Consider the following 57,671-nt stretch of genomic DNA (forward strand, 5'->3'; position numbering starts at 1 on the left):
TTTGCAGCGACTGCCTGATAATGTATTTCTTTTATATGAACCTATTTTTCTACTGAAAAAAGCACCAGTTGAGTTTGAAGTATTGCTGCTTACCCCAACTGAAACATGGTGTCTTGCTTTTCTAGAAAATGAAGAAGACGCAGCATATTTAGGGTCGAATGATCATTTTTGGATAAAAAAACGACAAGATCATGAGGGGAAAGTTCTAAATCCGGTTATATCTGCAAATCGAATGAACACAATCGTCAAACAGCTATTTCAATTATACGAAGTAGACCTGCCGATTCGAAAAGCAATTGTTTCAAGAAATGGATTCATTGATTATCCTGAGGCGCCAATAGATTTATTTCTGTTAGACAAGCGATCTTATGAAGAATGGTTTCAAAGGATAAGAAATGTTGCATCTCCGTTAAAAATGATGCAAATTAAAGGCGCGAAAGCCCTTCTGGAATATTGCCAGACAACTTCCTTTCGCAGGCCAGATTGGGACAAAGAAAATGACAATGAGTGAAAAAAGGAAACTTATTTTTATTGTAAACCCGGCTGCTAAAAACGGGTTCAGTTTACGAATTTGGAAGAAACTGAGTATGCAATTAAAAGATATTCCTTATGAAGTATATTTTACTGAAAAAACTAGGGATGGAACGGAAATTGCTAAATCGTTGGCCATGAAACATTCTCATCCTCTTCTTATTGTCGCTGTGGGTGGGGATGGGACAATCCATGAAGTGATTAATGGGATTATGCATTTTCCTCATGTTACAATCGCTTATATTCCCGCAGGTTCCGGAAATGACTTTGCAAGAGGGTTTGGCATGCCACAAGATCCTAAGAAAAGCATAGAGTATATAAAAGAACTGATAGATTCTCATGAAACTTTATTTGATGCAGGTGTATATACAACTAATCAAGGCGTAAATGGAATTTTTGTAAACAGTGTCGGAGCAGGTTTTGATGCATTGATTTCTATGAAGGGAAATCAATCAAAAGTAAAAAAATGGCTGAATTCAATTTCACTTGGAAAGCTTGCATATACATATTATATCGTTAAGGAACTTTTTCGTTATCAGCCTACTACTTTAACTCTTGAGGTGGATGGTGAAACAAAAAAATTTGAGAAAACTTGGTTCGTTACTGTATCTAATCAACAGTATTTTGGTGGAGGAATGAAAATTGCCCCACATGCAGACCCGCAGGACGGAGAATTTAATATTACTGTAGTCCATCGTTTATCTAAGATTAAACTCCTCTTTATATTTGTGTCAGTTTTTTGGGGTGGCCATTTAAAATATAAAGAAGTAGTTTCATTTAATGGTAGAGAGATTTCTATTGATTTTGATCAACCAGTACGAGTCCATGCTGACGGGGAAGATATTGCAGAAACTCCTTTTTATGTAAAAATCTCACCTAAAAGCTGGGGACTAATCCAAAAAGCAGAATAATACTAAAAAAATAATTATGTTATTATATGATTTCCTTAAAAACGTCTTGACGAAAAATGACATTTAGCGATAAAATTTAATAACTGATAGCTATTGTAGTCGAATAATATCCAATAGCTGTCTTTTTTTGTTGAATTAGGGTTACGTTACAAACAATTAATACGCTTTTATTACGACAAATCGGGATATTCATCCCGTTGGTATAAACGAAGGTGAACATAAAGTGGATTTTTCATTAGGGCAGGATTGGGAAATCACTCCTGCTGGCGGGGCAACAGGAGAAGCTTATTTTGCAAAAAAAGATAATAAAAGGCTATTTCTTAAGCGTAATTCTTCACCATTTCTTGCTGTGCTATCAGCTGAGGGAATTGTCCCAAAGTTGATTTGGACAAAAAGAATGGAAAATGGGGATGTAATTACGGCCCAGCAATATTTAATTGGCAGGGAGTTTAAACCGAATGAAATGGCTGACAAACGGGCAGCGAAGTTACTAAAAAAGATTCACGAATCGCAGCCTCTTTTAACCATGCTTACACGTATGGGTAAAACACCATACGGGCCTGCCCAAATGCTAAACGAGGTTGAATCTACCATCGATCAAGCATTGAGAAATGTAAAGTTGGTAAGAGATGCACATTCTTTTTTAAAAAAAGAAATCTCGAACATTCTTTGTGAAGAATGGGCAGTTTGCCATGGTGATGTGAATCATAATAATTGGTTGATTTCAGATAAAAATAAAATTTATCTTATTGACTGGGATGGAGCGATGATTGCAGATCCAGCTCTGGATTTAGGACTGCTTCTCCATTGGTATATTCCAAAAAACAATTGGAGAAATTGGCTGGAGCAATATGGTAAACCATTAACTCCTGAGCTTGAACTACGAATGAAATGGTATACGATTGCCCACACATTAATTTCAATCCAATGGCATAAAAATAAAAACCGTTTTAGAGAAATGGATTATTGGATTAATTATCTAGATCATTTCCATTATGAATAAGAGTTAATTTGGTCTACCCACTGGGAGAGTTCTTCCTGGTGGGCATTTATATGATTTTCAAGATCAGGAGAATTTTTTCCTGACTGACAATATGTATATATCTCTTCTAAGAGTGGCTGCATTTCCTGAGATACGGAATTATTAGCAATTAAAGATTTGACTAGTCTTCCAAGTTGTTCACATTCCGAAACAGAACCGCAGCAATCTTCCAGATGATTAACTAATATATCCTGAAGTAATTGAACTTGGTCTTGATGACTAAGTGACATATAGAAACCCCCTTTTTACACTAATAATATTGCTAGTGTACGGAGATTAGGGTTTTTTTATTCAATAAACATATCATGAGGTGTAGCATACATGCGTTTAAGACATAAGCCGTGGGCAAAGGAAAAAATTGCGAATTATCCGCAATACGTAATTCAAAATCCAGAGCAATATAATGGCAACTGGAAAGAGTTATTTGAAAATAATAATCCTGTCCATATTGAAGTAGGTACAGGAAAAGGACGTTTTGTAACTGAAATGGCAAAAGCCAACCCAGATATAAATTACATCGGAATTGAGCTACAGGAAAGTGTAATTGTAGCAGCGCTTGATCGATTGATTGAAGCTGAGCTTCCTAATGTAAAATTATTAAACACGAATGGTGAGGACTTACAAAAGTTTTTTGGAAAAGCAGATGTAGATCGCATCTATTTAAATTTTTCCGATCCATGGCCAAAAAATCGTCATGAGAAAAGACGATTGACTCACGAATCATTTTTACGCATTTATGAAGAAATATTGAAGAATAATGGGGAAATTCACTTTAAAACTGATAATCGTGGACTTTTTGAGTATTCGTTAGTGAGTTTTTCCGAATACGGTCTTGGATTAAAATATGTTAGTCTTGATTTGCATAAAAGTGATTTTGAAGGAAACATTATGACGGAATACGAAGAGAAATTTTCAGCGAAAGGTCATCCAATCTATCGTTGTGAAGTAATATATTCATAGATTTATAGAAATTTTTGACTGAAAGATGTCGAGAGACTTATCAAAGCGCCTGCCGAGTGAAAACGCTCATGAAGTTGCCTTCATGAGCAAATGAGTAAGGCAAGCAACGCTGTATAGAAGTATTTGCCATCAGGTTGAATCCACTAATTACGTTTAGTGGATTTTTTTTATAGTATATCAATGTTAAAATAAATGAAAAGCGATGGAAGGATGTGGATTTTATGGAGGTTTTTAAACTCGGAGCCCTTACCTTAAATTGGCTTAATGGCGGGGTAACTCATATGGACGGTGGAGCGATGTTTGGGGTTGTTCCAAAACCATTATGGTCGAAAAAATATCCCGTAAATGAAAAAAACCAAATTGAATTACGTACTGATCCAATTTTTTTACAAATTAATAATAAAAATATTTTGATTGAATCGGGTATTGGAAACAATAAATTAACTGAAAAACAGAAAAGAAACTTTGGTGTTACAGAGGAATCAAAGATAACAGAATCTCTAAAAAAATTGGGATTAACACCGAAAGACATAGATATCATTTGTATGACGCATCTTCATTTTGACCATGCCTGTGGGTTAACTAAACCTGAACTGGATGGCTTTTCATCGTTTTTTCCGAATGCTGTCATTTATACTTCTGAAGTCGAATGGAACGAAATACGAAATCCAAATATTCGTTCAAGAAATACATATTGGAAAGAAAATTGGGAGCCTATTAAAGATCAAGTAGTGACATTTAATGGTAAATTAGAAATTGAAGGGGCTATTACTATGATTCACACAGGGGGGCATAGTGACGGGCATTCTATCATTGTCATAGAAAGCGAAGGGGAGCGTCTCGTCCATATGGGAGATTTGATGCCTACACATGCTCATCAAAATGTTCTCTGGGTACTTGCTTATGATGATTATCCAATGGATTCAATCCGAGCTAAGCAGGTGTGGATACCATCTACAATGAAAGCAGAAAATTGGTTTACCTTTTACCATGATGGACATTATCGAGCTTTAAAGTGGGACGAAGAAGGAAATGTTTTGGATTCAGTTAAAAGAAATAGAGATGAATAAAAAAAGTTCTTTTATTCGTTCCATATTTTGAACTACGGCGTTTGTTGCAAGTGCAACCTGCTCGAGTGCAAATAATCTGATCCACAAAAGCGATAGTTTACTATTTGTGAATCAGTTTATTTGCTTTTCAGTGATAGATTTGTACCTTTAACTTTTTATAAAGGATATATATCAATAACGCTCCCAGTGTAAGCGTCAGCGATGAATTCGTATTGCTGGCGTTCTTCGTTTTGTCTCGTCGAAATTCCGCCTCTATAAACTTTCGTTTGAATGGCGTATTTTTTGTAATCCTCTGGCTTCATTTGCAGCCATGAACCATCGATTTTACCTTCCTTTTTAAAAGCACGCTTTACATTTGCAAGAACTTCTTCCCCAGATAAAGGGATAGTCTCGTTCAATTTTTTACTTAAACAATAACCTCCGATTATACCTGCAGCCGCTCCAGCAAAAAATGATTTCCAATTCAAACGAGTGCACCTCCGAAATTGATAAGTAATTTTAGTATACAGGAACGATAGTTAATCTTCCATTTAGAGGAGATGAATTTAATGCTAATCAATAACAAAAATGAAATAGCTAACCATTTAAAAAATTGATAAAAGAGGTAGAAGTAGAAAATTAGAACATTGGCATGAACTCTATAGAGTATTATACCAATTATATTATTGATTTTGCTGAAGCATACCTAGCCGGCTAGGCGTAAATGTAACATTTAAGAATTGTATCATTCAATAATGAAGACTTTGATGAAGTTAAAGTTAATAATTATTAACCATAGTAACTATTCAATTGCTAATAATAGCATGTACGTTTCAAGTTCTGTAAAATAAAAACTGTACATAGATTGGAATGATTAGGAGGTCTTGAAATGAATCAAGAAACACTCGACTTATTTAAAACACTTACTGAGCTTCCAGGAATTGCTGGAAATGAGCATGCTGTACGCAACTTCATGCGGGAACAATTGGGAAAATACGCCGATGAAGTTGTCCAAGACCGTTTAGGCGGGATCTTTGGAGTAAAGCGTGGAGATGTAAATGGACCGACTGTCATGGTAGCGGGGCATATGGATGAAGTTGGTTTCATGGTAACTAATATTACTGAAAATGGGATGATTCGTTTTCAAACGATTGGTGGTTGGTGGAGCCAAGTACTACTTGCTCAACGTGTTCAGATTATTACTGAAAATGGACCAGTGGACGGAGTGATTGGTTCAATACCGCCACATTTACTTAATGATGATCAACGGAAAAAGCCAATGGATATTAAAAATATGATGATTGATATAGGGGCGGATGACAAAGAAGATGCTAAAAAAATCGGTATCAAGCCTGGTCAACAAATCGTTCCTATTTGCCCGTTTACTCCAATGGCGAATCCGAAAAAAATTATGGCGAAATCATGGGATAACCGCTACGGATGTGGATTGGCGATTGAACTGTTGAAGGAATTGAAAGATGAAAATATCCTTAATGTCCTATATTCGGGAGCGAATGTCCAAGAAGAAGTTGGCCTAAGAGGGGCAACAGTTGCAGCAAATATGATCAAACCTGATATTTTCTTTGCACTAGATGCTAGTCCAGCTAACGATATGTCAGGCGATAAAAATGAATTTGGACAGCTTGGAAAAGGTGCCTTGTTACGAATTTATGATCGATCCATGGTTACACATAAAGGAATAAGAGAATTTATTCTTGATACAGCCGAAACAAATAATATTGCATATCAATATTTCATTTCCCAAGGTGGAACAGATGCAGGAAAAGTTCATCTTTCCAATGAAGGAGTTCCAAGTGGAGTCATTGGTATTTGCTCTCGCTATATCCATACACACGCATCCATTATTCATGTTGATGATTATGCAGCTGCGAAAGAGCTACTTGTTAAGCTAGTGAAAGCGAGCGACCGCGCAACAGTTGAATCTATTAAACAAAAATAAGGAATAGTAAGAGACAAAGATAACTTCACTTTTAAATTATGTAATCAAATTAGTTGAAAACGTCCGTGTTCCAGGACTCAGAGCCTTCTTAGGAGTTGAGTTGCTATATTCGGCAATGAGCACAGCAAGAAAGCGAACGAAAAGGGAAGCGAAAGTTGGTCAACAGTCCGAGAGGTGGAGGTAACTTCACCTCTTTGGCATGATAATTATTAAAAGGAGATACATCATGAAAATAGCAGTTGGATCCAAAAACGCAGCAAAAAATAAGGCAGCCGAAACAGTTTTGCGGGATATAGGTTACCAAAATGAACTTTTTCCTATTAATGCTCCATCCAATGTAAGTGGGATGCCATTTTCTGATGAGGAGACAATGAGAGGGGCAATGAATAGAGCAGAATATTGCTTAACTCTAGGTGAAGTAGATATTGCTATAGGTCTTGAAGGTGGAGTAACGGAAACGCCAAACGGTCTTTTTTTAATCAACTATGGTGCGTTAGCAGAAAGAAGCAAAGAAACGATAGTTGCTGGCGGGGCAAGAATTAAACTACCTGAAGAGATTGCTGAACGTCTGCGAGCGGGAGAAGAATTAGGTCCAGTTATGGAGGATTATAGTAAAAATAAAAATGTACGTTCGAAAGAAGGAGCGATTGGTATTTTTACCCATGGAATGGTCAATCGTGATGAGATGTTCATGCATATAATGAAATTACTTGTTGGACAAAGAGGAGACTGGCATAAATAAACCCAGTCTCCAACATCGAAAATTATTCAAAAATATAAGTAAGAGCTTTTATCGCTTGGTTTACCGTTTCAACCGTCGCATTTGCCCTTCTAGATAATTCTTTAAGCGGATGATGTAATTCTTCAGGACGTATGATAATTAAAGGTTTTCCAAGTGTTATGGCGGCGCTTGCATCCATAGCTGTGTTCCATTGTTTATACTTCTCACCAAATAAAGCAATGACTAAATCGGCCTTTTGCATAAGCACTTGGGTGCGCAAATTATTAAAACTAGAAGCTGCCGCATCACGGAAAATGGCATTAGGCTGTGACCCGAGAATTTCTTCTCCGATCGCATCGGAACGATCATGATCTTGCATTGGTCCTACAAAATCAACCGGAAGTTGTAATGCTTTTGCCTTTTCCTTAATTTCTTCACGCCAATCACTATGAATTTCACCTGCTAAATAGACGGTTAGCCTCATCACTTATCCCTCCTATATGTATTACATGACATTGTATCATTTTTTTCCAATACTTTCTTTGTTGGGGGATGGGGTTGTCAAGATGTTTTTTTAAGTAGTATGATAGACATGTGATTTTAGTAATGTAGGGGGAAATTATAAATGAAAAAAATGATAGTAAGCGCTTTGATAATGTTTAGTGTATTAATCATAGCAGCTTGCGGAAAATCCATAGATGAGGAAAAAGTTAAAGCTGAAGCTAATGTAGAAAAGGTTTTCCAAGCAAAACCGGAAGAAGCAAATGAAGAGGTTCAGACCATTAAGTTTAATCTTCCAACAGGATTTACAATACAAGATGAATCACCCAACAATATTATTTTGAAAAAAGGAGACGACACTTATATCCTTTTTTATAATCCTAATGAAACGAGCGATAGTAAAGCGCTCTATGACGGTGTGGTCGAACATGCTGATAAAGAAGTCATCAATAAAACTTTTCAAAAAAATGAGCGATTCGGTTATTTAGTCATTAACGAGAGCGAGAAAGAACTATATGAAGTGACTGTCGGAATTGGCGGGATTAAAGCAACATCTGAATCAGATTTAAACCATCTTGCAGCCGATGCAGAACTATTAATGAAAATTGTAAATTCCACAATGATGCAAGAATAGAGAATTTTGTTTAGACGGAGAAAATCCGTCTATTATTTTTTCGATATTTTTAAAAAACGATAGACAAATACGACAACTGTCTTTACACTAGTTAGGGAGATGGATTGACAGGGGGAATTATCTTGAGAAATTTTCTAAAGAGAAAAGGCGTTACCTTATCTGCCAAAGCTTATTTAATTGATGCGCTAAGTTATATGGCGCTAGGACTTTTTTCATCATTAATTATTGGTTTGATTATTAAAACAGTCGGAGAACAGCTAAACTTTCCATTCTTCGTCGAGATGGGTACTCTTTCAATGGGGTTAATGGGACCAGCTATCGGTGCTGCAATTGCCTTTGGATTGGGAGCACCGCCATTAGTTATCTTTGCTGCAGTAGTAACAGGTGCAGCTGGATCCGCACTTGGAGGAGGACCAGCTGGAAGTTATGTAGCTGCCCTCATTTCCACAGAGATAGGTAAAATGGTTAGCAAGGAAACGAAAGTAGATATTATTGTGACTCCTTTTGTGACGGTATTCACAGGCTTTGCGATAGCCAAATTTATTGGTCCTGCTATTGGAGAATTTATGACAATGTTCGGAAGTTGGATTGTGTGGGGGACGGAACAAAAACCGATTTTGATGGGAATTCTTGTAGCTACGTTAATGGGTCTTGCTTTGACGGCACCAATATCAAGCGCTGCAATTGCCTTAATGCTCGATTTACATGGACTCGCTGCTGGGGCTGCGACAATCGGCTGTAGTGCACAGATGATTGGTTTTGCAGTAACAAGCTATCGTGAAAACAAAATCGGCGGATTGTTTGCCATTGGAATTGGAACTTCGATGCTCCAAGTACCAAATATTATTCGATATCCACTTATCCTTATTCCTCCTACGATTGCCGGAATTATTTTAGCTCCTATTGGTACAACGATTTGGCCAATGATGAGCAATGCGGCAGGTGCAGGAATGGGAACGAGTGGATTCGTTGGACAAATTATGACATTTACCACTATGGGTTTTTCGACTACCGTATTGCTTCAAGTCATTTTGCTCCATATTATTGGTCCTGCTGTGATAAGCTTAATCATATCGGAATTTATGAGAAAGCGGGGCTGGATTAAACCAGGCCAAATGTTAATCAACACAGGAGGAAAGTAATATGGAAAAATTGCAATCAGTAGAACAATTTGAGACATTAAAAAATGAAGAACGAACAATTTTTATGTTTTCTGCAGACTGGTGTGGAGACTGTAGATTCATTGAACCATTTTTACCAAGACTTGAAGCAGATTATCCAGAATACACTTTTATCGAAGTAGATCGAGATCAATTTATTGATTTATGTGGCGAGCTTAACATCTTTGGAATTCCAAGCTTTATCGCATACCATAGCGGGGAGGAAGCAGGTCGCTTCGTCAGCAAAGATCGTAAGACGTTGGAAGAGATTGAGGAATTTATTAACGGTTTGTAAAAAATGAATTTTATTGAAAACCTCTATGTAAAATTATAGAGGTTTTTTTATATGAAAAAATGAATCCTTTCTTTGAGACTAGAGTCAGTTTCATGTAAAATGAATGATAGTTGATTTCGCCCAAGGAGGGTTGAACGTATGAAAATGGATGAAAAGAAACTAAGAAAAGAGTTAGAGAAAAGGCTGGAAAAACAAGGCCGTATCTTTACATATGATCGTGAAAAGGAAACACTTCGTATTGAAAATGAAGAAACGGGAAAAGGGATTGAGGTAGCTCTATCGGGAATAGTTGCAAAATGGTATGAGCATAAGGATAAAGCGATTGATGAAGTAGTCTATTATGTAGAAGAAGCACTCCAGGTTATGGGAAAAGAACAAACTTTGGCAGGTAGTGAAAAGAAAGTATACCCTGTAATTCGGTCCACTTCTTTTCCACTTGAAACAAATGAAGGTATCCCGTTTATAACGGATGACCATACAGCTGAAACGAGAATTTATTATGCACTTGATCTCGGAAATACATATCGCATGTTAGATGAGAAAGTAATTGAAAAAGAAGGTTTAGATCCGCAAAAGATACGTGAAATAGCTCGTTTTAATGTTAGATCGCTATCGACTAAAATGAAAAAAGATTCCCTTGCAGGAAATGATTTTTACTTCTTAAATTCAAACGATGGGTATGATGCAAGTAGAATCTTGAATGATAAGTTTCTTCAAGAAAAAGCTGAAACTATAAAAGGAGATATGGTGATTGCAGTGCCTCACCAGGATGTACTAATAATTGGGGATATCCGCAATGGGACAGGCTATGATATTTTAGCCGAATTAACAATGAGCTTTTTTACTTCCGGAAGTGTTCCAATTACGGCACTATCATTTATTTATGAAGATGGAAAATTAGAGCCGATCTTTATTTTAGCTAAGGATCATAAAAAAGAAGACTGAAAGGGGAATGCAGTATGAATGTATTTTATAATGTAGAAGGTGTTGGCGATGTTCTTCTAATTAATTTAGGAGATATTGAAAATAGAGTGTTTGAGAGAAAAGGGGATGTTGCCCGTATCTATGATGAACAAACGAATAAAACTGGAGGCTACAACATATTTAATGCTTCCAAGTATGTCCAAGTTGATGTTAGAGGTCAAGTGGAGCTTAATGAAGAAATCATTGTGAAAATTAATGAAGCGCTTGAGAAGAATGGTTTTGAAGATAAGTTAGAAGCGGATTTTTCACCTAAGTTTGTCGTTGGTTATGTAAAAGAAAAAGAAAAACACCCAAATGCAGACAAGTTAAGTGTTTGTAAAGTGAATGTTGGAACGGAAGAGTTGCAAATCGTATGCGGTGCTCCTAATGTCGATGCAGGGCAAAAAGTAGTTGTCGCAAAAGTAGGAGCGGTTATGCCAAGCGGGATGATCATTAAAGATGCAGAACTTCGCGGTGTACCTTCTAGTGGAATGATTTGCTCAGCAAGGGAATTAGAACTTCCAGATGCCCCACAAGAAAAAGGGATTCTAGTTTTGGAAGACGATAAATATGAAATCGGACAGGAATTTACTTTTTAATTTATGTAAAAATGCGTGGAGAAAAACAATCATTTCTTCACGCATTTTTTCTTTTTATCCATTCTTAATTTTATAGAGCTCCTGTAATGGAGGGATATTATCAAACATACCATATTCTAGCATGTCCCAAATGATTCCACATGTTGGTTTTTCTAACACACGCTCAGTTTTTGTGATAGATGTAGGTGTGACGATATAGTCGACAAGGGTATCGAAAACAGAAGGTTCAATATCCGCATCTACGATTTGGCAATCATGTCCTAATCCATAAACGATTGAATCTGAATTAACGATTTTCATTTCCCATAACATAGCCCATTCAAGATCAAAGTATCCGTGGCCTTTTCCGAAACGCAAGCCTTCTGGTGTCATAGCCGAGCCACCCGTGAAAAGTAATTCAATATAATCAAATTCATCTTTAATTTCTTGGAGAGTAATAGGAGATAGATAATCTTCAATCCCATCAAGTGTTGAAGCAACTTCTTCTTTCCCTTCAGGAACAATTCCTGGACGTATTACTTGGAAACCACGGCGGATTCCATATGTTGTCATAATGACTACTTTATTGTCTTGAAAGGCATACTCTCTTAGTTTTCTCATATTGTTATCAGGGGTAATAAATAGTACAGTAGCATTTTGATATTCTGGTTGCTGACGAATAATTTCCGCACCTTTGTCACTACCTTCGTAATCAGCAATAAATTCTGCAAAATCCCAGTGGAATCTGGAATCCGGTTTTCCATACTTTCTAAGGCCTTCCCATACTTGCTTTCTAGCTTCCTCACTATTCATTCTCATTGTTATTGCTCCTTACCATAAGTTTTTATTTTTGAAATCCACAATGTTATACCAAAGTTGGAAAGCAAAATTAACGACCAAACCAATTAATGACACCCACATCAAAATATTAAAGAAAGTTAATGAATAAAACATTTTTTCACCTCATCCTTAATCGACATTTTTAATCTGTTCTTTTAATTGATCAAAATTATAAGTAGATTTAGAGATTTTCCCAAAGACGAAGACGACCAATGATGATACAACAATTGCAGCAATAAAGCTGTATAAGTACTCTTGCATCAAATAAAGTGGCAGCCCAACAACTAACCCTAATAATGTTCCGATAGCAGCCCCTTTACCACTTATATGGCGATTATACAGTCCAGCAATAACAGGGACTACAGCTGCTGCAGCGGCTAAATCTGCGAAAAGTAAAAGAAGCAAAATAGATGGTGCTTTAAAGGATACGAGCATCGCACCAACTCCAAAAATAATGGTTGCAATTCGAGCAATTTTTACTGATTGTTTCGCAGTCATATTTGGAGCAAAGCTTTTAATAATGTCTAGTGAAGCGGTTGATGAAAAAGCAGCTAATGAATCCGCTCCTGTAGAAGTTGCAGCAAGCACAATAACCATAACGAATAACATGGAAGCCCACTCAGGTAAAAGAGAATGAGCAACTAGTGCTGTAGCGATTGATGGGTGTGGCAGTTCCATTTTCATGGCAATGGCAATTAATCCGAAAGATGCTGCAGCGATTGTCATTGGAAATGTCATAATGGATGAGCTTATAAGTCCTTTTTTAATGACGCGAATATCTTTAGCAGAGTAAACCCGTTGCCATAAAGCTTGATTTAATAGTTCAGCAGCTGATACCGCGATAATAATCATAATGGCAAATTCCAGACCACTTGGATGAAAAATATTCATAAACTGTGGAGAGTTATTCATTACACCTTGAAAAATTTCTGCTGGTCCACCTGATTTGTTGAAAGCCATTAATACAGTAATAAATAATAGTGGTGTGATAAGAATTGCTTGAATTCCGTTAGTGAAGATTGCAGCATTCAAACCACCGTATGTTGTATATATGATAACTGGTATTCCGATAATCAAAACTCCTAAATATAAAGGGATTCCTCCTAAATATTTAAAAGCAATTCCTACTCCTATTAGATTCGCAGTTAATAAACAAAATAAGTAAACGACTGTTACAAACAAAACAACGACAAACATAAAATGACCGTAACGAGCTTTTACATACTCACCAATCGTATTTCCTTCTGGAATCAATTTTTTAATACGACCAGAAATTGGTATAAATACAATGTATGATAGCGAAATTGCCAATGCATATCCAATCATCGCTGTTAAGCCTTCGTAATATGCCATTTCAGCAGGTGAAAAAATCAATCCTGTCCCTACCGCATAAGCGATAAAGGTAGCTGTCATAAAAGCTGTAGAAATATTTCGTCCAGCAGTAAAATATGAGTCATTATTTTTTAATGTTTTTTTGCTGAACCAGTATCCTAGTAATGTTACGACAGTCATGAGTAACAAACTAAAGATAATCATAGAAATTCCGAATAAATTCACTGGTGTGCACCCTCTCTGTTCGTGTTTGTCTTTTAACAAAATAAATATAACAGGGTATTGTTTGTCAGTCAATACGAAAGACGAACAATTTGAGTACAGATACATCATATCGTTCCTTTTTAGCTTGAATTCTTACTCAAAACGATTGTTGCGATTTTTGCTATAGTTGTATTAATATAAAGTGATAAAAAAGTAGCTGTTACCATTTTGAAAATACTATCGGAGTGATAGCTAAATCTTTTAATAGAAGGCGGGGCACACAATGTACAAAAGAATATTACTGGCAGCAGATGGATCCGAGAACTCTATTCGTGCAGCTAAAGAAGCAGTGAAAATTGCTTCTTATACAGAAGGCTCAGTTGTAGAAATTGTATTTGTAATCGACTATTCAAGAGGATCAAGCGATATACTTCAAAGTAAGGATGCTGAAACTCTAGACTTTGAACGACGAAAAAAACTCCTGCCAATCGAGGAAATGCTTAATCAAGCTAAGGTTACTTATAAAGTAACATTGCTACATGGAGACCCTGGCCAACTTATTGTGGAATATGTAAATAAGCAAACATGTGACATGGTTGTCATGGGTACTCGTGGTTTGAATGCACTCCAAGAAATGGTACTTGGTAGCGTAAGCCATAAAGTGGCGAAAGATGCAAAATGTCCAGTTTTAATAGTGAAGTAAATGATGAATGACAATAACAGGGGATGATATCGAATATGATTCATCCCCTGTTTGTTTTAGTTATTATTAGATTTATACTATTTTGGTAAAATTTCCAAGAGGTTTATACGAAGACTTTATCGTGTTGTACTTTTATATTCTCTATAATTGCGATTTTGACTGCCTGTCAAATTAGGGACGAGGATATTATTAATTTGCAGGAAGTTCTTACCACTTTTGAAGAACAAAAGTTATTGCTTGAAGAAACGAGAGTTCCCACTAATAACATTTATGGAATAAAACTTAATAGAAAAAAGGGACCGGGACATAACTATTTTAGACAAAGATAATTCCGAACAATAGGTTGATTAGTGTATATACCCGCTCTGGAAATATACTTCGCTTTCCGTGGGCGGCTGGTTAGCCTCCTCGCTTGTCCCAAGCTGTGGGGTCTCACCTATGCCTTCCTCCCACAGGAGTCTTCGTATATTTCCTCCACTAAGTTAGATCATTGTTCGTCTTTAGGTTTGATTGTTTTAGTTATGACCGGGCCTCCATAAATTTAAGCTTATATTATATGTATAAGTTTATTTAACAACCTGAAAATCTTTAAATGGCCAGTATTTTATTTTTGCTGAGCCGTACACTTCTTCTATTGGAATAGCACCAAGATGTCGACTGTCGGTACTATGTCCCCTATTATCACCCATTACAAACAAATGGCCTTCTGGCACAGTATCATTATCAATAGGAGTATCCTTTAATGTAAACGAATATGTAAAAGGAACATCGAGTACATTCTGTTTTTTATATTCTTCTAGGTAAGATTCTTTATATACTTTTCCATTAATATATAAAACATCATCTTTATACTCGATTCGGTCACCGGGTAATCCAATTATACGTTTTATTAAATTTTTATTTTCATTAGTATGGAAAACAATAATATCAAATCTTTTGGGTTCTTTTAAAGAGTATTGCAATTTATTTACAATCATTCGGTCTCGGTCATGCAATGTCGGCATCATAGATGATCCGTCTACTACAATCGGTGTAAATACGAAGTGCCTCACAACAACTGCTAACACAATAGCAATGAGGAGCGCTTTTAGCCATTCGAAAAGTTCATTCTTTTCTTCTCTCATAAATAATCCCCCTTTTAATTTACACTTTTCATATGAATGCTTAACAATTGATCAATTTATTAAATGAAATAGTTAATAAAATGTTTTTTGAATAAGTCCAATGGATAAAACGTATCGTTGAAAAGTTCGCTAGTGAAGACCATTACAAATTCAAAAGCAGGGTTAATGATAATATAGTTACCACCATAACCCATTGCGAAATAAATAGGAAATCTAAGTCGATCATCTTCAAAAACCCACCAATGATAGGCATACGATCCAATCCCATTGTAACCTTCAATTTTTTTTGAAGAAGATTCTTTAATCCAACCATTAGAAACGATTTGTTTATTTTTCCAAACCCCATCCTGTAACATTAAGAGGCCAATTTTCAATAAGTCTTCCGATTTTAAGGAAAGTCCAAAACCGCCAATCCCAATTCCTTTCGAATCTTGGTAAAGCCGGAACTCTTTAATTTCCAGTGGTTTGAAAAGCTTTTCGTATAAATATCTTTCCAAAGTCATACTAGAAGCCTTTTGGATAATGGCACTTAATAAATGAGAGCATCCTGAATTATACGACATTTTTTCTCCAGGAGCTGTAACCATTTGTTTGTCTAATACAAAACCAACCCAATCCTTACTGTTGATCATTGGGAAAGGACGACCACCCCAAGCTCCAAATTCCTCCCATTCAAATCCAGGAGTCATTGTTAGTAAATGCTCTAATGTAATTTTTTTCTTATCACCTTCTAATTGGGTAAAATAATTGACAATCGGGGTATGAAGATCACGGATTAGTCCCTCTTCTATGGCTATTCCAACTAAGATAGAAACAATACTTTTTGTGACGGAATTGATTTTATGCAATTTATTTTTCATTTTATTATTTTTATAATATTGAAAAACGTTTTTACCATTATGGTGAATGATACATGAACTTATTTTTTCCTTTTTTATCTCTTTTTCTAGTAAGCTTAAAGTTTTTAACGAAAGTTCCATTATTCCTCCAAATTCTTTAAAAAACTATTACCAATTTTTAGAATTTATCATTTATAATCATATTAACAAATTCTATCTCATGTTGAAAAGTAATGGTTTTGGACGGTAATGAATATTTTGTTGATTGGGGAAATCTAATATTAACGCTGGATTATTACAATCAAAAAATATAAGTGGATTAAATTGGTTTTACATTTCTATTATACTTGGACAAGTTGTTACTTTTTAACTTCTGATAATAGAAAAAATAAATGGAATAAAGGAGATTTGATAAATGACTATCAAACAAAAAAATGATGCCGTTTTAATTACTAAAGAAGCTTTCCATGCGATTGGTATAAAATGGGAAGGGACATTTGCTGAAGCAGGTGAGGGAGGAATACGTGAAATTCAAATTGAATTGCAAAAAAGATTAAAAGAGATTTCTGGTATTGTGGATCCGGAGATTATGCTAGGTCTTTCCTATCATGCTATACCTGGTGGCAATGGGTTTACCCATTATGCTGCTGTAGAGGTGGAGAAGGTGGAGAAAATTCCTTCTGGAATGGTAAGCATCTTTGTTCCTACTTTAACGTATGCAACATGTAAACATTATAAAGGACAGAGTATTGAAAGCTCATATAATAATATTTACAATTGGATCAGTTCTGAAAGGTTAAAGGAAAACTATGTAGACCACTTGACTCATTTCGAAAAATACCCTATGAACCAACATCCTTACTCTACAGATCCAGAATTCACGATTATGATTCCAGTGACTAGGTATTACAATGCAATCGATATATGTTAACTGGAACGGAAAAGTTAAATTATCTTGGGTTCCTAATTCGGCGCTTCCAGAACGTCACTTGATTACGAGTGTTCATGGTTTTTGTTTTTATAAAAGCGAATTATTATTAATCAATTTGAAGGATAGAGGCTGGGATTTTCCAGGGGGACATATTGAAATAGATGAAACACCGGAAGATTGTTTTAAACGTGAAGCAATGGAAGAAGGGTATGTAGAAGGGGAGTGTCATCTTCTAGGGTACGTTGAAGTTAATCATCAAGAAAATATGAATTGGACTGAAAGTAGTCCTTATCCTCAAGTTGGTTATCAAGTTTATTATCGAATGGATATTAACATGCTCTATCCATTTGAAGGAAAATTTGAATCATCAAAGAGAACTTTCATAGCCCCTTCTAAAGTATCTGAATATTACAAGGGGTGGAATCCAGTTTTTAATGAAATTATGAAAGAAGCGAAGCGAGGTTTATTCATTAATGAATATCAGGACTGAAACATCTGACGATTATAGAGCTGTTTATGATTTAAATTATGATGCGTTTGGAAACCGTGATGACGAGTCTAAATTAGTAGAGCGGATCCGGAAATCTGAAGGATTTATTCCAGAACTATCTATTGTAGCCGAAGAAATTGGAAACATTGTTGGCCATATATTGCTAAGCAAAGCAAAGGTAATACTTGGTGATGAGTCAACAGAAGTTATTGTTCTAGCTCCTGTTGCCGTTAAACCAGGACATCAGAAAAAAGGCATCGGAAAAAAGTTGATTAACGAAGGGTTGGAAAGAGTAAAGGACTTAGGCTATGGACTCGTTTTATTAATCGGCCATCCATCTTATTATCCAAAATTCGGTTTTAAACCTGCTCGACAATTTGGATTGGAATTGTGCCAATTTGACGTTCCAGACGATGTTTTTATGGTATGTGAATTGAGAGAAGGGGAGCTCAATAACATTCAAGGAGAACTTCAATATCCATCAGTTTTTTTTGAAAGGAATTAATTATGTACATAGAAAAAATAAAAGAAATACTTGGAAGATATTTAAATAGGGAGATTAGAGATATCTGCCTTCAGTCAGAAGGATTTCAGAATATCGTATTTACTTTCAAGTTGGATCAAATGCAATATGTTGGAAGATTAAGCTGTAAGCAGAAAAAATGGATTAAAGCAGAAATTGAATGGATGGACTTTTTACAAAATAATGGAATTCGCCTTGCAGCCCCTATACAGTTCCATGGATTAGATAAAGTCAATGGAATCACGATAAATCAAGAAAGATATGTGCTTTCTTTTTTTCAACATACAGGTGGTAGGCCGGTAGATGTGTTGGATCAAGCTCAATGGAATGGTGAGTTCTTTTACGAATGGGGCAGTAAGCTGGCATTTTTACATAATATTTCTGGAGCTAATTTTGATCGACCAGAAGGTAGTGCAAGCATTTCGTCTGATGAAAAATGGGTGAATGATTGTTACAAGAGTTTAAATAAACAGCTTAATAATTTTCCAAAAACTCCAAATAACTTTGGACTTATTCATAATGACTTTCATCAAGGTAATTTCCATATGGTGGAGGGTGAGATTGTTCTTTTTGACTTCGATGATTGTGCATATCAATTTTTTGCTCAAGATTTAGCTGTTTCTATCTATCATGCTTTATGGACAGGAACTGCATTTCATCCAGAATGGGAAGACTTCCCTAACTATTTTCTTACTCACTTGTTAAAAGGATATCTATCTAAGCGACATCTATCAGAAGATACGTACGACCGAATTCTTATCCTCTTGCAAATGAGAGAAATAGTTTTATTTACATTATTCAAAGAAAAATGGAAACCAGAAAATATGGAAGAGTGGCAGTTTGAGAAGTTAAGGGAATTAGAAAGTAATATATTAGAAAAGCGGATTCCATATGAAAAGGAGCTAGAAAAAGTGAAGCATTATTTTGTAGTTGTCGATTAAACTAATTAAGGATTAAGAATGTGGATTCGTATGTTGGTAATCTTTATTGCGATATTTTTAATAGTTAAATCGTTTGTTGGTACCTGGTTGTAAACCACGCCAAAAAAACGGAACAATTACTCCTACTTGTAATATTTATTGGAATATATTGGTTGGGATTCTCTCACTAGTTGATAACGAATCCTTCCAAAAATAGAAAAATCCCCTTTCGCTAAAGATTGAGAGGGGATGTTCGCGTTATTTTACAACGTTACCGATTGCTTTAATAATCCCAGCATGTACACCTTCATGCCATGTGACAAATTGAAGAAGTGAATCTACTGTGTCCATCATATGAGGCCCTATTTCAAATGATTCCGATGCTTTATCCCTTAGTTTATCTGTGAAAAATTCATTAATGTAATGGCTTTGCTTTTTTAGCGCCTCGATCAAATCTTCCGCAGTAGGAGGGGAAGCCGTCCACTCTGATGGGCGTGTTCCAGGAGCAAATAAGGTTACCCATTCAGGATGCTTCACTTCATATTGGTGCACAGCTTTGTTTAATAATATTTCTGCTGTTACATATAAATGGCCCAGATTCCATCGAATTGAATTGGAAAATCCTTTTGGAAGGATGTCCCATTTATCCGGATTTATCTGGTTTATTGCACGTATTGTATATGTTCGTGCAAATTGAAACTGCTTTAACGTAACCATTTTTATTTCCTCCTTAAATATATGATAATACCATTATATACCATATTTAGTGCTCGTTGTTCTATTGGAAAAATGCTAAAATAATCGTATTGATAATCAAGTAAAAATAGAAAGGGTGTTTTCTTTTGCAACAAGCTGTATCTATTGCTCATAATGGTCTTACTCTTCGTGGGATGGAACATATTCCTTCAGGAGAAAAACTGCCAGCGGTCATTTTATTTCATGGCTTTACAGGAAATAAGCTTGAACCTCACCGCTTATTTTTAAAAATATCAAGAGAGTTAGAAAAGCAAGGCTTCGCTAGTTTTCGTTTTGATTTCCTTGGAAGTGGTGAAAGTGATGGAAATTTCGAGGATATGACCGTCACTAAAGAATTTGAAGAAGCAGGAACAATATTCGAATATGTAAAATCTCATCCAAAAATTGATGAAAATAAAATCATATTATTAGGTTTGAGCATGGGGGGACTCGTTGCTAGTTTACTGGCTGGAAAGTTGAATAGTGAAATCGAGAGATTAGTATTACTTGCTCCAGCTGGAACAATGGATCAAATAGTAGAACCTATGGAAGCAAACGTTCCTTTTATCGCTAGTCATAATGCATATGATTATGCTGGAAACCTCGTTGGGAAAGCATTTGGTGAAGATTTAAAAACTTTAAATGTTTGGGCACGTGCTGCTAAATATGAAGGTAAAGTTCTTTTAATTCACGGGACTAAAGATGACGCTGTACCATATGATGTTTCTAAATTATACATTGAACATTGTTATGGGGACCAAGCAAAATTACATACCATTGAAGCAGGAGATCATACTTTTAATTCTTATCAATGGGAAAATGAAGTAATTGAATCCATCTTAGATTTTGTAAAGAAATAAGAAAAGATAATAATTTGATAGTCACAGTAACGATAATAAAGAAAATGAGACTACTATAAGATCTAGGAGAAACCAACAACTTGGAGTTCCTAAACATTTTTATAATAATTGTTGTTTTTACTGTCTTATACTCAATAAATATTTATCTGCCTAAAAAGAAATATCTAAAGTATGTTATCTCACTCATTTTCTTTTTTGTTGGAGTAGTTGGTTGGGTATATGTTTGGTTCGGAAGCGGATGGTTAATAACAGGAATCATTAGCACATTATTTTTAGTATTATCATTGTTATCATTTGTATTTACAATCGGATTAGATTTGTATACTTATGCAAAATCTAAACGCATAAAGTAATCATTTTTTAGCAAAGGCAGTTATTTACGCCGAAAACATATGGAATTATAAAAGAGCCGATTCTAATGCAGTCGGCTTTCTCTGTTCATAGTGATTAACGATTTTTATTTTGATTGAAATCTTTCAAAGTCTAGCTCCAGGGAGCCATAAGCTCTAGGTAAGAAACTCAGTACGAAAAAAATCAAAGTACGGTTTTTTATATCAGAACATTGCTTGTCGGCTAAGGCAACGCACCTTGAGTTTTCTTTTTTAAAAAAGAATCACAATAAATAAGCTGATTGGTAGTATAATAGATGTCATAATATATTCTTTTGATCCCTCTAAATATTTCCATTCCATAAAAGCTTGAAAAACCAATGCAATTGTAATAATTGATAACCAGGTTACTTTGACAGTATCGTAGTCTTGAATTTTCATGATAAAAAAGAAAAAAACACAAAGACTAATCGTATGAAGAATTCCCCTTCCCCATTTGTCGATGTACTCGCCATTTGATTCGGATAATTTTTTTCCGAAAATAAGATCTTTCAATAAATCTTCAGCAAGAAAATAAAGTACATATACAATAAAAATTGTCACTGGCAAAGGTGTGATATTTCCTTCATATAATGCTATCTGGTTAACTTTATAAACGATTATTCCACCTATTACAATAAACAGTAGATCTAATATTTTTTTTACATGCCGTCTCCTCCATGCTTAATAACTATATGGAAAACTTGTTACATTGTTTATAAAATTTATATCCGAAGTAAATTGAATCTTTTAACAATTATCTCGTTTTATATTTAGAAAGCCAATAACTTATTACATTAAAAAAGCAGTCAGCTTTATAATTTTCCAAAGCTAACTGCTTCCCATTTTTTCACTCAAACGTTCCCTTTACAATTGCTACTCCATTTTCAACCATCATTTTCCCCATAGCAAAAACTGTATTAATTGTTAGGTCATCTTTATTCAATAAAACTAAATCAGCGTCCTTGCCTTCAGCAATCATTCCTTTTTGATCTAGTTTTAATATGGCCGCTGGATTTTGCGTAACAACTTTAAAAGCGATTTTAGGTGATATTCCTTCATTCAAGATGGCATCACGAACTTCTGTAAAAAGAGATGAAACTTTTCCAATTCCAAGTCCAGTAAAATTTCCTTGCTCATCAAATTTTGGCAGACTACCTTGAGCATCAGAAGTGAAAGTGATTTGTTCAATATTAATTCCTTCATCTAGTATTCTTTTTAAAGCTTTACTAGATTTAATATTCCAATCGTCCTTCGTATTTGGTATTGAGCTTGTTGTAAAATCTACATAACCTCCGTGCCTGGCATATTCAATTGCCGCCTCAAATAAATGTGGATTACGATTCATATGGGTAGGATAAAATTGAGTGATTGGGATTTCCGTTGTTTTCACTACTTCGTCTATTAACCGCAAATGATCGTAACTATCGCCAACATGAACATTCACAATTCCTGCCTTACCAGATAACATACCGCCAATTCTTGCAGAAGATGCAATTTTGGCTAGTTCTTCTACCGTCGGTTGTGATGAACGATGATCTGAAATAGCAATTTCACCAACGCCGATAATTTTATCTATTAAGATAATGTCATCTTCAATTTTATCTAATAATGTTTTGACAGGAACTTGGTAAGATCCCGTTTGAACAAAGCAAGTTATACCTTCTTCTTCTAATCCGCGTGCTTTAGCAATTAAATTACTCATCGTTCTTGTCGTTCCATCGGTCCCAATTACCCCGATAATCGTTGTCACTCCTGAAAGAGTAGCGTCTGTTAATTGTAATTCTGGAGTTCTTGTTTTGTAGCTTCCTTCGCCTCCACCGCCAGTAATATGTACATGAGCATCAATAAATCCTGGAACAACCATTTTACCTGTAGCATCGACCACATTTATATGAATAAAATCCTTTGGAACATCAATTTTATCCTGAATAAAGCCAATTTTTTTATCTACAAGTAAAATGTCCTTCTTTCCAATATAATCAGGTGTATATACTTCACCATGTTTAATAAGAGTTAACAATAAAGTCATTCCTTTCTGTAAAAAATGTTTTTTCTATTGTACATCTTTTTTTGAAACTGGAGTTTATAAATTAAATAATTAAGCATGCTGCTATTGACTATAATGGATATTTTGGTGAAACTAAATATATGCATAATCGTATATAAAGGAAAAAGAAAGGTGGAGGGGAGAATAGAATGAGCGAACAAAATCAAGATCAATTATTACAAGAATTAAGTGAACTGAAAGAAATGGTTAAAAAGTTAGAATCTGATGTAGAGGATATAAAATTTTTTACAAAAAGGCCGATTTTCGATTCGGGAACAATAGGAACTGTTGGAGGACTTATTTTAGGGGCTCTTGCTATAATTGGAATATTTTGGTAAAAACAAGAACATGCACCAGTAATTTAGGGCATGTTCCTGTTTTAACTTTTACCTCGAGTTCGGAAATACTCTTCTTACAGTATCACTAAATTCGTTAAAGAATCCACTTACTGGACGTCCATTGTTTATATCGTTTCTGTATCCAGTCATGCGATTATAAAAATCGGGATTTTCGGAAATGTAAACATTGTCAATATTATTATCAACGTCTCTAACTTGTTTAGCGATTTTTCTTTGTACGGTACTTGTCATTTCGTTATTTCCTGTATTATTTAATCTAACTGCAACATAAGCGTTTCGTCTAGTAACAAGAACATTTGCAGTATCAACCTCTTTAAGATCTGCGATTTTATCCGCAATATTGTCTGCTACATCGATTTGATTATCATTGAAATCACGATTATTGTTTACGCCAAATCCATTTCCATTATTATCATCATTTCGTGTACCAGTGTTATTAACGTTAAACCCATCCCTGGTTGTTACATTTCGATTATCATTTGTCCAATTTCTATTGGTATCAACGTTTGGGTTATATCTAACTCCAAGAGGTGTATTATCATTATTTGCAATTCGGTCATTCGTTTTATTGTTAGTTGCGCACCCACCCATAAGCATGACGGAAGCCAAACCTACATAAACAATGGATTTTGCAAAATTCATTCATTCTCCTCCTTTTAATCGTGATTCTTTTATAATGTTCCATTTGACTCAATTTTTATCCTCGTTTTTTGTTATAATGAATAAATGACAGCTATGACGGTACTTGGTAAAAAGACCGGATTTATACAGAATGAAGAATAGAGGGATAAGATGTCCTGGTTTAAAAAATTATTTTCTAAATTAACAATGGAAGAAATAGAAAAAGAACAAATACTTGAATCTAAACATATCGTCCAACATACAGAAATGGACACCAGAATGATGTATCAATATCCGAAAGGGCAGTTTCGCTTTCCATTAATAGAGGATCCTCCACGGAGAAGAGATAAAAAACAAGATCGCACTTATGCTGAAAAGAATTCACAAAATCAAAATAGTAAGAATGAGCCAACACGTATCGTGCGAAAGCAGCGTGAACTTCATTCTCAAAAGATTGTTAAGCAGGAAGAAAGAGTTACGGAACAAAGAGGAAGTAGAGAAGTAAATGAAAAAAAATTGGAGAAAGTGGAGAGTAGAAAAGTTGAACCGATTATGAAGCAGCCTTTTCGTGCAACTAAAATTCCATCTCCAATCTATGGATTTGATCGACCGGAGAAACAGGATTTAGAATACGAATTAAAGGATTCTTTTATAGTAACAAATGATGACAAACTTGAACTTCATTTTGAAGAAAATAAGGAAGAGCCTATCATTGAGGATTTTGCAGGGGTTTTTGACTTAGAAGAAGATAATTTTTCTTTGGAAAATAGTGAGTCTGTTAAGGAAGACTATGTTTTTTTAATTGACAGCAATGAATTTGAGTCAGAAGACGACGTAGATTTAGGCGAGATTAATGAGTTAGAAACAGAAGACGAGGTATATTTAAGCGAAAATAATGAGTTAGAAACAGAAGACGAGGTATATTTAAGCGAAAATAATGAGTTAGAAACAGAAGACGAGGTATATTTAAGCGAAAATAATGAGTTAGAAACAGAGGAAGATGAATATTTAAGTGAAAATGATGAGTTGGAAACAGAAGAAGATGAATATTTAAGTGAAAATGATGAGTTGGATACTGAGGACCATGAATATTTAAGCGAAAACGATGAGTTTGAAGCGGAAGACCATGGGTTTGTAAGCGAAAATGAAGAATTAGGTGAAAAAGTCCGCAAATTTTCAGATGAAATCGAAGATATAAATAAGCCTCAATTAGATGAAGAACCTATTTTAGAATCTGATCGTTATCAACAAGAAAACACCAAGCAAAGGTCACATTTACCTTTTAATGTATTAATGTTAAAAAAAGACAAAGAAAAATGGCAACAAAGACAATTAAATTTGAGTACAAAAACTAAAATGCCGGAACAAACACAAATTGCAAAAGCCGAAACGGCTACGGCAGTTCAAGAAGACATTACATCTAAAACAAAATACAATTTTCCATCATTAAGTCTACTTCAACCACCTATCTTGAAGTCAGAAAACAGACAGTGGCTGGAGGAACAAAAGGAACTGCTAAGTGAAACGCTAAAAAACTTTAATGTCAATGCACATGTTGTTAACGTAAGCCAAGGACCGGCTGTTACAAGGTTTGAAGTTCAGCCAGAACGGGGAGTAAAAGTAAGTAAGATTACGAATCTTAGCGATGATATAAAATTAAGCATGGCAGCTAAAGACATACGAATTGAGGCGCCAATACCAGGGAAACGTTCGATCGGAATAGAAATTCCAAATCACGAAAGTCGACCTGTACAAATTAGTGAAATAATAGGAAGTAATGCATTTGTACAAAATGAATCGCCACTTACTGCAGTACTCGGTCTCGATATTTCTGGGGTCCCTGTCGTTACGGACTTAAGAAGGATGCCGCACGGATTAATCGCTGGGGCAACAGGTTCAGGGAAAAGTGTATGTATTAACTCAATCTTAGTTAGCTTGCTATACAAAGCGAAACCCGAAGAACTTAAGTTATTATTGATTGATCCAAAAATGGTTGAACTTGCTCCTTACAACCATATCCCACATTTAGTGAGTCCTGTTATTACCGACGTTAAGGCTGCAACTGCTGCATTAAAATGGGCAGTTGATGAAATGGAACGGCGTTATGAATTGTTTGCTCATGCGACTGTAAGGGATATTGGTCGCTTTAATGAATTGGCAACAGAAAGCGGAAGATATAGTGACAAGCTTCCATATATAGTCGTTGTGATTGATGAGCTTGCTGACTTAATGATGATGGCACCAACAGATGTCGAAGAATCTATCTGTCGAATTGCTCAAAAAGCAAGGGCCTGCGGAATTCATTTAATTATAGCAACTCAGCGCCCTTCTGTAGATGTAATTACTGGATTAATTAAAGCAAATGTACCAACGAGAATTGCATTTTCTGTTTCGTCACAAGTTGATTCCCGTACGATAATCGATATTAGTGGTGCAGAAAAATTACTCGGTAGAGGAGATATGCTCTTTTTAGGAAGTGGTTCATCGAAACCTGTTAGACTTCAAGGTACTTTTGTATCCGATCAAGAAATTGATCATGTAGTGGAATTTGTACGTACTCAAGGAATACCGAATTATTTGTTTGAACAGGAAGAACTATTAAAAAAAGCACAAGTACAGGAAGATGAGGATGAGCTGTTTGTAGAATCATGTGATTTTGTCGTTAACCAAGGAAGTGCCTCTACGTCTCTTCTGCAAAGACAGTTTCGAATCGGTTATAATCGTGCTGCCAGGTTAATATTAATGATGGAACAACAAGGTATTATCTCGGAAGCGAAAGGAAGCAAGCCGAGAGATGTTTTAATCAATGAGCGCGAGCTAATAGCATTAAAAAATTCTCTAGAATAACGCTGTATTTAATGTTATTCTTAATTTTGGCCATGTATGTAATTCTTAGATGACAAATGGTCAATAAACATAATCAATGTTATAATGGCTAAATAGAAAAACATAATAATTCTGCTTCAGCTTTTACATACTAATCTTTTTGCCGTTAATAATAATGGCAAGGATTAAAAAGCGACTTGAGCAAAATTTAGTTAGTCATCATATGATGCAAATAGACAGACGATTGTTGGAGGTTCAAATATGACTGTATACCATTTCGTAGGTATTAAGGGCTCAGGAATGAGCGCACTTGCACAAATCCTGCACGATATGGGATATAATGTGCAAGGCTCGGATGTGGGAAAATACTTTTTTACTCAAGCGGCACTTGAAGACTCAAAAATAAAAATATTGCCATTTCAGCGCGAAAATATTAAAAGTGGCATGACGGTAATAGCCGGAAACGCTTTTCCTGATACACATGAAGAAATTGATGAAGCCTTAAGTCAAGGGATTCCCGTAATAAGATACCATGCATTTCTAGGTGAATTTATGAAGAAATTCACTAGTATTGCTGTTACCGGATCACATGGTAAGACTTCAACAACGGGGTTGCTTTCTCATGTCATAGGCGGTGCAAAACCAACCTCATTTCTAATTGGTGACGGAACTGGAAGTGGTGTTAAAAACTCGGAATACTTTGTTTTTGAAGCATGTGAATATCGTCGGCATTTTCTTTCCTATTATCCAGATTACGCTATTATGACTAATATTGATTTTGATCATCCTGATTATTTTTCTAATATTGACGATGTATATTCAGCTTTTCAGCAACTAGCAATGCAAGTAAATAAAGCTATAGTTGCTTATGGAGATGACGACCAATTACAAAAAATTCAAGCAGAGGTACCAGTAATATTTTATGGCTTCGGGGAAGGAAATGACTTCCAAGCAAGAAATCTTCAAAAGTCTACTAGCGGTACAAAATTTGATGTGTTTGTTCGTAATCATTTTTATGCTTCGTTTGAAATTCCTACTTTTGGTGATCATAATGTTTTAAATGCTTTATCAGTGATTGCATTATGTCATTATGAGGAAATTAATGTAGAAATACTACAAAGCTATTTGAAGACATTTGGTGGAGTAAAACGCCGCTTTACAGAAAAAGTTGTTGGTAATCAAATATTAGTTGATGACTATGCTCATCATCCCGTTGAAATAAAAGCGACCATTAATGCTGCTCGCCAAAAATATCCTACTAGCCAAATTGTTGCTGTATTTCAACCACATACATTTACAAGAACCCAAACGTTTTTACAGGAATTTGGTGAGAGTTTAGGGGAAGCGGATAAAGTATATTTATGTGAAATTTTCGGATCTGCCCGCGAAAATCATGGGAAATTAAGTATTAATGATTTAAAAGCGAAAATTGACGGAGCGGAAATTTTACATGAAGAAGATACTTCTCCTCTTTTAATGTTAAACAACTCAGTCTTACTCTTTATGGGTGCGGGAGATATTCAAAAATTTCAATCAGCCTATGAAGGCTTACTACAACAGCAGCTGAAAAAAGCTCAGTGATCTATCATGAATTTAAAAGGGGTTGCCCTTCTAGCCTTGTTTTAGCAAGACTTTGGGTCAACCCCTCGCTTTTTTTATGAATAGTACATATTGAATAAGTGAACCATAATATTACATATTTTATGAATTAGAAGGGAAACGCCACTTTTACAACGAATATACAATTATCTGTTTAAGGATAGTTGAACAAGGGTAAAGTGAATTGTACATTAGGAGGTGCTGCATATATGCAGATTATATTATATTTAAGTGTAGCATTAATTGCGATTGCCTTTTTTATTTTAGTGATAAGCTTAATAAAAACTTTAAAAGCGATGAAAGAAACTCTTGAAAGTGTTTCGCATACGCTGGATGGACTTGAATCGCAGCTTAAAGGGGTAACTGGGGAAACTACTATGCTGCTACATAAAACAAATGTGCTTGCCGATGATATTCAAGGTAAGGTGGAGAAATTGGACACGGTTGTTCACGCTGTCAAAGATGTAGGGAATACGATACAAGATATGAATGACTCGCTTAGAAGAGTTACAACATCAATTTCATCAGTAATGGTTAGGAACCAGGATAAGGTTGCACAAGTCGTGCAATGGGGTGCAGTCGCTAAGGAGTTAAAAGATAAATGGTTTGGCGAGAAGAATAGTAGACGTCACGATCACAAGCCATATGATTCTGAGGTAGAAGTCCAAACTAGTCGACTTGAGCGTAGTAAAAGCTAAAATTATTACGATGGAGGATGATAACATGAGTAACGATCAAAATACCACTGGTAATTTCATGGCAGGAATTATTGTAGGAAGTATCGTTGGGGCTGTTACGGCTTTGTTAATGGCACCAAAGTCCGGAAAAGAACTTCGCGGTGACATTAATAGCCAGATGGAAGCTATAAAAGAAAAATCCGGTGAATGGAAAGAAACCGTAATGGATAAAAGCTCGGAGCTCACTTCAACAGCAATGGAAAAAACTGATCAACTTCGCCAAGCAGCAATGGAAAAGGGTAGCAATGTAGTAGAAGTAGTGAAAGATAAAGCTGACCAATTCCGAAGCACAGCGAATGGAGTAACTGACCAACTTACAGAAAATGCGAAAGATATGACAGATGAATGGAGAGAGACTGTTCATGAAGCTACTGACACTATGGCAGATCAGGCTCATGGAAACATAGACGAAGTCCAAGCGCTATCAAAAGATTCAACAGATACTATGACTGAAAAAACGAAAGAAATGGCAGATAAAATTAATAATTCTATGAATGAATAAGAATAAACAGGCAGCTCGACTGCCTGTTTATTTTTTATCGATTAAAGTTGGCCATATTATTTCTAAATGATCACCATTATGGATTTGTGAATAGAAGGTAGCTTCTTCGTTATTTATTAATATTGAAAAATTTCCAGATGCATTTTCAGGTTTATTTACATCGACGAAATTGAAGATATCTTGAAAAATAAAGTTCGATTCACTCGTTTCGTTCCATTCAATATGGTCTCCGGAAAATAATTCATCATCTGGATTTATATTCTCTCCATTACGTTTATATTCCACTACTGCTTTTGTAACGGTTATTCGCTTATGATTAAAAAATACTGTAATTGAACGTTTTAGTAAATTCCCCATAGAAGAAGCAAGATTAGTTATAGTAGGGAGCAGTTTCCTTCTAATGTTTAAATCAATCATTACTGGTAAGGGTTCATTTTCATTTGCTTTTTTCCCATTTAGCAAAATTTCACCTGTAAAACTTGGAATAAATGATTCTTTTCCATTAATAAATAATATAAAAGGTTGAAGTACATTAAATAATTCTATCATTTTTAAAGTGGAGAGTAGTTCTGAGATTGTTCTCGGTATATGAACTATTATTTCATCACGATCGCTGATATTATCATTAAGTGACGCTCTTTTCCCATTTTTACTAATAATAATTGGGATATGATGGGGCTTTCCATTAATAATTGCGTGTTTAGTAGGAACATCATCGATTAAATCTCTAATTCTAATGTGGGATTGTTCGCCATCTGCACCTTTTTTAGCGACAATGACATCCCCATTTTTTATAGAGTCTTCTAAACTGCATTCTTTCTCATTTTTTAATAGAATGGGAGGTTCTCCATAAGAGCCTGGGATTGTAACTTGTTGACCATTCATTGTTACAATTATTGCCATCCCCGGTTTTCCATAAAGCTTATTGATCATGATTCCAGATGCAAGAATGCAATCTGCAACTGTTAAGTCTTTCACTTCGAACATACGAGTAGTTTGTTCATTCACTGTTACAGTTACATATTGAATAGGTGATTTTCTAGCGGAAATTGCAATTCCGATCGGAGTTATATTTTCAGGCCCACCAGGAATGTGATCTGCAAAAGTTAGTCCTTGAATCGCTTCTGCTCCTCTTATAGCCACTCTATTTTCAGGCAAATGTAACATCTCAGCTAATCTTTTTGGTAGCTCAGGGGTTTTGCTGCCGCCTCCGACAAGCATAACAGCTTTTGGAGATTGCCCATTATTTAATTCTCTAATTTCCATACCTATCTCTCTTGAAAGCTTATCAATAGCCGGTGATATTTGAGCAATGACATCAGCTTTTGATATTTCATTTTCAAATCCGAGAATATCATGGACGATAATAGAGTCTTGTTCCCAAAGTTCTCTTTTTGCCTGCTCTGCTTCGGGAAAATCAAGAAGAAGCTGATCGCTTATAGCTTCCGTTATTTCGTCTCCAGCTGTTGGGACCATACCGTATGCGACAACTGTTCCCGTATTAGTAATAGCGATATCAGAAGTTCCTGCTCCGATATCGACAAGAGCCACATTTAGCCTTCGCATGGATACTGGTACGAGTACATTAATAGCTGCAATTGGCTCTAATGTTAGTGCATCGAGCTCCAATTCAGCTCTTTGTAAAGCCTTAATTAAGGAATCAACTACAACCCGAGGTAAGAATGTAGCAATAATTTCTACTGATGCTTCATCACCTTGTTGATCAATTAAATTTCCTATGAGCTGATTATCTATAAAATAATGAAGAACGGAGTATCCTACACAATAATAGGTATTCATTTTTTCGATAGATTGCCGTTCTGCAGCCACTGCTTGTGCATTTTGGACGGCTGCTAGCTCGAGATAGAGGATATCCTCTTGATTAATTATCGGCTTGCCTTTTATATTTATGACAGATTTTGCGCGCTCAGTTTTTAAAGATCTTCCGGCAGCAGCAACACAAACTTTAGAAAGTTTTCCATATTTAATTTCTAACTGTTCCTTAACTTCTTTTATCACGTGAGCAACTGCTTGTATATCGTGAATCTGCCCGTCAACCATAGCTCTTGCTTGATGCTCTTTTACAACTAAATCTAAAACTTTATATTGTTCTCTGTTCTCTTCAATAATGAGGCCGACAACAGAACGGGTACCAATATCTAATGCAAAAATTTTTTCGCCTTGCACGGAATTTCACCTTCCAGAAAATATGCAAATATGTAGCTAATTTAAAATGTATCATAACTTTAGGCTAAAAAGAAGGATAGCTACTAAGGTTTTACAGTCTAATATAAAGAAAAACTAATATTTTTTATCGAAAAAGGGTATATTTTGGAAAAGGTATGATAAAATATGAAAATTTATTCACAAATAAGGGAAATGATTTGCAGGTAAGAGGTTTCATATCGTATGATTATTGAAGTATTAATAAACGGTTCTGGATCGTTTTGTCGAAAGAAGTAATTGAGGAGTGTGAGTTGTCGATGAATGTAACAATATATGATGTTGCAAGAGAAGCAAATGTTTCCATGGCTACTGTTTCTAGGGTAGTTAATGGTAATCCAAATGTAAAGCCAACTACTAGAAAAAAGGTATTAGAAGTAATCGAAAGATTAGAATATAGACCAAATGCTGTAGCAAGGGGTCTTGCTAGTAAGAAAACAACTACGGTCGGTGTAATCATACCGGATATCTCTAGTATATTCTACGGAGAATTAGCTCGTGGAATTGAAGATATCGCAACTATGTATAAGTATAATATTATCTTAAGTAATTCTGACCAAAATTTAAATAAAGAATTACATTTACTTAATACAATGCTCGGTAAGCAAGTGGACGGAATCGTATTTATGGGCGGAAATATTAGTGAAGAATTACAAAATGAATTCAAGCGTTCTCCTGTTCCGATTGTTCTTGCTGGCTCTATCGAAGAAACTGGAACCACACCATCTGTTAATATAGATTATCATCAAGCTTCATTTGATGCTGTTACAGCATTTATTAATGAAGGGCATAAAAAAATCGCTTATGCTATTGGTTCGTTAAATGACTCAATTAATAGAGATCAAAAACTAGTTGGCTATAAGGAAGCCCTAGAAAAAGCTGGATTAGAATACAATGAGGATTATGTAGTAGAAGGCGATGATTCCTATGATTCTGGGCTTGAAGCTTGGACGAAACTTAGCCAATTGTCAGACAGGCCAACAGCTGTTGTAACGGGTCATGATGAATTAGCACTAGGAATTATGCACGGTGCACAAGATGAAGGATTAACGATTCCAAATGATTTAGAAGTTATTTCTTCCGATGATACAAGGTTAACTCTTATGGTGCGTCCACAACTCTCATCCGTTGTTCAGCCGTTATACGATATTGGCGCAGTTGCAATGAGATTATTGACTAAACTTATGAATAAAGAAACAGTAGACGAACAAATCGTTGTACTTCCTCATCGAATCGAATATAGAGGAACTACAAAAAAAGTACAATAATAAAAGAATAGTCAATAAAAGTGCGGACCTTGTATGATACGGGTCCGTTTATGCTTTTATAATTGGCCAGCAGTGTATACACTAAAAAATATATTTAAATAAAGATGTTAAAAAAACGGGCTTTATTCTTGCCCGTTTTTTTGTTTGTTTCTTTGAAGTTGCTGCCTAACAATATAAAGTGCGCGGTCAACGGTTTGTTTATTTTTCTCTTCTATATCCTTTTTCCGAGGTATGGGTTCGTACATGTCAATTGGATCTTCCCATTGGTCAATCAATTGGAAAGGGGCTTTCGGTTGCCACCGATGAACCCAATTTTCCGGTAGTGGTCCGGATATTTCACTCCATCCTATCATCTCTAGCCATATAAGTGACCACGCTCGTGGAACGACTCGCCAAATATCATAGCCACCACCTCCAACTGCAATCCATCTTCCACCACAGTATTTATGTGCGATTTCATGGGCCAATTTCGGGATTGCCCTATAAGTCGCAATAGAAGTGGATAGGTGGGTTAAAGGATCAAAATAATGGGCATCTGCTCCATTTTGTGTCACCATCACATCGGGCTGAAAATATTCCGCAATATCCATGAGAGCAGTTTTATAAGATTCAATAAATGAATCGTCTTCAGTAAAAGCATCGAGAGGGATGTTAAAAGAATATCCATATCCACTTCCTTGTCCCCATTCATTTACACTTCCTGTTCCGGGAAATAAATATCTTCCAGTTTCATGTATTGAAAGTGTGCAGACAGTATTATCATCATAAAAAGAGCTTTGCACCCCATCTCCGTGATGAGCATCAGTATCTATATATAAAACTCGTGCCTTGTATTTTTCTAAAATATATTTAATCGCAACGGCACTGTCATTGTAGACGCAGAAACCAGAAGCTTTTCCTGGAAAACCATGGTGCAGGCCTCCGCCAAGATGAAGAGCGTGATCAGCCTTACCTTGTAAAACATAATCAACCGCTGTTAATGTTCCTCCAACAAGTTGTGCACTCGCCATATGCATCCCTTTAAAAATTGGAGTATCTTCCGTACCTAAACCAAAATTTTCCGCCTTTTCTTTTGAAAGATTCCCGTCACTTGCAAGCTTTACAGCCTCAATATAAGAAGGTTCATGATTTAATAGAAGTTCTTCGTCAGATGCGATTCGCGGTACTATAATATCATCCGTTTTAATGGCACCGAGTTCATTTAATAAATCTAAGGTTAATGTTAATCGATGCTGATTAAATGGATGATGTTCCGAAAATCGATAAGACAATAATGAGTCAGAGTAAATGAATACTGAATCTTTTTTCATGCTTTCATCCCTGGCGAATTTGGCCACATCACTTGAAGTCCTTCTTTTTTTAAGTTCTCAATCACTAAAAGCGGATTCATTGTAGCCACCCGAAAAACAAGGATTTTAGCGTTTTCATTATCTTGAGCGGGATAGACAAGGACACTATGGACATTCACTTTGAACTTCTGAAAAATACCCGTTACTTCATGCAGCACTCCTGGGCGATTTTCAACTTTCACTTCTATTTGTGAACCGGGCTTATTAGCACCAGTTAATTCAACCAATGTATGTAATAAATCTGTCCCAGTTATAATACCTACTAATTCTCCATTTTGTAAAATCGGTAGACAGCCAATTTTATGATCATAAAAAATAACGGCTACTTCCTCTACAAAATCAAGTGGATGACCAGTAATAATATTTGTAGTCATAATAGTTGAGAGTGGCATTTCGAGTTGTTCATGTAATTTATCACTTTCGGAAAATACGGGAGTAGCACTTTTAATATCTCTGTCAGTTACTAGACCGATCATTTTCTTTTCACTATTTAATAGGGGAAGATGCCTTATGTTTTTTTCACGCATGAGATGGATGGCGGTTCTAATTGAATCTTCGGGCGATAATGTAATGACATCTTTCGTCATAATTTGTTCTACTATCAATCTTTTCACTCCTTTTTGAATAGAATATTAATACATAAAGCGATTTACAAAACGAATACTATCAAACTGCTGAAGGGATTCTGTATCAACTCTTGCACCAACTCTAACCATCAAACAATTAGCGGGGTGCGATGTAATTTCTGGATCGTCAGTGGCATACCATTCCAATCCCCCCGAATTCATCATTTTCTCCATTATTTTTCTGTATTCCCACACATCCAAACCAGTACCTTTTAAATCCCAATGCCAATAATATTCCGTTGTGATGATAATATAATCTTCCATTGCATCATCCATCATGGATACGTGTAAAAGTCCTTTTCCAACCCCAGATCCTCTATACTTTGGAATGACTTCTATTGCTCCTAGCTCTATTAAATTCACCATATTCCCCTGAGACCATCTTTCCAAAGGGTCAGGGTAAAGATATGTCACGTAACCTACGACTTCATTTTCATATCTGGCAATAATAATTCTTCCTTCTGGGAGATCTGCAATACCTATTAACGCTTCGTGTTGCTGTTTTGCTGGACGGAAAGCAACTAGGTCTTCATGAAACTCTAGTTTACTGAGCTGATCTGCAGATATAGGTCCTTCAATGAGCAAATTGCCATTCTTCGTCTTTAATTCCATCGCATTATATGTTTTTTTATGCTCCACAAAACCCCTCCTAAAGTGCTTGTATTCATATTATAGCTGTAAATAGAAATTAAAAATATGTTCAAAAAATTGTAAAAAAATTTGAGAATAATAGTTCTTTATATTATAATATAAAACGTGATTCTAGACACTAAAGGGGAGTTGTGCACATGAAGTTGGAAGCGTTGCCAGTCATCGAAGGTAAATACAATTTACAGAATTACGATGAAATGTATGCAAATTTTAATTGGTCTGAAGCAGAGAAAAACTTTTCATGGTATGAAACTGGCCGTGTAAATATGGCCTATGAAGCAATAGATCGTCATACGGAGACGTTCCGCAAAAATAAGGTTGCGCTATATTACCGCGATGGTGTAAGAGACGAAAAATATACGTTTAATGATATGAAAAAATGGACGAATAAAGCAGGAAACGTTCTAAAGACGTATGGAAATGTTGAAAAAGGCGATAGAGTATTTATTTTTATGCCTAGATCTCCTGAACTATATTTTGCTATCCTTGGAGCGATTAAGCTCGGTGCAATTGTTGGACCACTTTTTGAAGCATTCATGGAGGGAGCGGTAAAAGATAGATTAGAAGATAGTGAGGCTAAAGTTCTTGTCACGACACCGGAATTATTAAAAAGGGTTCCAGTCGATGAATTGCCTTCATTGAAACATATATTCCTAGTAGGTGATGGAATTGAAGAGGAAGGACCTTTTATTGATTTTAATAAGCGTTTAAAAGCTGCTGATAAAAATCTTGAAATAGAGTGGGTTGACCGTAATGATGGAATGATCCTTCATTACACATCTGGCTCTACAGGTCGTCCAAAAGGTGTTCTTCATGTTCATAATGCAATGATTCAACAGTACCAAACGGCTCGCTGGATATTAGATTTACAAGAAGAAGATATTTACTGGTGTACAGCAGATCCAGGATGGGTAACAGGAACATCTTATGGTATCTTCGGACCTTGGTTAACAGGAACCACAAATGTAATTGTTGGAGGACGCTTTAAACCTGAAAATTGGTATCAAACATTGGAAGATTACGGAGTAACTGTATGGTATAGTGCTCCAACTGCCTTTAGGATGTTAATGAGTGCAGGGGATGAGCATGTAAAACAATTTGATTTATCAGAATTACGCCATATTCTAAGTGTAGGGGAACCACTAAATCCTGAAGTAATCCGTTGGGGAATGAAAGTGTTCAACAAACGTATTCACGACACTTGGTGGATGACAGAAACGGGTGCAATGTTAATCGGAAACTATCCATGCATCGAAATCAAACCAGGTTCCATGGGAAAACCAATTCCAGGAGTGGAAGCTGCGATTGTAGACGATCAAGGAAACGTCTTACCGGCCAATAGAATGGGTAATTTAGCTATTAAAAAAGGCTGGCCATCCATGATGCACGAAATTTGGAATAATAAAGAAAAGTATAATTCATATTTCCTAACTGGTGATTGGTATGTATCTGGAGACTCAGCCTATATGGATGAGGATGGCTATTTCTTCTTCCAAGGAAGAGTAGATGACGTCATCATGACTTCTGGAGAACGTGTAGGTCCGTTTGAAGTAGAAAGTAAGCTACTTGAGCATCCTGCAGTAGCGGAAGCAGGTGTTATCGGAAAACCTGATCCAGTTCGTGGTGAAATCATCAAAGCATTTATTGCGTTGCTTGATGGTCAGGAGCCTTCAGAAGAACTTGCTGAAGATATTAAACAATTCGTGAAAAAAGGTCTTGCTGCACATGCTGCACCTCGCGAAATTGAATTCCGAGATAAACTTCCAAAAACACGCAGTGGAAAAATAATGCGCCGAGTCCTAAAAGCTTGGGAGCTAAACTTGCCAACAGGTGACTTATCTACAATGGAAGACTAATTAAAAGTCCCGTACCATCTATAGTAATGGTACGGGACTTCTGATTTTTATTATTCTCGATAATTATACTGTCGCTTGAGCCTGAACTCATTCGATTTTAGTAAATCAATTTTAATAGAGTTAGGACAAATCGCTAATATAAAAATTTCAGTACTGATTGATAATAATCACACAAAAAAACCGGGCATTGGCCCGGCTTTCCTATTATGAATTTTCTTCTCCAGTGTTATTACCACCGTTATTTTTTTTGTTTTCTTCATCCTTCTTTTTCTGTTCTTCTTCTTTCTTTTTTTGCTCTTCAGCCTTTTTCTTTTCTTCCTCTTGTTTCTTTTTCTCTTCTTCTTTTTTCTTTTGTTCTTCCTCTTTCTTCTTCTGCTCTTCAGCTTTCTTTTGCTCTTCCTCTAATTTCTTTTTCTCTTCTTCTTCTTTTTTCTTCAGCTCATCACCATTACCAATTTTCTCGGATGGTTTTGATTCTCTGCCTGCAATATCGACTGCAACGACGTAAAACATTCCGTCTCCAACTTTATGTGATAGTTCTGCATCGGTCATGATGGAGGCAATCTTTTTACCTTCCTCTGAATAAATACGATACCCAATTACATCTTTACTAGAAGATGCACCCCATTTGATCGTTCCATCAGAGTAGGAAGCGTTAACGCCTGCAGGAGCCTTTCCATCATCATTCAGCTTATCGTCGGCAACTAAGAGATCTTTCCATTTTGAGTTATCCTTTGGAATAAGTTGAGAGAAGTCTTTCACATATCCCATTGTTATTCGTTTTAGGAACTCAGGATTAATAACTAAGCCTTGCTTTGTAAATTCTTCTGGAGTCGATGGCAGTGCAGCATATTTTTTATCTCCAGCTAAAACATAACGACCACCAGCACCTAAGCTATCATCTGTTTTTGAAGGAACATATTTTGCGTTGAAAATATCTGCTTGAATGAGCCCAGCTTTAGAACATGCCTCTGATGGCAGCATACCAGATACTGCACAATAAGAGCGATTGACGATTCCACCTGGCATTTCGAATCGTTTATTATCTTTTGGCTTAACAATGTCTGGAGCTGCATCATAGGCGGCATTCATTAAGTTAGCCCAGATTCGATAGTTTCTAAAGTCATATCCTTGACTCTGAGGTTTGTTTGATTTGTATCCCATCCACGTTCCCATTGTCACATTTGGATTTGAAACTACGAGCCAAGAATCTTTAGATTCGTTGGAAGTTCCTGTTTTACCTGCCCAATCTGCTTTAAATTTCAACATAGGGGGTAAGCCAGCAGCTGTACCGTATTTCAAAACGTCCCGCATTACATCTGTCATTAAATAAGCGGTTTGGGGACTAAATACATCGACCGGTTCTGATTTATGCTCGTATATGATATTACCTTTCTGGTCGGTAATTTTTTCAATCATGTAACCGTCAATAAACTTACCACCGTTTGCAAAAGTAGTATAAGCATTTGTATTTTCTTCTACGGTAACACCAACTGTTAGTCCCCCAAGTGCTAGGGCAGGAGCGGCGTAATCCCTCGGATCTAAACTTGTAAAGCCCATTTTCTCTAAGAATTTCAATGGTTTTTGATCGATAATTTTCATATACGTGGCAACTGCAGATGCGTTATATGACTTTGCTAAAGCATATCTAGTTGAAACTAATCCATAAAATTTATTTCTTGTGAAGTTATGAGGTGTCCACGTCTTACCACCAGCCGGAATATTATATGGCAGGTCTGCAACAATAGCTCCCGGGGCACTCGCACCCAGTTCATAAGCTGGTGCATAAACGAGTAATGGTTTCATGGTCGACCCATTTTGTCGTTTAGCTTGTGTGGCATGGTTATATGGGTTCAAATTATAATCGCGTCCACCGACAAAACTTAATATTTTTCCCGTTTTATTTTCAATCAATATAGAACCAATTTGAACAGGATCATCTACTGTTTCCATCTCACCAGTTTCTTCGTTTTTAACTTCCATCTTGTACGTCGGACCATAATTTTGATATTCATCTTTTACTTTTTGCTGAATATCATATATGTCTTTATTGATAGTAGAATGAATATTATACCCATTTTGACGTATATCTCGATTGGCGAGAGTCCAATATTTGCCGAATAATTTATTGTCCTTTTTCAATTCGTCCTTAGAATACCCGTCTTTATTCGCTAATACCTCAGTTAATACGTTGACTGCTCTTTCTTCCAGTTCAAATGTAAGTGCAGGATATTCCTCAAATGTTCTTGGTTGTCTTGGAATAAAATCCTTCGTAATATCGTATTTTAAGGCGTCTTTATATTCTTTATCCGTAATATAATTCTCTTTTTTCATCCTACTTAGAACGGTCTTCATACGATTCAAACCTGGTTCAAGTCCTTCAGGGCTTTTAAGTTCACCTTTATTTGTAAAAGGAGTATATCCGAATGGACTTTGTGGCAATCCTGCTATAAACGCAGCTTGAGGTAAATTTAGATCTTTTGCTTCAATTCCAAATATACCTTTAGCAGCAGCTTGCACTCCACCAATGTTTTGTCCTGAAGAATTCCGCCCAAAAGTAGATACATTTAAGTATGCCTCTAAAATTTGGTCCTTATCTAGGAATCTTTCAATTCGTAGAGCAAGGAGAACTTCTTTTGCTTTACGATCAAAGGATACTTCATTTGTTAAAATTTGGTTTTTTATAAGCTGCTGTGTAAGTGTACTTCCCCCAGATTGTACCGAAGAGTTTGTAAACTCCTGAAACACGGCACGGAATAATGCTTTCGGAACAACACCTTTATGCTCATAAAAATATTCGTCTTCTGTAGCAACAACAGCTTTCTTTAAATATTCCGACACGTTCTTAATGCTGACTTCTTCCCGATCAATATCCGAGCGGAGTTTTCCAAGTGGGACATTATTAGCAAAATATAAAGTTGACGTTTCTTCATATTGATGAATATCTTTGACCATTGAAGCTTCAGCGCGTACTTTTTCGTCCTTTACGAGAGCTGCAAAATAACCAGCTCCAACTCCTCCGGCAAAAGCACCGCCAATCATGATGACGATTAAAAGCAGAAGCAGTAAATTCCAAACGACACCGTATGTGATGCGGACTCCCTTACCGATATTTTTAAAATTAATAGCGGAAGCGAGCTTATTCATTCGTTCTTTGCCTCTATTTTCGCGATTTGTCATAAGTGTTAATCCCCCCAAAATCATTCCTATTATAGCATAATTGAATGGTTTGGTATGTAAAATTGGAACAAATTCCGCGTCTACATTGACATTATTATGGAAATATGTTTAAAATACGATATATTAAGTATACATTTCAATAGTGATAAGCGTTGATAGGAATAAGTAATCAGCTGTCCCTGTTTATTAGAGAGCCGGTGGGTGGTGAAAACTGGCACAAACAGTATGATGAATTACCTCCTTGAGCTTTTGCCGTGAAAAAGAGTAGTGGCAAACGGTTAATAATCGTTAATGTAATTAAGTGAGGATATGGAAATTAATATATCCTAAGTTGGGTGGTAACACGGTAAATAGTCGTCCCTTCGTTTTTTACGAAGGGGCGTTTTTAATTTTTAGAGGAAGTGGTGAATAAACAATGAGTCAATTATTAGATGACTTAAGATGGCGTGGAATCATATATCAAGAAACAGATGCTGTAGGCATGGAAGATACATTAAAAAAAGAGAAAATTTCATTGTATTGCGGTGTGGATCCTACTGCGGACAGTATGCATATCGGACATTTGTTACCATTTTTAACACTTAGACGTTTTCAAAAGCATGGTCATCGTCCAATCGTGTTAGTTGGTGGTGCAACAGGGTTGATCGGGGATCCAAGTGGAAAGAAAGAAGAGCGCCAATTACAAACAATTGAACAGGTTGAGAAAAACGTTCAAGGAATTAAGAAGCAGCTTGAACAAATATTCGATTTTGACGGTGAAAATGCTGCCGTTATGACGAATAATTTTGATTGGGCCGGTTCGATGGACCTCATTACGTTTTTGAGGGATTTTGGTAAAAATATCGGTGTTAACTATATGCTTGCGAAAGATACTGTCGCTTCACGACTGGATACAGGAATATCATTTACGGAGTTTTCTTATACGATACTTCAAGCGATTGACTTTTTCAAACTCTATCAAAACTTGGATTGTAAAATGCAAATTGGTGGAAGTGACCAATGGGGGAATATTACGACAGGTCTAGAGATGATTCGTAAAATGGCGGGTGAAGGAGCAAAAGCGTATGGTATGACCATTCCACTCGTGACAAAAGCAGATGGTACGAAGTTTGGAAAAACTGAAGGTGGAGCTATTTGGCTTGATCCTAAAAAGACGACTTCATATGAATTTTATCAATTCTGGATTAATACAGCAGATGCAGATGTCGTGAAATACTTGAAATTTTTTACATTCTTGGATAAAGAAGCAATTGAAGAACTTGAAATTGCAGTTAAAGAAGAACCGCATTTAAGGAAAGCACAGCGAGCACTTGCCGAAGAAATGACTCGACTAATTCACGGTGATACTGCGTTAGAGCAAGCCATTCGAATTACTGAAGCTCTTTTTAGTGGCAATGTAAAATCATTAAATGTTGATGAAATTGAGCAAGGATTTAAGGACGTCCCATCTCATGAACATCAAACTGGAGATGATTTGAATCTAGTCGAGGTTTTAGTCGCAGCAAAAATTTCTTCTTCTAAACGTCAGGCAAGAGAAGACATTCAATCTGGTGCAATTTCTATTAATGGTGATAGAGTGACTGATCTTCAATATAGTCTCGGTGATGAAGATCGAATTGGAAATCAATTTACTATTATCCGCCGTGGAAAGAAAAAATATTATCTAATTAGATTTAAATAAGGAAAAAGCCAGCTCAGTTATTGTAGGAGCTGGCTTTTTCACGTTGTTGTTCTTCAATAGGAAAAGAAAACTCAAAACTCGTTCCTTTCCCAATTTCACTTTTAATATTTATTTTACCTTTCATGGCTCGTACTATATTAAAAGCAACCATAACCCCTAGACCTGTACCCATTTCTCCTTTTGTGGAATAATAAGGTTCGCCTAAATGTTCAATTTGCTCTTGTGTCATGCCTTTCCCTGTATCTTGAACACGTATATCTATATTTGTAGAGGTGGATTCAACTTCAACAGTGACTGTCCCGCCATTTTCCATCGCTTCAATAGAATTTTTAATAATATTTATAAAGCATTGATGAAAGCTTTGTCGATCTCCATGAATCCAAACTGACTCTGTCCATTTTGTTTGAATGCTTACTAGACTCCTGGTTGCAGCTGGTTGTAGTTTATTAATGACAAATTGTAGTTCTGAATTTACATTTAATGTTTCAACCGTTGGTAATTCGGGTTTTGATAGTGTTAAAAAGTTCCGAATGACTTTTTCGGCAGAAAATAACTCACTCTTTAATATAGAGAGATATTGATCACTCTTATCTTTTGAAATTGTCTCGTCTTGCATAAGTTGAACAAAGCCTATCGCGGAAGTTAGGGGATTCCGTATTTCATGAGATATAGCAGCTGCCATTTTCTCTACCACTTCTAATCGCTCAGCTTTTACTAGATGTTGATGGAGTTTAACAGTTTTACAAGTGATTTCAATGGTTATTGAAATAATTAATGCTCCAATAGGCTGCAGTAAAAGATAGGCAAAATAAATATCAAAACCGAGATTGTCTTTTTGATAAATATCCATGAATAAGGGAGGAAAGAAGCTGACAATGAATGTCATTCCTGTAAAAAAAATAATTCGTTGTCGTGCGGAAAGCTTTAAAAACCATGGGAATATTCGCCAAAATATTAATGATATTACTATTATAAAAATACTTGTAGCGAAATACCCTATATTGAATCCATACAATCCTCTTAGAATAATTGTTAAAAGTCCAACAATTGGTCCAATTCCCGCATAGAGTCCGCCAACCATAATAGGAATAATGCGTAAGTCAATTACGAATTCTTCAAACAAGCGATAATTAAAAATAAAACATACAATTATTGAAACAATAGAAAATGCAATAGCTGTATTTTTAAATGACTGTAGTTTATTAGACATTCCTATCCATAGCATACAAAAAAAGAGCACTATGATTATTAGGGATAAGTTGAAAAAGAAATGTAAAGTTATTTCCACTAGGCAATCTCTCCTGGTTGGACAATTTAGGCATTTCTACTTTTTGTGAAAGAGATATACAATCTTGTTATATCTAGAATTTATGTAATGCGATTAAATGAAAACCTAAATGTCGTGCCAATTCCAATCTCACTTTTTACATCAATTGTTCCTCCCATAGCTCTAACAATACTATATGCAACCATAATCCCTAGGCCAGTCCCTTTTTTTCCATTAGTTAAATAGTACGGTTCTCCTAGTCGTTTTAAGCTACTCTTACTCATGCCAAGGCCGGAGTCTTTTATAATAATGAATATATTTTTTTGTGTACATTCAGTTTCTATTAATACATCCCCGCCATTTGGCAATGATTCTATCACATTTCGCAAAATATTGATGAAGCATTGTTGAAATTTTTGTCGGTCACCATCTAGGTAAACCTTTGCAGAGAATTTAGTTAATAATTTGACGGAATTTATGTTTGCTAAAGGTTCAAGAAATTTTAAAAGACGAAATAATTCTTCATTAACATTAAGTTTTTCAACTGATTCAATTTGCGGTTTAGAAAAAGTTAAATAGTCCTTTATGACTTGTTCAGCGGCTTCTAACTCTCCTTTAATAATCGAAAGATATTGTATTTTCTTTCTGGATTCCACGGACTCTTCATCTAATAACTGCGTAAATCCAATTGCTGAAGTCAATGGATTCAGTATTTCATGAGAAATCGCAGCCCCCATCTGTTCAACAGCTTCTAATTTTTCGGTTTTTAATACTTGTTGGTATAGTAGATGATATTTTTCTATCATTTCTATAATAAAAGAGAGCATAGCCACGCCTATAGGGAGAACGATGAGAAATGCAATAAAAAAATCAAACATTAGATAGGATTGATCTAAGACTTCTAAATAAATGATTAGACTGATACTTGATAAAATAGTAAAACAAGTTGAAATTAATATTCTGTGATTAGAACGTTGCCTAAGGAACCAAGGAGAAATAAACCAGGATATAATACCAAACAAACCATAGTAACATAATACAAAATAGAATCCATAATCAATCCCATGGATAGCTCTTAGAAAGATTATGAGCAGACCTAATATAGGGCTAAACCTCATATATAGTGCACCAATTACATAAGGAACCATTCGTAAATCCAGCACGATTGAGTCACTAATTCTGTATGAAAACAAAAAGCATAATACAATCGAAGCTATACAATAAAAGAGTGCTGTTTTTTTATAATATTGAAAACCTTTGAAACGTTTTACCCACATAAAACAAAGAAAAAGCAAGACTATTAATAAGGCTAAATTAAAAAGTAAATGAGTCGTTAAGTATTCCAAGCCTCTACCTCTCTTCATTTGTAGTTATGTAGATAAATCTTACTATGCCGAACGAAATATTTACAACACTTTTTAGCAATTTTAACCATTAAAAGATAGATTTTGCAAAATCTTTAGAGTATATTGACTTTAAGTAGTTTTATTTGAGGAGGGAGCCCATGAAAGGAACGAATATTGCACCTTGGCTTTCTGTAAGTGATGGAGCTAAGGGAGCAGATTTTTATAAAAGAGGATTTGGTGCTAAAGAAGTATATCGACTTGGCGAAGGAGAATCTGTGATTATTTGCCAACTTGCGATAGACGGAGCTTTGTTTTGGATTCAAGAAGACCCTAGCTCAAGTCCTGAAGTGTTGGGCAAGGGATCGGTTCGGATGATTTTAACTGTAGATAATCCTGATGAGATGTTAGCAAATGCCGTTGCTGCTGGAGCTAATGTGATTGCGCCTATCTATGAAGAACATGGATGGAGAATTGGCCGCATTGAAGATCCATTCGGCCATCAATGGGAGATTGGAAAACAGATTTAGGAATAGTTTTAAGACTGTCTGATATATCAAAAATATAAATAGGGAAGGAGTAACTATAGAATCCAAAATTAGAAAAGGGGAATTCTACAATAATATGTTTGGTTTTATTAGAAGTAAGTGCAAGTTATGTAAAAGAAAGCTAGAAAGCAAGTCACTCCGGAAATATGTGAACGATAAAGGAAAAAAGATAAAAAATTGTTTGCAATGTACGATTTATGCTGAGAGAAGGGCGTATAGAAAAATAAATTAATAGACTATGTTATACAATTTTTTTTAATAAAATTACTACCTGTTTGTTAGAGACCATTGAATGAACTATCTGCTAGACTGTTTTAATAACGCTTGTCATACAATGCAAGTAAACATGCGAAGATACGAAGTGAAGGTGCTTTTATGCAAGCGTTAGTCTATATTATATTTTTTTCACCACAAAAGAAACGTCGAATAAAAAGCCATGTCCCGGTCGACGTCGATGGATTTATATCTTGCCGGCCAGTACGTCGCAGAACAGGCGCTTCAACTTACTAACCGATAGTCTAGTTCACTTAAGGAGGAGAGGAAGAAGATAACAAATAAAATAATAGTATATATAATAAGTTTAATTATCTCTTTTTTTTCATGTTATGCTTTGTATAAATTATACTTTTCGATCGTTATGGAAATCGGAGAAAGAAATCCTGAAATTGACAATGTTGCAGCAGCAGCCCTCTCTATGTTTTTTGCCCCAATAATATTATTTATATTTAATATTATGTTCTATTTATCTCTATACTTCATATCAATCAGAAAGTTTCCTAAGCACTTGTCTTCCTGGAAACTTCTCCTACTAGATAATAAATCTTTATGGTTAAATTTTCTTAGACTAACGTTATATTTAATATGTTTATGGACAGTGATTGATACAGTACAAGAAGAGGTAGTTCCTATGTGGGTTATTATAACATTGCCCATTAATATGATTGTATATGGATATTGGGTCTTACAAATGATTGTGGAAGGATCTCTTTTTTTGAAAAATTAAGGATAATATTTAAATCGACAAAGCGCAGATTTAAATTGTTTGTAAAAAAAGGATAGGAAGACAATTTAATCTCTCTATTGTAGATATATCCAAAAGATGGATGCACCTTGGTAATTTAAAAGAAAGTTATTGGAACGAGGCAGTTAATTGAATAAATAAAATACAGCTTAATAAATTAGATTTAGAAGGTTCACATTTTTATGGATGAAAAACAAAGGGGCGATAGTGTGAGAAAAATGATATTTTTATTGTCATTCTTACTTATTGTCGTAATGGTTTTGTTTCTTCCTTCCAATCAACCAAAACAAGTAAGTACTCCTCCATCCAATCAAACTGATTTAATGGAGACAATGTATATTGTTGAAAAAAATAGTACAATTGATTATTTAGAAGCGGAAGAAATGCCACCTAATGAAAGATGGCATTATATTAAAGATTTGAAAAATGCTACTTCAATAATTGTTCTATGTCATCCATTATCTTTTGAGATTGATAATCAAGAGCTGGTAGAAGAAATTGCTGACTCATTTCAAAAATCGAAGTACGTAGAGAAAAGTGAGTATCCAAGTAATGAAGCAGATGTAAAGTTATATTTCAAGAAAAGGGATGACTTTATTATGGCCGGCAGATTTTATCTGCAGCAAGGTGTGATTATTTCTCCAGAAGGGCCAATCATAAAAATCGATTTGGAAACAGTAAAAAAAATAATGGAAAACGCTGATTGTAAATAACTATTTTAGTTAATATACTCCTAAGCTCTTAGCGGAAGCTCAGTAGTCTCTTCTTTAACACGATAATTTTTCTAATGATATAAACTTCTAGACTTTCACTTAAGGAGCATTTATATTATAACTTGAATGCAAAAAAGCCCTAAAACCTCTATGTATAAAGGTTTTAGGGCTTTTGTATGCTGTACACTACAAGCAATCTTATTAACGTGAGTAGAACTCAACGATGAATGCTTCGTTAATTTCAGAAGGAAGTTCAGAACGCTCTGGTATACGAGTGAATGTTCCTTCAAGTTTATCTGCATCAAAAGATAAAAATTCTGGTACGAAGTTTGTAGCTTCAACAGATTCTTTAATGATGTCAAGGTTACGTGATTTTTCACGAACACTGATTGTTTGGCCAGGAACCACTTTGTAAGATGGAATATCAACGCGACGTCCATCAACTAGGATATGACCGTGGTTTACCAATTGGCGAGCTTGACGACGTGTACGCGCAAGACCAAGGCGATAAACCATATTATCAAGGCGTTGTTCAAGTAAAATCATGAAGTTTTCGCCGTGCTTACCTTTCATTTTACCAGCTTTAACGAACGTATTGTGGAATTGACGTTCGTTAACTCCATACATATGGCGAAGCTTTTGTTTTTCTTGAAGCTGTAAACCATATTCAGAAAGTTTTTTACGTTGGTTTGGACCATGTTGTCCAGGTGCATAAGGGCGACGATCTAATTCTTTTCCAGTACCACTTAGAGAAATTCCAAGACGACGGGAAAGTTTCCAGCTTGGGCCGGTATAACGAGACATAGTAGTCTCCTCCTTCGTTTTTATTTTGTTGTAAAATAAAAACCGATTATGAGACAGCATTTATGTGTATTTTGTTTTCATGCACCTTCGCCCTAGCAGCGGCGGGTTACGTGATGCACCTCGAATATTATAATTCTGAGGAACAAAATACTAGCATAATGTGTTCATCTAGGCTGCATTATTTTACACAACGACCATTATATTATCTTTATTATGTAAAGTCAACAATCGAAAAATGAATTATTAAATATATATGTAGGTAAAAAGGTCTATTTGTGCTATAATTATTCTTAAGTAGTTTAGTAAATGTAGGTTTTATAACAATTTACATATAGGTAAAAAGTCTCTGTTGGGATTATTATAACTTGATGGGTGGTTGATATGGAATGCCAAATCGGACAAATCCCATAGAAGAAAGTCAGTCTTTAGAAGAAATAAGGTATAGAGAACTTTTTAGAGTAACTGAAAAATTCCATTCAAGCATGGATATTAATATTGTATTAGCTGAAATTATCCAAACACTAAAAAGAGTTTTTCCTACTTACGATTATTTTTTGCTTTTATCAAACGATCATGATGCGAGCGAAGACCTACCTATCAAAAGCTTAGAATATAATTCTGAAAACGTTTCAGCTATATCATCTTATGTAAATGCTGCTGTTGAACTCGAAGATAGTGAATATCCTGTTATGTATGCACCCTTAAAAGGGAAACAAGGTGTATATGGTGTGTTGCAGGTCAAATCACATTTAACTTCGCCGCTTGAGAACAGTCAAATTGATTTTATTCGTTTGTTAGCCAATACTGCGGGGAATGCATTAGAAAATGCAAAGTTGTACCAGCAATCCCAAAAGCTAGTTGAGGATTTACGGTTGATAGATGAAGTATCTCAAAAACTTAATTCTACTTCAAGCTTAAGTGAAACAATGAATTATTTACATAATCAAATTAAAAAGTCATTTCAAGCATCAGCCATTGGATTTATTATTTTAGGAGATGGAGAACCCAGAATTTTAGAGGGGAGTTCCAGTTACTTTGAAGAGGAGCACGGTAAAAAACTAATTAAAGCTGTATTAGAGCGCATTGAAAATAGCAATGATTCTCTTTTTATGGGCGAAATTAAACAAATGCCAGTTCCTGTTCAGTTAACATTTGGTTCGTTAATGGCAGTTCCGATGATTCATAGTAACTCTCTAAACGGTATAACCATTGTACTTGGTGACTTGCCATATAGTTTTTCATTTGAAAAATTTAAGCTTCTGCAATCCTTAATTCAACGCTCTTCTTTAGCAGTAGCTAATTTAATGCTTCGGGAAAAGTTGGAGAAAATGGTGATCACAGATCAACTTACCCAGCTATTTGCCAGAAACTATTTAAACGAGATGATAGAAAAATCGATGCAAACGGACCGCGAAGGAACGTTTATCCTCATTGATTTAGATGATTTTAAAGAAATTAACGATACATACGGACATCAAACAGGTGATCATGTTCTTATACAAGTAGCTAATCTTATTAAAAGTAGTCTACGACCATCCGATATCGGTGCACGATGGGGAGGAGAAGAGCTTGCCGTGTATTTACCTGGAGTTCCGATCGAGAAAGGATCACAAATTGCAGAACGACTCATTAATCATGTATCACAAAATACTAAGCCGACAGTAACTATGTCTTGCGGAGTTTCAAATTGGGATTTTAGCCAACCTGATGAACTTACCCAATTATTTAGCCGCGCGGATGCTGCTCTTTATGAAGCAAAAAATGCTGGGAAAAATCAAGTGGCAGTAAAAGCAAAATAATATAGACGCTACTCTGTATCGCATTTTCAGAATGTTGAAATTAACGATAGTAAAAGGGTAGCTTTTTTGTTCCTTTGAAGAATTACATAGGATTTCATACAATTGAGATAATTAATCAAAGGAGTCAAAATAAAGAGGATATTATTAGGCAAAGGTTAAACAGGAAAAGAAGCATTGTACAAATAAACATCACATTGGATAAATTCAAGGTTTATGTATCAATGAACATTATTTTAAAAAAATGGGTTATTTCAATAACAACGGTCGTCTATCCACTGGAAGACGACCGTCAAGTTTAAATAATGTGAATATTAAATAAATAACATCAGTTTCTCAACAAACTTCTCTAAATATTCTTTGTCGAGTTCATCAAAGCGATTTTTTTCGGGACTATCAATATCAAGGACGCCTATGATCGTTCCATCTTTGATTAAAGGGATGACGATTTCGGATTGGGATGCTGCATCGCAAGCAATGTGTCCAGGGAATAGGTTTACATCAGCTACGACAATGGTTTCTTTATTGGCTGCAGCTGTTCCGCAGACGCCTCTCCCCAAAGGAATTCTTACGCATGCTGGCAAACCTTGAAATGGACCAAGAACGAGTTCGTTATTTTCCATTAAATAAAATCCTACCCAATTGATCCGATCGAGGAATTGATTTAGTAAAGCAGATGCATTACTTAGGTTGGCAATCTGATTTGGCTCTCCATCTAATAGTGCTACTAATTGTTTTGTTACTAATTCATAATTTTTTATTCTATCTTCGCTATATTCTTTTACTTCAAACATAAATATCCCCTCTTTCTGCAACAAATTTTTACAAATATCTTCACAACCATTGTATCACTGCACAAACTGTCGATAAGTCTTCAAAGGAGTTCATGTATTTCTCTCGAATTGTACATATATATTAATAGAATGTACGGTTAGACTGTTGAATTATTTTTGCATATTTTTTCATATTATTCAAGACTTTGAAAGCGGGGATTCTATGAATACGCAGGAAGCTATAATAGAAGCGGCCATAGCATTGTTCAATTTAAAAGGTTATCAGGGCACATCAATTAGGGATATTGCTAGTAGGGCAAAGGTCAATCCAGCTAATATTTCATATTATTTTAAAAATAAACAAGGGTTACTTGAGGAATGTTTAATCTACTTTTTTGAACCGTACTTATCTTTCTTGGAAGAAGAGACACAAAAACTTGAAAATGATTCGGGACAGCTATGCCTGATAAGGGCAATTAAAAAAGTAATGTATTTTCAGAGTAAACATTATCAACTAGCACGGTTTGTCTGGAGAGAAATAACGATCGATACTCAAACATCACGTGAAATGATTTCTCTCTATTTAATGAAAGAGCAATATTTTTATTCGAAAATGATACAAGCGGCTTCAAAAGAAAATAAGACGCCATTATCAATAAGCATGATTGTTATCCAGCTAAAAGGAATGCTTATGATGCCCTATATAAATAATCTATATGTTCGTGAAGTTTGGGGGATGATTCCTCAAGAACCCTATTTTGCGGAAAAATACTTTAATGTAATCAAAAGTTGGTTGCTTGTATTGCTTGGATCTGAGGAACAAAATACATCTCCAACGATAAAAAAACTACCAGTATAACTACATTTTTCGCCTACTTTAGGCGTTTTTTTATTGCGAAATTTGGGGTAAAAACATTTTTAGTAAAAATTTCAAATTTTTATTTCATAAAAATGCTTTTATTAGTCAAAAATTGTCGTCTTCATGGTATTATATAAGAACATAAACTTAAATTCATTTTTAACGAACGTATTTTACATAGAAGATCGGTTGAAAGATGGAAGGAACAGGGGGGTTACTATGGAATACATTGTGGAAGTCGTGATTACTTCTATAATTTTAGTCCTTATTTTATTTATAGTAGGATATTTTATGAGAAAAAAGCTTTATAAAGAAATTGATAGACTTGAATCAAGAAAATTGGAATTGATGAATCGCCCTGTTATGGAAGAAATGACAAAAGTGAAAAAATTAAACATGACGGGCCAAACGGAAGAGATGTTCGAGCGTTGGCGCGGGATGTGGGATGAAATTATTGCAGTTCAACTTCCTAATATTGATGAAATGCTCTTTTATGCAGAGGAATATTCAGATAAATACCGTTTTAATAAGGCTAAGGAAACTCATTTAAACATTGAGAAAATGCTTGAGGACATTGAAGCTCAAATTACTCAAATCCTTGATGAGTTAGAAGAATTAACGGGGAGCGAAGAGAAAAATAGAGAAGAGATTGAAGGGCTGCTTGAGCAATACCGTAATTCCAAAAAAAATGTATTGGCTCATCGTCATATTTATGGAGTGGCAGCTGAGAAGTTTGAGCAATTGCTCGATGCAGTGGGAGAAAAAATTGCTAATTACGAAGAGTTGACAAATAATGGGGATTATTTAGATGCACGCAAAGTTGTTATTACTCTAGCTTCTGAATTGGAACAATTAATTATTAAAATGGAAAAAGTACCAGATTTACTTACGGAATGTCAAACAGTGATACCTTCTCAGAAGAGTGAGCTGAAAGATGGTTTCCAGGAAATGATGCAGCAAGGGTTTATTTTGGAGCATTTGGATATTGAGAATCAATTTGAACAGATTGATAAAGCTCTTGAGACATATATCGGATTTCTAAAGGCGACTGAAACGGAAGAAGTAGAAAATGGGCTGGAAGAAATAAAAGAAAAGATAGACACGCTTTATGATTTACTCGAAAAAGAAGTATATGCCAAACATCATATACTTCAAGAAAATGAGGTTGTTGACACTACTTTACAACAACTAAGAGACATTAATAATAACATAACTCATGAAACAAAAATTGTTCAACACAGCTATCAATTATTAAATGATGATCTTGAAGCCCCAAGTAAGCTTGAGAAAAACTTGAGTCAGCTTTCAAATCGTTATGAACTTTTAAAGGCTAGAATAATTGAAGAAAAAACTGCCTTTACGCTTTTGAGTGAAGAACTAAAAGAAATAGATGAGCAAGTTAAAGCTTTGCAACAAGAGCAAAATGATTTCATTGAAAAACTTCAAAACTTGAGAAAAGATGAATTAGAAGTTAGAAGCAATATTGAGATTCTTCAAAAGAAAATTAAAGAAATCATTTCGCTTGTAAAGAAAAGTCGGATGCCTGGTCTACCTGGAGATTTTCAATCCCTTTATGAACAAGCGGAAGAGCAAATTGGCGATGTGATCAAAAGTTTGGATGAAAAACCACTTAACATTAAAGCAGTACAAAAATTCTTGTTTGATGCAACCGACACTGTTGAGTATTTATATACAAGAACGGAAGAACATATTGAAAATGCTCGTCTTGCTGAACAGGTAATCCAATATGGGAACCGATATCGGGGACGAAATCCGCAATTACGAGCGAATCTTGAAAAAGCTGAGCAGGCTTTTAGAAATTACGAATATAAATCTGCCCTCGAACAGGCCGCTACTGCGGTTGAAGAAATTGAACCTGGGGCATTAAAGCGGATCGAAGAAATTTTTAAAGAAGAAGAATTAGTCAAACAATAATGGAGTCCAAAAATAGAGGGTTTTTACAGCTTCAGAGCGTAGACAAAGTCATTTTTGACTATGTCTACGCTCTATTTGTAAGTTCAGATTATCAGCCTAGAAAAGAAATTGAGTGGGACGACAGTAGATCGGGAAACAGTAGGAAGCTTGTAAAGTTTCAGTAAACTTTTTTGGATGGTCCTTTAATAAATAACAAATTATATGATAAGTGCTTTTTCTATTTTGTGAGATAAGCATAACTTTTTATATGGTCTATTCTTTTTTGTGGCTATAGATGCTATCGAATTGAGGCAAAACGAGTCACTCAAAAGGGAAAATAAAAGAACTTTTGGCTGCCTGTAATAAGTAGCCTGTTCTTGCGCTTTTCTTATATTCAGTGTTATGATTTAAAATTGCTATGATGATTTTTTTGAAGGTGAGTTGAAGATGATTTATTTCGATAACAGTGCAACTACAAGACCTTATGAGGAAGTATTGGATACATTTGTAAAAGTAAATCGTGATTTTTACGGAAATCCATCTTCGCTTCATAATTTTGGAGGACGATCTGAAGGATTAATAAGTAAAGCTCGAGAGCAAATCGCTAACCTTATTGGTGTAAAAGCTTCTGAAATTATTTTTACTTCAGGTGGAACGGAAGGAAATAATTTAGCCATTAAGGGAGTAGCTCTTAAGTATAGAAGTAGAGGAAACCATATTATTACGACTTCAATTGAACATCCTTCTGTGTTTGAACCATGCAGACAGTTGGAGAAAATGGGATTTGATGTTACTTATTTGCCTGTCAATGCGGATGGTTTGGTTTCTGTAGAAGATGTGGAAGCCGCAATAACGCAAAATACGATTTTAGTTTCCACAATCCATGTTAATAACGAAATCGGTTCTATACAGCCTATTAAAGAAATTGGCCAAATGTTGAATCGATACTCTAAAGTAATTTATCATGTTGACCATGTTCAAGGGGTAGGAAAGATACCGCTTGATCTTTATGGATCTTCAGTTGATCTTTGTACATTTTCAGCACACAAATTTCACGGCCTTAAAGGAAGCGGAATTTTATATAAAAAACATGGTGTTAGGTTAGACCCACAAGTCACCGGTGGGAATCAAGAACAAAAAATCCGTAGTGGTACTGAAAATACAGGTGGCATTGTTGCTATGGCAAAGGCGCTCAGAATGGAATTTTTAGATCAAAAAGTAAAAGGCGATACACTTGTTCAAATGCATGAATATATATTTTCAGAACTACAGAAGTTCCCGCAAATTGTTATAAATTCACCTCGTAACGGGGCACCCCATATTGTGAATTTTTCAATCACTGGGCATAAAGGGGAAGTCATTGTTCATGCGTTGGAAGAAGAGGGGATTATCGTTTCAACTACGAGTGCATGCTCTTCCAAGGAAAATACTCCTAGTAGTACGTTACTAGCACTTGGATTAAATGAGGATATTGCAAGAGCCGCAGTTCGAATTAGCCTTTCTTATGAAAATACTATGGATGAAGCAAAAAGATTTATAAAAGCATTACATGATGTTTTAGATAGATTAAATAAAGTAATGAGGCGAAATAGATGAATTATGACAGAATTTTAATACGCTACGGAGAAATGTCATTAAAAGGTCGGAATCGGAAGCATTTTGTTCAAAAGTTGAAGAAAAATATTAAATTTATTCTTAGAAAATTTAAAAATATTCGGATTGAATCTGAATGGGATCGTATGTATGTTCAATTAAATGGGGAACCTGTCGAACAGATTATTGGCGGATTAAAAAAAGTATTTGGCATACAATCTTTTAGCCCGGCCATTAAAACTGAAAAAAATATCGACGCCATAAGAGACGCGGCATTACACATTGTTAATCAGGCCCATCAACCCGGAAATACGTTTAAAGTTAGTGCACGTCGTTCAGATAAGACATTTGAATATGATACAAATGGATTAAATCATGCAGTTGGAGCGCATATTCTAATTAATGTTGAAGATATTAAAGTGAATGTAAAAAATCCGGATATTAATTTAATTGTGGAAGTTAGGCATGATGCTGCCTATGTTTCCGGGCAAGTTTTTCAAGGTGCTGGCGGCTTTCCTGTCGCTTCTTCTGGAAAAGCGATGCTTATGCTTTCAGGTGGAATTGATAGCCCAGTAGCAGGATTTTTGACAATGAAACGCGGTGTTGGAATAGAAGCAGTTCATTTCCATAGCCCACCTTTCACGAGTGAGAGAGCAAAACAAAAGGTCATTGATTTGGCACGTAAACTAGCTGAATATTCAGGTAGTGTTAAAATTCATATTGTTCCTTTTACACAAATTCAAGAAACGATCCATAAAGAAATTCCTGAAGGATACACGATGACATCAACACGAAGAATGATGCTTAGAATTACAGATGCACTACGTGAAAAAAATGAAGGCCTAGCAATCGTTACTGGGGAAAGCTTAGGGCAGGTTGCTAGTCAAACGATGGACAGTATGTATGCGATCAATAGTGTAACGAGCACGCCTATTTTGCGTCCGCTGATAACGATGGATAAAATTGATATTATTAAAATTGCAGAAGAAATTGATACATTGGAAATATCGAATCGTCCATATGAAGATTGCTGTACTATTTTTACTCCGCCATCTCCAAAAACTCGTCCGAGATTGGAAAAAGTTTTAGCTTTCGAGCAAAAATTGGATTGGGAACCTTTATTAAGTGAGGCAATTGAAAATACAGAAACCATTATTGTTAGCGAAAGAAGGAACCAAGAGGAAATCGATGTGGAAGATCTCTTCTAATGTTTAAAAGTAGATAGCAAGATTATACAGTGAATGGAACAATTACCAGAGATTGATTGAATGAAGGCAAGTGTTTTCGCACATTCTATGATTACAAGGAGGTGAAGACACATGCCAAACAACAATGAACTTCTAGTAAATGGTGCAGAACAGGCTATTGATCAAATGAAGTATGAAATCGCATCAGAATTTGGAGTAAATTTAGGTGCAGATACAACTTCACGTGCCAATGGTTCTGTAGGTGGTGAAATCACTAAACGTCTTGTACAAATGGCTCAACAACAACTTAGTGGCGGCGCCCATTAACAAATAAATATAAATGGCTAGAAGCGGGAATTAATTTCCCGCTTCTTTTTGAATTAATTGTAAATTCTCTAGCAATGAAAAGATTTGTAAAACTGATGAGGGTGAAGTTCACTGGAAATCCTCTCTCCTTTTGTATATTATTCTAATATTAGTATCGGAAGGTGAAAAAAACATGAAAACAATCTGGTATAACGGAATGATCTATACAATGGAAAAAGAGGGAGAGACCGTTGAAGCAGTTGTGACGGATGATGACCTTATTATCGAAACGGGTTCCTTAAAGAGTTTACGACAGAAGTATGATACCGAGCGCTCAATCGATTTACATGGAGCTATGATGATTCCAGGATTGGTCGACAGTCATATGCATCTAATTGGGTATGGAGAAACGTTTTTAAAGCTAAATGTTTCAGGGATGACATCTAAACTTGATGTTTTACATGCTATTAAGGAAAAAGTTGCAAAGTGTTCTCCTGGCGAATGGATTATTGGAGAAGGGTGGAATGAAAACCTTTGGCTAGATAAAACACCTCTTTGTAAACGAGATTTGGATCTGGTAGCACCACAAAATCCAGTTGTTATGAAAAGAGTTTGTCGACATGTCATTGTGGTTAACTCCCTAGTTATAAATACTGCAAATATTAATCCAATGCATCCAGACCCTGAAGGTGGAGTCATAGAAAGAGATAAAAACGGTGACTTTTCGGGAATTTTTAAGGATGAAGCTCAAAACTTAATTTTTTCAAAAATGCCAAGTATGACAGATGAATATGTAGAGAGAGCTTTGAGATTAGGGATTGAAAATTGTTGGAAATATGGATTGA

At 35.5% G+C, this 57,671-nt stretch carries 56 protein-coding genes and 1 other annotated feature (2 of these 57 cut by a window edge); of the genes, 36 read left to right on the top strand and 20 right to left on the bottom strand.

Features of this window, described 5'->3' with window-relative positions; genetic code table 11:
* The 3 genes from MT489_RS19065 to MT489_RS19075 all read left to right on the top strand — a co-directional run.
* Positions 1–511, top strand: the 3' portion of a protein-coding gene (locus MT489_RS19065) for an NERD domain-containing protein (RefSeq protein WP_244683147.1). Its footprint begins 434 nt before the window's first position; only the last 511 of its 945 coding nucleotides appear in the window; its start codon lies off the left edge, out of view; it ends in the stop codon at positions 509–511.
* Entirely contained in the window at positions 498–1,442 is a 945-nt protein-coding gene (locus tag MT489_RS19070) for a diacylglycerol/lipid kinase family protein (RefSeq protein WP_244683148.1), read from the top strand. Before MT489_RS19065 ends, MT489_RS19070 begins: the two co-directional genes overlap by 14 nt.
* 223 nt (positions 1,443–1,665) lie before the next feature.
* Positions 1,666–2,445, top strand: coding sequence for a phosphotransferase family protein (locus MT489_RS19075; RefSeq protein ID WP_244683149.1), 780 nt, complete (start codon positions 1,666–1,668; stop codon positions 2,443–2,445).
* Here MT489_RS19075 and MT489_RS19080 read toward each other — a convergent pair.
* Positions 2,436–2,714, bottom strand: coding sequence for a YtzH-like family protein (locus tag MT489_RS19080; protein ID WP_244683150.1), 279 nt, complete (start codon positions 2,712–2,714; stop codon positions 2,436–2,438). The genes MT489_RS19075 and MT489_RS19080 overlap by 10 nt on opposite strands.
* A gap of 91 nt (positions 2,715–2,805) precedes the next feature.
* Here MT489_RS19080 and trmB point away from each other — a divergent pair, with 91 nt between their 5' ends.
* Positions 2,806–3,444 (top strand): tRNA (guanosine(46)-N7)-methyltransferase TrmB, encoded by a 639-nt coding sequence (gene trmB, locus MT489_RS19085; RefSeq protein ID WP_244683151.1) that lies wholly within the window; start codon positions 2,806–2,808, stop codon positions 3,442–3,444.
* Positions 3,445–3,665: 221 nt separating this feature from the next.
* The gene (locus MT489_RS19090; RefSeq protein ID WP_244683152.1) at positions 3,666–4,514 is read left to right on the top strand and encodes a YtnP family quorum-quenching lactonase; all 849 of its coding nucleotides are present in this window, start codon (positions 3,666–3,668) and stop codon (positions 4,512–4,514) included.
* Between the two features lie 155 nt (positions 4,515–4,669).
* Here the strand turns inward: MT489_RS19090 and MT489_RS19095 are convergent, their stop codons facing one another.
* A complete protein-coding gene (locus MT489_RS19095) occupies positions 4,670–4,981 on the bottom strand; it encodes a PepSY domain-containing protein (RefSeq protein WP_244683153.1) in 312 nt (103 codons plus the stop codon).
* Positions 4,982–5,382: 401 nt separating this feature from the next.
* Here MT489_RS19095 and MT489_RS19100 point away from each other — a divergent pair, with 401 nt between their 5' ends.
* The gene (locus tag MT489_RS19100) at positions 5,383–6,453 is read left to right on the top strand and encodes a M42 family metallopeptidase (RefSeq protein WP_244683154.1); all 1,071 of its coding nucleotides are present in this window, start codon (positions 5,383–5,385) and stop codon (positions 6,451–6,453) included.
* A 226-nt stretch (positions 6,454–6,679) separates the two neighbouring features.
* Complete coding sequence (locus MT489_RS19105; RefSeq protein WP_244683155.1) at positions 6,680–7,195, top strand: DUF84 family protein; 516 nt, start codon at positions 6,680–6,682, stop codon at positions 7,193–7,195.
* Positions 7,196–7,217: 22 nt separating this feature from the next.
* On the opposite strand, the gene MT489_RS19110 is transcribed toward MT489_RS19105, so the two are convergent.
* The gene (locus MT489_RS19110) at positions 7,218–7,658 is read right to left on the bottom strand and encodes a YtoQ family protein (protein WP_244683156.1); all 441 of its coding nucleotides are present in this window, start codon (positions 7,656–7,658) and stop codon (positions 7,218–7,220) included.
* Positions 7,659–7,799: 141 nt separating this feature from the next.
* Here MT489_RS19110 and MT489_RS19115 point away from each other — a divergent pair, with 141 nt between their 5' ends.
* The 5 genes from MT489_RS19115 (at position 7,800) to ytpR (ending at position 11,326) form a co-directional block, all read left to right on the top strand.
* Positions 7,800–8,309 carry a hypothetical protein gene (locus MT489_RS19115; protein ID WP_244683157.1) on the top strand — a complete coding sequence of 170 codons (510 nt, stop codon included), beginning with the start codon at positions 7,800–7,802 and terminating at the stop codon, positions 8,307–8,309.
* A gap of 122 nt (positions 8,310–8,431) precedes the next feature.
* Complete coding sequence (locus MT489_RS19120; RefSeq protein ID WP_244683158.1) at positions 8,432–9,451, top strand: PTS sugar transporter subunit IIC; 1,020 nt, start codon at positions 8,432–8,434, stop codon at positions 9,449–9,451.
* A gap of 1 nt (position 9,452) precedes the next feature.
* Positions 9,453–9,764 carry a thioredoxin family protein gene (locus MT489_RS19125; protein ID WP_244683159.1) on the top strand — a complete coding sequence of 104 codons (312 nt, stop codon included), beginning with the start codon at positions 9,453–9,455 and terminating at the stop codon, positions 9,762–9,764.
* A gap of 144 nt (positions 9,765–9,908) precedes the next feature.
* Positions 9,909–10,709 carry a DUF1444 domain-containing protein gene (locus tag MT489_RS19130; RefSeq protein WP_244683238.1) on the top strand — a complete coding sequence of 267 codons (801 nt, stop codon included), beginning with the start codon at positions 9,909–9,911 and terminating at the stop codon, positions 10,707–10,709.
* A 14-nt stretch (positions 10,710–10,723) separates the two neighbouring features.
* On the top strand, positions 10,724–11,326 hold the full coding sequence (ytpR, locus tag MT489_RS19135) for a YtpR family tRNA-binding protein (protein ID WP_244683160.1): 603 nt from the start codon (positions 10,724–10,726) through the stop codon (positions 11,324–11,326).
* A gap of 54 nt (positions 11,327–11,380) precedes the next feature.
* Here the strand turns inward: ytpR and MT489_RS19140 are convergent, their stop codons facing one another.
* Together MT489_RS19140 and MT489_RS19145 are read right to left on the bottom strand one after the other, a co-directional pair.
* Positions 11,381–12,124: a 5-formyltetrahydrofolate cyclo-ligase gene (locus tag MT489_RS19140; protein ID WP_244683161.1), complete on the bottom strand. Its 744-nt coding sequence runs from the start codon at positions 12,122–12,124 to the stop codon at positions 11,381–11,383.
* 150 nt (positions 12,125–12,274) lie between these two features.
* Positions 12,275–13,702, bottom strand: coding sequence for a sodium:solute symporter family transporter (locus MT489_RS19145; RefSeq protein WP_244683162.1), 1,428 nt, complete (start codon positions 13,700–13,702; stop codon positions 12,275–12,277).
* A 262-nt stretch (positions 13,703–13,964) separates the two neighbouring features.
* Here MT489_RS19145 and MT489_RS19150 point away from each other — a divergent pair, with 262 nt between their 5' ends.
* Entirely contained in the window at positions 13,965–14,384 is a 420-nt protein-coding gene (locus tag MT489_RS19150) for a universal stress protein (RefSeq protein WP_244683163.1), read from the top strand.
* Between the two features lie 566 nt (positions 14,385–14,950).
* Here MT489_RS19150 and lepB read toward each other — a convergent pair.
* A complete protein-coding gene (gene lepB / locus MT489_RS19155; protein WP_244683164.1) occupies positions 14,951–15,508 on the bottom strand; it encodes a signal peptidase I in 558 nt (185 codons plus the stop codon).
* Between the two features lie 59 nt (positions 15,509–15,567).
* Entirely contained in the window at positions 15,568–16,488 is a 921-nt protein-coding gene (locus MT489_RS19160) for a serine hydrolase domain-containing protein (RefSeq protein ID WP_244683165.1), read from the bottom strand.
* 274 nt (positions 16,489–16,762) lie between these two features.
* On the opposite strand from MT489_RS19160, the gene MT489_RS19165 reads away from it, so the two are divergent.
* Genes MT489_RS19165 through MT489_RS19180 form a run of 4 tightly spaced genes read left to right on the top strand, consistent with a single transcriptional unit; the run spans position 16,763 to position 19,232 of the window.
* Complete coding sequence (locus tag MT489_RS19165; RefSeq protein WP_244683166.1) at positions 16,763–17,278, top strand: GyrI-like domain-containing protein; 516 nt, start codon at positions 16,763–16,765, stop codon at positions 17,276–17,278.
* Positions 17,259–17,768: an NUDIX hydrolase gene (locus MT489_RS19170; protein WP_244683167.1), complete on the top strand. Its 510-nt coding sequence runs from the start codon at positions 17,259–17,261 to the stop codon at positions 17,766–17,768. The genes MT489_RS19165 and MT489_RS19170 overlap by 20 nt, the downstream gene beginning before the upstream one ends.
* On the top strand, positions 17,752–18,273 hold the full coding sequence (locus tag MT489_RS19175; RefSeq protein ID WP_244683168.1) for a GNAT family N-acetyltransferase: 522 nt from the start codon (positions 17,752–17,754) through the stop codon (positions 18,271–18,273). Before MT489_RS19170 ends, MT489_RS19175 begins: the two co-directional genes overlap by 17 nt.
* Positions 18,274–18,275: 2 nt before the next feature.
* On the top strand, positions 18,276–19,232 hold the full coding sequence (locus MT489_RS19180) for a phosphotransferase enzyme family protein (protein WP_244683169.1): 957 nt from the start codon (positions 18,276–18,278) through the stop codon (positions 19,230–19,232).
* Between the two features lie 237 nt (positions 19,233–19,469).
* Here MT489_RS19180 and MT489_RS19185 read toward each other — a convergent pair whose 3' ends face one another.
* Positions 19,470–19,928, bottom strand: coding sequence for a DinB family protein (locus tag MT489_RS19185; protein ID WP_244683170.1), 459 nt, complete (start codon positions 19,926–19,928; stop codon positions 19,470–19,472).
* Between the two features lie 125 nt (positions 19,929–20,053).
* Here MT489_RS19185 and MT489_RS19190 point away from each other — a divergent pair, with 125 nt between their 5' ends.
* Both MT489_RS19190 and MT489_RS19195 read left to right on the top strand, forming a co-directional pair.
* Entirely contained in the window at positions 20,054–20,806 is a 753-nt protein-coding gene (locus tag MT489_RS19190; RefSeq protein WP_244683171.1) for an alpha/beta hydrolase, read from the top strand.
* An 80-nt stretch (positions 20,807–20,886) separates the two neighbouring features.
* Positions 20,887–21,159, top strand: coding sequence for a hypothetical protein (locus tag MT489_RS19195; protein ID WP_244683172.1), 273 nt, complete (start codon positions 20,887–20,889; stop codon positions 21,157–21,159).
* 249 nt (positions 21,160–21,408) lie between these two features.
* On the opposite strand, the gene MT489_RS19200 is transcribed toward MT489_RS19195, so the two are convergent.
* Positions 21,409–21,738, bottom strand: a complete 330-nt coding sequence (locus MT489_RS19200; RefSeq protein WP_244683239.1) for a DUF4181 domain-containing protein — start codon at positions 21,736–21,738, stop codon at positions 21,409–21,411.
* A 286-nt stretch (positions 21,739–22,024) separates the two neighbouring features.
* Positions 22,025–23,197: a beta-aspartyl-peptidase gene (iadA, locus tag MT489_RS19205; RefSeq protein ID WP_244683173.1), complete on the bottom strand. Its 1,173-nt coding sequence runs from the start codon at positions 23,195–23,197 to the stop codon at positions 22,025–22,027.
* A gap of 176 nt (positions 23,198–23,373) precedes the next feature.
* Here iadA and MT489_RS19210 point away from each other — a divergent pair, with 176 nt between their 5' ends.
* Positions 23,374–23,562, top strand: a complete 189-nt coding sequence (locus tag MT489_RS19210) for a hypothetical protein (RefSeq protein WP_244683174.1) — start codon at positions 23,374–23,376, stop codon at positions 23,560–23,562.
* Between the two features lie 48 nt (positions 23,563–23,610).
* On the opposite strand, the gene MT489_RS19215 is transcribed toward MT489_RS19210, so the two are convergent.
* Complete coding sequence (locus tag MT489_RS19215) at positions 23,611–24,225, bottom strand: YhcN/YlaJ family sporulation lipoprotein (protein ID WP_244683175.1); 615 nt, start codon at positions 24,223–24,225, stop codon at positions 23,611–23,613.
* Positions 24,226–24,375: 150 nt separating this feature from the next.
* Here MT489_RS19215 and MT489_RS19220 point away from each other — a divergent pair, with 150 nt between their 5' ends.
* The 4 genes from MT489_RS19220 to MT489_RS19235 all read left to right on the top strand — a co-directional run bounded on the left by MT489_RS19220 (position 24,376) and on the right by MT489_RS19235 (position 29,868).
* Positions 24,376–27,051: a DNA translocase FtsK gene (locus tag MT489_RS19220; RefSeq protein WP_244683176.1), complete on the top strand. Its 2,676-nt coding sequence runs from the start codon at positions 24,376–24,378 to the stop codon at positions 27,049–27,051.
* Positions 27,052–27,291: 240 nt separating this feature from the next.
* Positions 27,292–28,611 (top strand): UDP-N-acetylmuramate--L-alanine ligase, encoded by a 1,320-nt coding sequence (gene murC / locus MT489_RS19225; RefSeq protein WP_244683177.1) that lies wholly within the window; start codon positions 27,292–27,294, stop codon positions 28,609–28,611.
* 227 nt (positions 28,612–28,838) lie between these two features.
* Entirely contained in the window at positions 28,839–29,327 is a 489-nt protein-coding gene (locus tag MT489_RS19230; RefSeq protein ID WP_244683178.1) for a DUF948 domain-containing protein, read from the top strand.
* 25 nt (positions 29,328–29,352) lie between these two features.
* Positions 29,353–29,868 (top strand): YtxH domain-containing protein, encoded by a 516-nt coding sequence (locus MT489_RS19235; RefSeq protein ID WP_244683179.1) that lies wholly within the window; start codon positions 29,353–29,355, stop codon positions 29,866–29,868.
* A gap of 27 nt (positions 29,869–29,895) precedes the next feature.
* Here MT489_RS19235 and MT489_RS19240 read toward each other — a convergent pair whose 3' ends face one another.
* The gene (locus MT489_RS19240; RefSeq protein WP_244683180.1) at positions 29,896–32,055 is read right to left on the bottom strand and encodes a cell division protein FtsA; all 2,160 of its coding nucleotides are present in this window, start codon (positions 32,053–32,055) and stop codon (positions 29,896–29,898) included.
* Between the two features lie 296 nt (positions 32,056–32,351).
* Here MT489_RS19240 and ccpA point away from each other — a divergent pair, with 296 nt between their 5' ends.
* Positions 32,352–33,359, top strand: a complete 1,008-nt coding sequence (gene ccpA / locus MT489_RS19245; protein ID WP_244683181.1) for a catabolite control protein A — start codon at positions 32,352–32,354, stop codon at positions 33,357–33,359.
* Between the two features lie 122 nt (positions 33,360–33,481).
* On the opposite strand, the gene MT489_RS19250 is transcribed toward ccpA, so the two are convergent.
* The 3 genes from MT489_RS19250 to MT489_RS19260 are packed head-to-tail and all read right to left on the bottom strand — an operon-like array spanning position 33,482 to position 35,973.
* On the bottom strand, positions 33,482–34,669 hold the full coding sequence (locus MT489_RS19250; protein WP_244683182.1) for an acetoin utilization protein AcuC: 1,188 nt from the start codon (positions 34,667–34,669) through the stop codon (positions 33,482–33,484).
* A complete protein-coding gene (locus MT489_RS19255) occupies positions 34,666–35,313 on the bottom strand; it encodes an acetoin utilization AcuB family protein (RefSeq protein ID WP_244683183.1) in 648 nt (215 codons plus the stop codon). Before MT489_RS19255 ends, MT489_RS19250 begins: the two co-directional genes overlap by 4 nt.
* 27 nt (positions 35,314–35,340) lie before the next feature.
* Complete coding sequence (locus MT489_RS19260; RefSeq protein WP_244683184.1) at positions 35,341–35,973, bottom strand: GNAT family N-acetyltransferase; 633 nt, start codon at positions 35,971–35,973, stop codon at positions 35,341–35,343.
* A gap of 149 nt (positions 35,974–36,122) precedes the next feature.
* Here MT489_RS19260 and acsA point away from each other — a divergent pair, with 149 nt between their 5' ends.
* A complete protein-coding gene (gene acsA, locus MT489_RS19265; protein WP_244683185.1) occupies positions 36,123–37,841 on the top strand; it encodes an acetate--CoA ligase in 1,719 nt (572 codons plus the stop codon).
* 204 nt (positions 37,842–38,045) lie between these two features.
* On the opposite strand, the gene MT489_RS19270 is transcribed toward acsA, so the two are convergent.
* Positions 38,046–41,021, bottom strand: coding sequence for a transglycosylase domain-containing protein (locus tag MT489_RS19270; RefSeq protein ID WP_244683186.1), 2,976 nt, complete (start codon positions 41,019–41,021; stop codon positions 38,046–38,048).
* Positions 41,022–41,164: 143 nt separating this feature from the next.
* Positions 41,165–41,386, top strand: a binding site (T-box leader).
* 50 nt (positions 41,387–41,436) lie between these two features.
* Between MT489_RS19270 and tyrS the strand changes: the two genes are divergently transcribed.
* A complete protein-coding gene (gene tyrS, locus MT489_RS19275; RefSeq protein WP_244683187.1) occupies positions 41,437–42,702 on the top strand; it encodes a tyrosine--tRNA ligase in 1,266 nt (421 codons plus the stop codon).
* A gap of 13 nt (positions 42,703–42,715) precedes the next feature.
* On the opposite strand, the gene MT489_RS22370 is transcribed toward tyrS, so the two are convergent.
* Positions 42,716–43,990 carry a sensor histidine kinase gene (locus tag MT489_RS22370; RefSeq protein WP_244683188.1) on the bottom strand — a complete coding sequence of 425 codons (1,275 nt, stop codon included), beginning with the start codon at positions 43,988–43,990 and terminating at the stop codon, positions 42,716–42,718.
* A gap of 80 nt (positions 43,991–44,070) precedes the next feature.
* On the bottom strand, positions 44,071–45,315 hold the full coding sequence (locus tag MT489_RS19285; protein WP_244683189.1) for a sensor histidine kinase: 1,245 nt from the start codon (positions 45,313–45,315) through the stop codon (positions 44,071–44,073).
* Positions 45,316–45,473: 158 nt separating this feature from the next.
* On the opposite strand from MT489_RS19285, the gene MT489_RS19290 reads away from it, so the two are divergent.
* Positions 45,474–45,842, top strand: a complete 369-nt coding sequence (locus MT489_RS19290; RefSeq protein ID WP_244683190.1) for a VOC family protein — start codon at positions 45,474–45,476, stop codon at positions 45,840–45,842.
* 1,248 nt (positions 45,843–47,090) lie between these two features.
* Positions 47,091–47,594 carry a hypothetical protein gene (locus tag MT489_RS19295; RefSeq protein WP_244683191.1) on the top strand — a complete coding sequence of 168 codons (504 nt, stop codon included), beginning with the start codon at positions 47,091–47,093 and terminating at the stop codon, positions 47,592–47,594.
* A gap of 201 nt (positions 47,595–47,795) precedes the next feature.
* Here MT489_RS19295 and rpsD read toward each other — a convergent pair whose 3' ends face one another.
* Positions 47,796–48,398, bottom strand: coding sequence for a 30S ribosomal protein S4 (rpsD, locus tag MT489_RS19300; RefSeq protein WP_244683192.1), 603 nt, complete (start codon positions 48,396–48,398; stop codon positions 47,796–47,798).
* A 386-nt stretch (positions 48,399–48,784) separates the two neighbouring features.
* On the opposite strand from rpsD, the gene MT489_RS19305 reads away from it, so the two are divergent.
* Entirely contained in the window at positions 48,785–50,197 is a 1,413-nt protein-coding gene (locus MT489_RS19305) for a sensor domain-containing diguanylate cyclase (protein WP_244683193.1), read from the top strand.
* 311 nt (positions 50,198–50,508) lie between these two features.
* On the opposite strand, the gene MT489_RS19310 is transcribed toward MT489_RS19305, so the two are convergent.
* Positions 50,509–50,988 (bottom strand): GAF domain-containing protein, encoded by a 480-nt coding sequence (locus MT489_RS19310; protein WP_244683194.1) that lies wholly within the window; start codon positions 50,986–50,988, stop codon positions 50,509–50,511.
* A gap of 202 nt (positions 50,989–51,190) precedes the next feature.
* Between MT489_RS19310 and refZ the strand changes: the two genes are divergently transcribed.
* The 6 genes from refZ to MT489_RS19340 form a co-directional block, all read left to right on the top strand.
* Entirely contained in the window at positions 51,191–51,826 is a 636-nt protein-coding gene (gene refZ / locus MT489_RS19315) for a forespore capture DNA-binding protein RefZ (RefSeq protein ID WP_244683195.1), read from the top strand.
* A gap of 219 nt (positions 51,827–52,045) precedes the next feature.
* The gene (ezrA, locus tag MT489_RS19320; protein ID WP_244683196.1) at positions 52,046–53,761 is read left to right on the top strand and encodes a septation ring formation regulator EzrA; all 1,716 of its coding nucleotides are present in this window, start codon (positions 52,046–52,048) and stop codon (positions 53,759–53,761) included.
* A 426-nt stretch (positions 53,762–54,187) separates the two neighbouring features.
* Entirely contained in the window at positions 54,188–55,336 is a 1,149-nt protein-coding gene (locus tag MT489_RS19325; protein WP_244683197.1) for a cysteine desulfurase family protein, read from the top strand.
* Positions 55,333–56,541 carry a tRNA uracil 4-sulfurtransferase ThiI gene (gene thiI, locus MT489_RS19330; protein WP_244683198.1) on the top strand — a complete coding sequence of 403 codons (1,209 nt, stop codon included), beginning with the start codon at positions 55,333–55,335 and terminating at the stop codon, positions 56,539–56,541. The genes MT489_RS19325 and thiI overlap by 4 nt, the downstream gene beginning before the upstream one ends.
* 111 nt (positions 56,542–56,652) lie before the next feature.
* Entirely contained in the window at positions 56,653–56,847 is a 195-nt protein-coding gene (locus tag MT489_RS19335) for an alpha/beta-type small acid-soluble spore protein (protein WP_244683199.1), read from the top strand.
* Positions 56,848–57,019: 172 nt separating this feature from the next.
* On the top strand, positions 57,020–57,671 hold the start of the coding sequence (locus MT489_RS19340) for an amidohydrolase (protein ID WP_244683200.1). It continues 968 nt past the right edge of the window; 652 of the gene's 1,620 nt are visible here — the first part of the coding sequence; the start codon lies at positions 57,020–57,022; the stop codon falls past the right edge of the window.

This window comes from Lederbergia wuyishanensis (assembly GCF_022900255.1).
GTDB lineage: Bacteria > Bacillota > Bacilli > Bacillales > Bacillaceae_C > Lederbergia > Lederbergia wuyishanensis.

Bases quoted from the DNA above. Each gene is read 5' to 3' on its own strand.
- ezrA (WP_244683196.1), top strand. From the start codon at position 52,046: ATGGAATACATTGTGGAAGTCGTGATTACTTCTATAATTTTAGTCCTT.
- MT489_RS19210 (WP_244683174.1), top strand. From the start codon at position 23,374: ATGAGCGAACAAAATCAAGATCAATTATTACAAGAATTAAGTGAACTG.
- MT489_RS19090 (WP_244683152.1), top strand. From the start codon at position 3,666: ATGGAGGTTTTTAAACTCGGAGCCCTTACCTTAAATTGGCTTAATGGC.
- MT489_RS19310 (WP_244683194.1), bottom strand. From the start codon at position 50,988: ATGTTTGAAGTAAAAGAATATAGCGAAGATAGAATAAAAAATTATGAA.
- MT489_RS19215 (WP_244683175.1), bottom strand. From the start codon at position 24,225: ATGAATTTTGCAAAATCCATTGTTTATGTAGGTTTGGCTTCCGTCATG.
- ytpR (WP_244683160.1), top strand. From the start codon at position 10,724: ATGAATGTATTTTATAATGTAGAAGGTGTTGGCGATGTTCTTCTAATT.
- MT489_RS19105 (WP_244683155.1), top strand. From the start codon at position 6,680: ATGAAAATAGCAGTTGGATCCAAAAACGCAGCAAAAAATAAGGCAGCC.
- thiI (WP_244683198.1), top strand. From the start codon at position 55,333: ATGAATTATGACAGAATTTTAATACGCTACGGAGAAATGTCATTAAAA.
- MT489_RS19100 (WP_244683154.1), top strand. From the start codon at position 5,383: ATGAATCAAGAAACACTCGACTTATTTAAAACACTTACTGAGCTTCCA.
- MT489_RS19180 (WP_244683169.1), top strand. From the start codon at position 18,276: ATGTACATAGAAAAAATAAAAGAAATACTTGGAAGATATTTAAATAGG.
- acsA (WP_244683185.1), top strand. From the start codon at position 36,123: ATGAAGTTGGAAGCGTTGCCAGTCATCGAAGGTAAATACAATTTACAG.
- MT489_RS19250 (WP_244683182.1), bottom strand. From the start codon at position 34,669: ATGAAAAAAGATTCAGTATTCATTTACTCTGACTCATTATTGTCTTAT.
- MT489_RS19325 (WP_244683197.1), top strand. From the start codon at position 54,188: ATGATTTATTTCGATAACAGTGCAACTACAAGACCTTATGAGGAAGTA.
- MT489_RS19335 (WP_244683199.1), top strand. From the start codon at position 56,653: ATGCCAAACAACAATGAACTTCTAGTAAATGGTGCAGAACAGGCTATT.
- MT489_RS19115 (WP_244683157.1), top strand. From the start codon at position 7,800: ATGAAAAAAATGATAGTAAGCGCTTTGATAATGTTTAGTGTATTAATC.
- MT489_RS19160 (WP_244683165.1), bottom strand. From the start codon at position 16,488: ATGGAACTTTCGTTAAAAACTTTAAGCTTACTAGAAAAAGAGATAAAA.
- MT489_RS19170 (WP_244683167.1), top strand. From the start codon at position 17,259: ATGCAATCGATATATGTTAACTGGAACGGAAAAGTTAAATTATCTTGG.
- MT489_RS19125 (WP_244683159.1), top strand. From the start codon at position 9,453: ATGGAAAAATTGCAATCAGTAGAACAATTTGAGACATTAAAAAATGAA.
- trmB (WP_244683151.1), top strand. From the start codon at position 2,806: ATGCGTTTAAGACATAAGCCGTGGGCAAAGGAAAAAATTGCGAATTAT.
- MT489_RS19185 (WP_244683170.1), bottom strand. From the start codon at position 19,928: ATGGTTACGTTAAAGCAGTTTCAATTTGCACGAACATATACAATACGT.
- MT489_RS19175 (WP_244683168.1), top strand. From the start codon at position 17,752: ATGAATATCAGGACTGAAACATCTGACGATTATAGAGCTGTTTATGAT.
- MT489_RS19305 (WP_244683193.1), top strand. From the start codon at position 48,785: ATGCCAAATCGGACAAATCCCATAGAAGAAAGTCAGTCTTTAGAAGAA.
- rpsD (WP_244683192.1), bottom strand. From the start codon at position 48,398: ATGTCTCGTTATACCGGCCCAAGCTGGAAACTTTCCCGTCGTCTTGGA.
- tyrS (WP_244683187.1), top strand. From the start codon at position 41,437: ATGAGTCAATTATTAGATGACTTAAGATGGCGTGGAATCATATATCAA.
- ccpA (WP_244683181.1), top strand. From the start codon at position 32,352: ATGAATGTAACAATATATGATGTTGCAAGAGAAGCAAATGTTTCCATG.
- MT489_RS19140 (WP_244683161.1), bottom strand. From the start codon at position 12,124: ATGAGAATGAATAGTGAGGAAGCTAGAAAGCAAGTATGGGAAGGCCTT.
- refZ (WP_244683195.1), top strand. From the start codon at position 51,191: ATGAATACGCAGGAAGCTATAATAGAAGCGGCCATAGCATTGTTCAAT.
- MT489_RS19220 (WP_244683176.1), top strand. From the start codon at position 24,376: ATGTCCTGGTTTAAAAAATTATTTTCTAAATTAACAATGGAAGAAATA.
- MT489_RS19165 (WP_244683166.1), top strand. From the start codon at position 16,763: ATGACTATCAAACAAAAAAATGATGCCGTTTTAATTACTAAAGAAGCT.
- MT489_RS19235 (WP_244683179.1), top strand. From the start codon at position 29,353: ATGAGTAACGATCAAAATACCACTGGTAATTTCATGGCAGGAATTATT.
- MT489_RS19270 (WP_244683186.1), bottom strand. From the start codon at position 41,021: ATGACAAATCGCGAAAATAGAGGCAAAGAACGAATGAATAAGCTCGCT.
- MT489_RS19230 (WP_244683178.1), top strand. From the start codon at position 28,839: ATGCAGATTATATTATATTTAAGTGTAGCATTAATTGCGATTGCCTTT.
- MT489_RS19070 (WP_244683148.1), top strand. From the start codon at position 498: ATGACAATGAGTGAAAAAAGGAAACTTATTTTTATTGTAAACCCGGCT.
- MT489_RS19130 (WP_244683238.1), top strand. From the start codon at position 9,909: ATGGATGAAAAGAAACTAAGAAAAGAGTTAGAGAAAAGGCTGGAAAAA.
- MT489_RS19150 (WP_244683163.1), top strand. From the start codon at position 13,965: ATGTACAAAAGAATATTACTGGCAGCAGATGGATCCGAGAACTCTATT.
- murC (WP_244683177.1), top strand. From the start codon at position 27,292: ATGACTGTATACCATTTCGTAGGTATTAAGGGCTCAGGAATGAGCGCA.
- MT489_RS19080 (WP_244683150.1), bottom strand. From the start codon at position 2,714: ATGTCACTTAGTCATCAAGACCAAGTTCAATTACTTCAGGATATATTA.
- lepB (WP_244683164.1), bottom strand. From the start codon at position 15,508: ATGAGAGAAGAAAAGAATGAACTTTTCGAATGGCTAAAAGCGCTCCTC.
- MT489_RS19290 (WP_244683190.1), top strand. From the start codon at position 45,474: ATGAAAGGAACGAATATTGCACCTTGGCTTTCTGTAAGTGATGGAGCT.
- MT489_RS19110 (WP_244683156.1), bottom strand. From the start codon at position 7,658: ATGAGGCTAACCGTCTATTTAGCAGGTGAAATTCATAGTGATTGGCGT.